Source organism: Micromonospora sp. DT201 (genome assembly GCF_049841575.1).
GTDB lineage: Bacteria > Actinomycetota > Actinomycetes > Mycobacteriales > Micromonosporaceae > Micromonospora.
On sequence record NZ_JBNCKP010000028.1, the window covers coordinates 1 to 56,669 of the forward strand.

Annotated in this window: 53 protein-coding genes; 37 read left to right on the top strand and 16 right to left on the bottom strand. The window is 70.7% G+C overall.

Going from position 1 to position 56,669, the window contains the following annotated elements; genetic code table 11:
* Positions 1-621 precede the first annotated feature (621 nt).
* Entirely contained in the window at positions 622-1,596 is a 975-nt protein-coding gene (locus ACLQ28_RS30680; RefSeq protein WP_425689752.1) for a pirin family protein, read from the top strand.
* Between the two features lie 192 nt (positions 1,597-1,788).
* Positions 1,789-2,457: a hypothetical protein gene (locus ACLQ28_RS30685; protein ID WP_425689753.1), complete on the top strand. Its 669-nt coding sequence runs from the start codon at positions 1,789-1,791 to the stop codon at positions 2,455-2,457.
* A gap of 338 nt (positions 2,458-2,795) precedes the next feature.
* Here ACLQ28_RS30685 and ACLQ28_RS30690 read toward each other — a convergent pair whose 3' ends face one another.
* Together ACLQ28_RS30690 and ACLQ28_RS30695 are read right to left on the bottom strand one after the other, a co-directional pair.
* Positions 2,796-3,428: a DUF1345 domain-containing protein gene (locus tag ACLQ28_RS30690; RefSeq protein WP_425689754.1), complete on the bottom strand. Its 633-nt coding sequence runs from the start codon at positions 3,426-3,428 to the stop codon at positions 2,796-2,798.
* A gap of 75 nt (positions 3,429-3,503) precedes the next feature.
* A complete protein-coding gene (locus tag ACLQ28_RS30695; RefSeq protein ID WP_088947940.1) occupies positions 3,504-3,776 on the bottom strand; it encodes a DUF2795 domain-containing protein in 273 nt (90 codons plus the stop codon).
* Positions 3,777-3,934: 158 nt separating this feature from the next.
* Here ACLQ28_RS30695 and ACLQ28_RS30700 point away from each other — a divergent pair, with 158 nt between their 5' ends.
* The 6 genes from ACLQ28_RS30700 (at position 3,935) to ACLQ28_RS30725 (ending at position 7,656) form a co-directional block, all read left to right on the top strand.
* Positions 3,935-4,345, top strand: coding sequence for a DUF2267 domain-containing protein (locus ACLQ28_RS30700; protein WP_425689755.1), 411 nt, complete (start codon positions 3,935-3,937; stop codon positions 4,343-4,345).
* Positions 4,346-4,552: 207 nt separating this feature from the next.
* Positions 4,553-5,578, top strand: coding sequence for a TerC/Alx family metal homeostasis membrane protein (locus tag ACLQ28_RS30705; RefSeq protein ID WP_425689813.1), 1,026 nt, complete (start codon positions 4,553-4,555; stop codon positions 5,576-5,578).
* 76 nt (positions 5,579-5,654) lie between these two features.
* A complete protein-coding gene (locus ACLQ28_RS30710; RefSeq protein WP_425689756.1) occupies positions 5,655-6,254 on the top strand; it encodes a sulfite oxidase-like oxidoreductase in 600 nt (199 codons plus the stop codon).
* 7 nt (positions 6,255-6,261) lie between these two features.
* Complete coding sequence (locus tag ACLQ28_RS30715) at positions 6,262-7,026, top strand: ferredoxin reductase (protein ID WP_425689814.1); 765 nt, start codon at positions 6,262-6,264, stop codon at positions 7,024-7,026.
* 35 nt (positions 7,027-7,061) lie between these two features.
* Positions 7,062-7,355, top strand: a complete 294-nt coding sequence (locus ACLQ28_RS30720) for a DUF6510 family protein (protein ID WP_425689757.1) — start codon at positions 7,062-7,064, stop codon at positions 7,353-7,355.
* 76 nt (positions 7,356-7,431) lie between these two features.
* The gene (locus ACLQ28_RS30725) at positions 7,432-7,656 is read left to right on the top strand and encodes a hypothetical protein (protein ID WP_425689758.1); all 225 of its coding nucleotides are present in this window, start codon (positions 7,432-7,434) and stop codon (positions 7,654-7,656) included.
* On the opposite strand, the gene ACLQ28_RS30730 is transcribed toward ACLQ28_RS30725, so the two are convergent.
* Positions 7,634-8,350 (bottom strand): MBL fold metallo-hydrolase, encoded by a 717-nt coding sequence (locus ACLQ28_RS30730; protein WP_425689759.1) that lies wholly within the window; start codon positions 8,348-8,350, stop codon positions 7,634-7,636. The genes ACLQ28_RS30725 and ACLQ28_RS30730 overlap by 23 nt on opposite strands.
* A 111-nt stretch (positions 8,351-8,461) precedes the next feature.
* Here ACLQ28_RS30730 and ACLQ28_RS30735 point away from each other — a divergent pair, with 111 nt between their 5' ends.
* Both ACLQ28_RS30735 and ACLQ28_RS30740 read left to right on the top strand, forming a co-directional pair.
* Entirely contained in the window at positions 8,462-9,019 is a 558-nt protein-coding gene (locus ACLQ28_RS30735) for a TetR/AcrR family transcriptional regulator (protein ID WP_425689760.1), read from the top strand.
* On the top strand, positions 9,016-9,435 hold the full coding sequence (locus ACLQ28_RS30740) for a hypothetical protein (RefSeq protein ID WP_425689761.1): 420 nt from the start codon (positions 9,016-9,018) through the stop codon (positions 9,433-9,435). Before ACLQ28_RS30735 ends, ACLQ28_RS30740 begins: the two co-directional genes overlap by 4 nt.
* A gap of 57 nt (positions 9,436-9,492) precedes the next feature.
* On the opposite strand, the gene ACLQ28_RS30745 is transcribed toward ACLQ28_RS30740, so the two are convergent.
* Entirely contained in the window at positions 9,493-10,386 is an 894-nt protein-coding gene (locus tag ACLQ28_RS30745) for a DUF1963 domain-containing protein (RefSeq protein WP_425689762.1), read from the bottom strand.
* 360 nt (positions 10,387-10,746) lie between these two features.
* Positions 10,747-11,574, bottom strand: coding sequence for an aldo/keto reductase (locus ACLQ28_RS30750; RefSeq protein ID WP_425689815.1), 828 nt, complete (start codon positions 11,572-11,574; stop codon positions 10,747-10,749).
* A 627-nt stretch (positions 11,575-12,201) separates the two neighbouring features.
* Here ACLQ28_RS30750 and ACLQ28_RS30755 point away from each other — a divergent pair.
* The 9 genes from ACLQ28_RS30755 to ACLQ28_RS30795 all read left to right on the top strand — a co-directional run bounded on the left by ACLQ28_RS30755 (position 12,202) and on the right by ACLQ28_RS30795 (position 22,601).
* The gene (locus ACLQ28_RS30755) at positions 12,202-12,810 is read left to right on the top strand and encodes a TetR/AcrR family transcriptional regulator (protein WP_425689763.1); all 609 of its coding nucleotides are present in this window, start codon (positions 12,202-12,204) and stop codon (positions 12,808-12,810) included.
* Between the two features lie 94 nt (positions 12,811-12,904).
* Entirely contained in the window at positions 12,905-13,630 is a 726-nt protein-coding gene (locus ACLQ28_RS30760) for a VOC family protein (protein ID WP_425689764.1), read from the top strand.
* Between the two features lie 81 nt (positions 13,631-13,711).
* Entirely contained in the window at positions 13,712-14,239 is a 528-nt protein-coding gene (locus tag ACLQ28_RS30765; protein WP_425689765.1) for a GNAT family N-acetyltransferase, read from the top strand.
* Between the two features lie 113 nt (positions 14,240-14,352).
* A complete protein-coding gene (locus ACLQ28_RS30770; protein ID WP_425689766.1) occupies positions 14,353-16,032 on the top strand; it encodes a S1 family peptidase in 1,680 nt (559 codons plus the stop codon).
* On the top strand, positions 16,029-18,305 hold the full coding sequence (locus ACLQ28_RS30775) for a tetratricopeptide repeat protein (protein WP_425689767.1): 2,277 nt from the start codon (positions 16,029-16,031) through the stop codon (positions 18,303-18,305). Before ACLQ28_RS30770 ends, ACLQ28_RS30775 begins: the two co-directional genes overlap by 4 nt.
* Positions 18,306-18,335: 30 nt before the next feature.
* Positions 18,336-19,766 carry a vWA domain-containing protein gene (locus ACLQ28_RS30780; protein ID WP_425689768.1) on the top strand — a complete coding sequence of 477 codons (1,431 nt, stop codon included), beginning with the start codon at positions 18,336-18,338 and terminating at the stop codon, positions 19,764-19,766.
* Positions 19,763-20,854, top strand: a complete 1,092-nt coding sequence (locus ACLQ28_RS30785) for a hypothetical protein (RefSeq protein WP_425689769.1) — start codon at positions 19,763-19,765, stop codon at positions 20,852-20,854. The genes ACLQ28_RS30780 and ACLQ28_RS30785 overlap by 4 nt, the downstream gene beginning before the upstream one ends.
* Before the next feature lie 35 nt (positions 20,855-20,889).
* Positions 20,890-22,239, top strand: a complete 1,350-nt coding sequence (locus tag ACLQ28_RS30790) for an ABC transporter substrate-binding protein (RefSeq protein ID WP_425689770.1) — start codon at positions 20,890-20,892, stop codon at positions 22,237-22,239.
* Between the two features lie 14 nt (positions 22,240-22,253).
* A complete protein-coding gene (locus tag ACLQ28_RS30795) occupies positions 22,254-22,601 on the top strand; it encodes a CU044_2847 family protein (protein ID WP_425689771.1) in 348 nt (115 codons plus the stop codon).
* A gap of 80 nt (positions 22,602-22,681) precedes the next feature.
* On the opposite strand, the gene ACLQ28_RS30800 is transcribed toward ACLQ28_RS30795, so the two are convergent.
* Positions 22,682-24,130 carry a M20/M25/M40 family metallo-hydrolase gene (locus ACLQ28_RS30800; protein WP_425689772.1) on the bottom strand — a complete coding sequence of 483 codons (1,449 nt, stop codon included), beginning with the start codon at positions 24,128-24,130 and terminating at the stop codon, positions 22,682-22,684.
* Between the two features lie 121 nt (positions 24,131-24,251).
* On the opposite strand from ACLQ28_RS30800, the gene ACLQ28_RS30805 reads away from it, so the two are divergent.
* A complete protein-coding gene (locus tag ACLQ28_RS30805; protein WP_425689773.1) occupies positions 24,252-25,553 on the top strand; it encodes an NAD(P)/FAD-dependent oxidoreductase in 1,302 nt (433 codons plus the stop codon).
* Positions 25,554-25,567: 14 nt separating this feature from the next.
* Here ACLQ28_RS30805 and ACLQ28_RS30810 read toward each other — a convergent pair whose 3' ends face one another.
* From ACLQ28_RS30810 to ACLQ28_RS30820, 3 genes are all read right to left on the bottom strand, one after another.
* Positions 25,568-26,635, bottom strand: coding sequence for an AI-2E family transporter (locus ACLQ28_RS30810; protein WP_425689774.1), 1,068 nt, complete (start codon positions 26,633-26,635; stop codon positions 25,568-25,570).
* Between the two features lie 58 nt (positions 26,636-26,693).
* Positions 26,694-27,488, bottom strand: coding sequence for a spermidine synthase (locus tag ACLQ28_RS30815; protein WP_425689775.1), 795 nt, complete (start codon positions 27,486-27,488; stop codon positions 26,694-26,696).
* A 115-nt stretch (positions 27,489-27,603) separates the two neighbouring features.
* Positions 27,604-28,584, bottom strand: a complete 981-nt coding sequence (locus tag ACLQ28_RS30820) for a DUF2267 domain-containing protein (protein ID WP_425689776.1) — start codon at positions 28,582-28,584, stop codon at positions 27,604-27,606.
* 199 nt (positions 28,585-28,783) lie between these two features.
* Here ACLQ28_RS30820 and ACLQ28_RS30825 point away from each other — a divergent pair, with 199 nt between their 5' ends.
* Positions 28,784-29,098 carry a hypothetical protein gene (locus ACLQ28_RS30825; protein ID WP_425689777.1) on the top strand — a complete coding sequence of 105 codons (315 nt, stop codon included), beginning with the start codon at positions 28,784-28,786 and terminating at the stop codon, positions 29,096-29,098.
* 91 nt (positions 29,099-29,189) lie between these two features.
* On the opposite strand, the gene ACLQ28_RS30830 is transcribed toward ACLQ28_RS30825, so the two are convergent.
* Complete coding sequence (locus ACLQ28_RS30830; protein ID WP_425689778.1) at positions 29,190-30,098, bottom strand: oxidoreductase; 909 nt, start codon at positions 30,096-30,098, stop codon at positions 29,190-29,192.
* 84 nt (positions 30,099-30,182) lie between these two features.
* Here ACLQ28_RS30830 and ACLQ28_RS30835 point away from each other — a divergent pair, with 84 nt between their 5' ends.
* On the top strand, positions 30,183-30,683 hold the full coding sequence (locus ACLQ28_RS30835; RefSeq protein ID WP_363718712.1) for a TetR/AcrR family transcriptional regulator: 501 nt from the start codon (positions 30,183-30,185) through the stop codon (positions 30,681-30,683).
* A gap of 79 nt (positions 30,684-30,762) precedes the next feature.
* On the opposite strand, the gene ACLQ28_RS30840 is transcribed toward ACLQ28_RS30835, so the two are convergent.
* The gene (locus ACLQ28_RS30840) at positions 30,763-31,095 is read right to left on the bottom strand and encodes an STAS domain-containing protein (RefSeq protein ID WP_425689779.1); all 333 of its coding nucleotides are present in this window, start codon (positions 31,093-31,095) and stop codon (positions 30,763-30,765) included.
* 198 nt (positions 31,096-31,293) lie between these two features.
* Here ACLQ28_RS30840 and ACLQ28_RS30845 point away from each other — a divergent pair, with 198 nt between their 5' ends.
* From ACLQ28_RS30845 to ACLQ28_RS30865, 5 genes are all read left to right on the top strand, one after another.
* Complete coding sequence (locus tag ACLQ28_RS30845; RefSeq protein ID WP_425689780.1) at positions 31,294-33,060, top strand: PP2C family protein-serine/threonine phosphatase; 1,767 nt, start codon at positions 31,294-31,296, stop codon at positions 33,058-33,060.
* Positions 33,057-34,094 (top strand): cobalamin B12-binding domain-containing protein, encoded by a 1,038-nt coding sequence (locus tag ACLQ28_RS30850; RefSeq protein WP_425689781.1) that lies wholly within the window; start codon positions 33,057-33,059, stop codon positions 34,092-34,094. The genes ACLQ28_RS30845 and ACLQ28_RS30850 overlap by 4 nt, the downstream gene beginning before the upstream one ends.
* A gap of 116 nt (positions 34,095-34,210) precedes the next feature.
* A complete protein-coding gene (locus ACLQ28_RS30855) occupies positions 34,211-34,558 on the top strand; it encodes an STAS domain-containing protein (protein WP_425689782.1) in 348 nt (115 codons plus the stop codon).
* Positions 34,559-34,626: 68 nt separating this feature from the next.
* On the top strand, positions 34,627-35,073 hold the full coding sequence (locus ACLQ28_RS30860) for a response regulator (protein WP_425689783.1): 447 nt from the start codon (positions 34,627-34,629) through the stop codon (positions 35,071-35,073).
* Positions 35,074-35,185: 112 nt separating this feature from the next.
* Positions 35,186-35,764 (top strand): ATPase, encoded by a 579-nt coding sequence (locus ACLQ28_RS30865; RefSeq protein WP_425689784.1) that lies wholly within the window; start codon positions 35,186-35,188, stop codon positions 35,762-35,764.
* 32 nt (positions 35,765-35,796) lie between these two features.
* On the opposite strand, the gene ACLQ28_RS30870 is transcribed toward ACLQ28_RS30865, so the two are convergent.
* From ACLQ28_RS30870 to ACLQ28_RS30880, 3 genes are all read right to left on the bottom strand, one after another.
* Positions 35,797-36,648, bottom strand: a complete 852-nt coding sequence (locus ACLQ28_RS30870; protein ID WP_425689785.1) for a hypothetical protein — start codon at positions 36,646-36,648, stop codon at positions 35,797-35,799.
* Positions 36,649-37,143: 495 nt separating this feature from the next.
* Positions 37,144-37,569, bottom strand: coding sequence for an OsmC family protein (locus ACLQ28_RS30875; protein WP_425689786.1), 426 nt, complete (start codon positions 37,567-37,569; stop codon positions 37,144-37,146).
* 124 nt (positions 37,570-37,693) lie between these two features.
* Positions 37,694-38,641 (bottom strand): serine/threonine-protein kinase, encoded by a 948-nt coding sequence (locus ACLQ28_RS30880; RefSeq protein WP_425689787.1) that lies wholly within the window; start codon positions 38,639-38,641, stop codon positions 37,694-37,696.
* Positions 38,642-38,830: 189 nt separating this feature from the next.
* Here ACLQ28_RS30880 and ACLQ28_RS30885 point away from each other — a divergent pair, with 189 nt between their 5' ends.
* The 3 genes from ACLQ28_RS30885 (at position 38,831) to ACLQ28_RS30895 (ending at position 41,392) form a co-directional block, all read left to right on the top strand.
* Positions 38,831-39,061, top strand: a complete 231-nt coding sequence (locus ACLQ28_RS30885) for a hypothetical protein (protein WP_425689788.1) — start codon at positions 38,831-38,833, stop codon at positions 39,059-39,061.
* Positions 39,062-39,162: 101 nt separating this feature from the next.
* Positions 39,163-39,909 (top strand): response regulator transcription factor, encoded by a 747-nt coding sequence (locus tag ACLQ28_RS30890; RefSeq protein ID WP_425689789.1) that lies wholly within the window; start codon positions 39,163-39,165, stop codon positions 39,907-39,909.
* Positions 39,887-41,392, top strand: coding sequence for a sensor histidine kinase (locus ACLQ28_RS30895; protein ID WP_425689790.1), 1,506 nt, complete (start codon positions 39,887-39,889; stop codon positions 41,390-41,392). Before ACLQ28_RS30890 ends, ACLQ28_RS30895 begins: the two co-directional genes overlap by 23 nt.
* 69 nt (positions 41,393-41,461) lie before the next feature.
* Here the strand turns inward: ACLQ28_RS30895 and ACLQ28_RS30900 are convergent, their stop codons facing one another.
* Positions 41,462-42,310: an arginase family protein gene (locus ACLQ28_RS30900; protein WP_425689816.1), complete on the bottom strand. Its 849-nt coding sequence runs from the start codon at positions 42,308-42,310 to the stop codon at positions 41,462-41,464.
* Positions 42,311-42,508: 198 nt separating this feature from the next.
* Here ACLQ28_RS30900 and ACLQ28_RS30905 point away from each other — a divergent pair, with 198 nt between their 5' ends.
* From ACLQ28_RS30905 to ACLQ28_RS30920, 4 genes are all read left to right on the top strand, one after another.
* A complete protein-coding gene (locus tag ACLQ28_RS30905; RefSeq protein ID WP_179778832.1) occupies positions 42,509-42,658 on the top strand; it encodes a hypothetical protein in 150 nt (49 codons plus the stop codon).
* A gap of 17 nt (positions 42,659-42,675) precedes the next feature.
* Positions 42,676-44,106, top strand: coding sequence for a class I SAM-dependent methyltransferase (locus tag ACLQ28_RS30910; protein WP_425689817.1), 1,431 nt, complete (start codon positions 42,676-42,678; stop codon positions 44,104-44,106).
* Positions 44,099-46,153: a sulfatase-like hydrolase/transferase gene (locus tag ACLQ28_RS30915; protein ID WP_425689791.1), complete on the top strand. Its 2,055-nt coding sequence runs from the start codon at positions 44,099-44,101 to the stop codon at positions 46,151-46,153. The genes ACLQ28_RS30910 and ACLQ28_RS30915 overlap by 8 nt, the downstream gene beginning before the upstream one ends.
* A gap of 232 nt (positions 46,154-46,385) precedes the next feature.
* The gene (locus ACLQ28_RS30920) at positions 46,386-47,669 is read left to right on the top strand and encodes a citrate synthase (protein ID WP_425689792.1); all 1,284 of its coding nucleotides are present in this window, start codon (positions 46,386-46,388) and stop codon (positions 47,667-47,669) included.
* A gap of 399 nt (positions 47,670-48,068) precedes the next feature.
* Here the strand turns inward: ACLQ28_RS30920 and ACLQ28_RS30925 are convergent, their stop codons facing one another.
* A complete protein-coding gene (locus ACLQ28_RS30925) occupies positions 48,069-49,532 on the bottom strand; it encodes a glycosyltransferase family 4 protein (RefSeq protein ID WP_425689793.1) in 1,464 nt (487 codons plus the stop codon).
* A 332-nt stretch (positions 49,533-49,864) separates the two neighbouring features.
* Here ACLQ28_RS30925 and glgX point away from each other — a divergent pair, with 332 nt between their 5' ends.
* The 3 genes from glgX to treZ are packed head-to-tail and all read left to right on the top strand — an operon-like array spanning position 49,865 to position 56,011.
* The gene (glgX, locus tag ACLQ28_RS30930; protein ID WP_425689794.1) at positions 49,865-51,982 is read left to right on the top strand and encodes a glycogen debranching protein GlgX; all 2,118 of its coding nucleotides are present in this window, start codon (positions 49,865-49,867) and stop codon (positions 51,980-51,982) included.
* Position 51,983: 1 nt separating this feature from the next.
* Positions 51,984-54,290 carry a malto-oligosyltrehalose synthase gene (gene treY, locus ACLQ28_RS30935; protein WP_425689795.1) on the top strand — a complete coding sequence of 769 codons (2,307 nt, stop codon included), beginning with the start codon at positions 51,984-51,986 and terminating at the stop codon, positions 54,288-54,290.
* Complete coding sequence (treZ, locus tag ACLQ28_RS30940) at positions 54,287-56,011, top strand: malto-oligosyltrehalose trehalohydrolase (protein ID WP_425689796.1); 1,725 nt, start codon at positions 54,287-54,289, stop codon at positions 56,009-56,011. Before treY ends, treZ begins: the two co-directional genes overlap by 4 nt.
* Positions 56,012-56,669: the final 658 nt, after the last annotated feature.

Genomic DNA, 56,669 nt, shown 5'->3' on the forward strand with positions numbered 1-56,669 from the left:
GAACGGCAAGACAACCGCTGGCCGGCACCCCCAACCCGGGGTGCCGGCCACCGGCATACCCACACCCCAACTGCGCCCACACCCACGCTCCGACTCTCGCCCCCGACACCCGCCCCCGTATCCGCGCCCGTGCCCCAGTGCTCGCGCCCGTGCCCCAGTGCTCGCGCCCGCGCCCCAGTGCTCGCGCCCGCGCCCCAGTGCTCGCGCCCGCGCCCCAGTGCTCGCGCCCGTGCCCCAGTGCTCGCGCCTCGGCCCCGCCCCGCACGGGCGCCACCGTCCATGCCCCGCGCCAGCGGCATACCCCTGCCCCGCACTCGCGCCACCGCCCACGCCCCCAGGCACTCGCGCACGCCCGTGCCCAAAGACCAGGTCGATCATGGAGTTGTGGTGCCTGGTCGGGGATGCTTGGGACGGCTTTGTCCCCCACCACAACTCCTGATCGACGAGGGTAGGCAGTGCGGCGCGCGGCGGTTGCTCGGCACCCGCGCGGCCGAGCGGATCTGTCGCGACTCGGTCGCGGGCGCGATCAGCGTGACGGTGTCCGGCACTCGGTCAGCCCTGGTCGATGACCCTGCCAGAAGCGCTGCGGGCCCTGGGTGGGCGTGAGCGTACAGTCGGGCGGTGGAGCGTACTGAATCAATGCTGGCGCAGACCCGACCACCTGGTGTGGCCGACGTCGATCCCGGCAGCGTGCTGTTGCCCGGCCACGATGTGCCGCTGGGTCGGTACACCACTGTGCGGCGGCTGCTGCCGCAGCGCCCCCGCCGGATGGTCGGCGCCTGGTGTTTCGTGGACCATTTTGGGCCGGACGATGTGGCGCAGCGACCCGGCATGGAGGTGCCGCCGCACCCGCATACCGGCCTGCAGACGGTGACCTGGCTGCTCGACGGTGAGATCCTGCACCGGGACAGCCTCGGCAACGTCCAGCCGATTCGGCCCGGTCAGCTGAACGTGATGACCTCGGGGAACGGCATCGCCCACTCCGAGCGGTCACCGGCCACCCATCCGCCGGTGATGCACGGCGTGCAGCTCTGGGTGGCACTGCCGGACCCGGCGAGAGCGGGAGCGGCCGATTTCGCCCACCACGCCGACCTGCCGCGCTGGCGTGACGGTGACTTGGACTTCACCCTGCTGGTCGGCGAGTTCGCCGGGCAGCGGTCACCGGCGGTGGTGCACACCCCGCTGGTCGGTGTGCAGCTGGAGTTGAGCGGCGAGGCGCCGGCCACGCTGTCGCTGCGGCCCGATTTCGAGTACGCCCTGTTGGCGATGTCCGGGTCCGCTGAGGCCGCCGGGGTGGGGTTCGAGCCGGGGGCGCTGCTCTACCTGGGTTCGGGCCGCCGCGAGGTGACCGTGCGTGGCGGGGCCGGGGCCCGGTTGCTGCTGCTGGGCGGTACGCCGTTCGAGGAGCCGTTGGTGATGTGGTGGAACTTCGTCGGTCGCTCGCACGAGGAGGTCGCCGCCGCCCGGGAGGATTGGATGGCGGGGAACCCACGTTTCGGTGTGGTCGCCGACGATCCTGCGCCGCCGCTGCCAGCGCCTGCCCTGCCCACCACCCGCCTCAAGGCCCGCGACCGCATCGGCGGCCTGCACGGCTGACCGCATCGCCCGGCCTGCACGGCTGACCGCATCGCCCCGGCAGCTCGCACGCCGCGGCTGACACGTCGCCACGCAGACAGCCTGCCGCCGCCATGCAGACGGCGTACCGCCGCCATGCAGACGGCGTACCGCCGCCACGCAGACGGCGTTGCGTCGCGCGTGTGACCGACTGCCGCGCGGGTAGTCGCGGGCATGCCGACCACTTTGATCACTCCCGTGGAGGACCGGAAGCGCTTGGCGCGCCGGCTCGCGGGCAGTGGACGGGGCTTCGCCGAGCAGTACGGCTTTCGGGTGACCAACAACCCGGCGAGCCTGTTCCAGGTGCTGTATCTGGCGGTGTTGCTGGCCCGTCGGGGCGACTTCCGCCGGGCGTTGGACGGGGCGCGGGCGTTGCGTGACGAGGGGTGGGACAGCGCCGCCCGGCTGGCCCGTTCGCTGCACGAGGACCGGGTGCGGGTGCTGCGCGCCAGCGGTCAGCGTGGCGACGTGGACGCGCTGGCTGACGTGTTGGGTGATCTGGCGCGGGTGGTGGTCGAGCGGTACCGGGGCGATCTGCGCCGGTTGCGGGCGGTGGCGCACCATGACCCGGCCCGGGAACGTGCGCTCCTCGCCCAGCTTCCCGGCGTTGAGGATCAGGTCGTCGACCTGTTTCTCCGCGAGGCGCAGGCGCTGTGGCGGGAGGTGGCCCCGGTCGCCGACCGGCGGGCGTTGGTCGCCGCCCGCAGGCTCGGGCTGGGCAGGTCGGCGGACGACCTGGCCGGCCTGGCCAGCGGCGAGTCGGAGCGGCTGGCCTGGCTGGTGGGGGCGTTGGCTCGGGTCGACCTGGAACACCGGTACGCGGAGGTCACCAGCCGACGGTGACGTGCGCTGGCCCACACTTCGCCAAAATCTGACCAAACGGAGGATGTTCTGTCGTATGGTTGGACCCGGCAGTGCTGGCCGCTCGGTTCGAGGGGGCATCCACCGCCTGGTGGCCGCGACCGGTTCGGACGCGGTTCACCGCCTGGGCAGGTTTGCGTGGCGCCCTGGGTCGCGGTTCGTGACCAGGGGCGCCCGCCTGTCCCGGCGTTCAATCCGGCCCGCCCCGTGTCGTAACCGGGGCCAGCGGCCCAGCCACCGCGGAAACGGCCCCAGCCCAGCCACCGCGGCAAGCGGCCCAGCCCACCAGAGCAAGCCGCCCAGCCACCAGAGCAAGCCGCTCAGCGCGCCAGCCCCGCCAGCAGGTTCACGGTCACGGCGATGATGAATGCGCCGAACAGGTACGACACCATCGAGTGCCGCAGCACCGTGCGACGCATCTCGTTGCTGGTCAGGTTGGTGTCGGAGATCTGGAACGTCGTCCCGATGGTGAACGCGACGTACGCGAAGTCGGAGTAGCACGGCGGTTCGGGCTGGTTGAAGTTGACCCCGCCGTCCGGGCCGGTGTAGTAGATCCGGGCGTACCGGGCGGCGAACACGGTGTGCACCACGAACCAGGAGAGCACCACGCTGAGGACGCCCAGGCCGCTGTGCGCTTCGCGGTTGAGGCCGGGTGGTGCGCTCTGCGCGCTGGCCACGACCAGTCCGACGGCCAGCAGGCTGGCCAGGCAGGCGACGAGCAGCAGCGCGTCCCGGGCCGCCCGGTTGGGGTCCTCGTGTACGGCCAGCCGGGCGGTCCGCTCGGAGTCCATGGGCCAGAGTTTGTGCCAGACCAGCACGAGCCAGCTGAGCGCGCCCACGTCCCAGCCGGCCAGCGCGGCGAGCGGCGGTGGCAGCATCAGTGCGAAGAGGAAGCCGGCGATGATGCCGACCACCGCCACCACGGCGAGTTGCACCGCGGCCGGGAATCGCACGTCGGCTGGCCGGGATGGTGGGCCGGTGCGGGTCATCCGCGCCCGCGCGTCCGGGCTGTGGCCGCCACCACCGGGTCAGATGCCGCGCAGATGCTGCGAGACGCGGTTGTGCTTCTTGTCCCGGGCCTGCTCGGCCCTCTGTGCGGGGCTCACCTCGGGTGCTGCCTCGATGCCGGCCGATCGGGCCACTTCGGTGCCGTTGGCGTAGTCCACCGGCGGCAGGGCGCGCAACGCCTTCAGTACGTCCGGCGGGGCGCCTTCGCGTTCGGCCTCGCGGACCACGTCGTTCTTTTCGGCCGGGTAGTCCAGGCTCGACAGGTACTGCAGGACGTCGGCGTAGCTCGCCATGGCTTGGGCTCCCTCGGGACATCGATGTGGTCACGACCGGCGGCGGTTACCCGCCCGCCGGCCGGTCACGCCCGCTCGGGCGGAGGAATCCCGGTGCCGTTTCCATCCTGCCGCCGCGGGTACCCGCAGGCGCCGACGCGAGCCCAAGGGAGTACGCGATGAACTACGACACTTTCATCGACCAGGTTTCCCAGCGCACCGCGACGTCGTCTGAGCGGGCGGTCGAGCTGACCCGGGCCGTGTTGGAGACGTTCGCCGAGCGGCTGACCGGCGGTGAGGTTCTGGACCTGGCCGCCCAGCTGCCCCAGCCGCTGCAACTGGTGCTCAAACCGAGCCCGAGCACCGAGCAGGCGGACCGGTTCGGGGCGGCCGAGTTCGTTGCTCGGGTCGCCTTGCGCGCACGTGTGGAGGAGCCCGCCGCTCGTGATGCCGCCCGGGCGGTTTTCACCACTCTGCGCGAGGCGATCACCGGTGGTGAGTTCGATGATGTGGCCACTCAGCTGCCACGTGACTATCGGGGTCTGGTGGAGCAGGCGATGGCCCCGGGGGCGACGCTGCGCCGCGCCTGACTGCGGCCCTGCACAGCGGTTGACCAGGGCAACCATCGATGTCCCGCTTGGCATGGCGATTCGGCCTGGCCTAACCTTGTGGTGCGAGGGGAGTACTTCCCACGAATCATTCCGGTCAGTACGGCGCGCCCGGCGCGCCTCGGGTGGTTGCCCATCAGGTGATGGGTGAAGGAGACCTCGAACATGACGGTGTTCGAGGAGACCCCAATGAGCGAAGTGTCGTACCTGTCCGCCGCCAGTGAGCTGTCGTCGGTGGGCACGCCCACGCTGTGGGCGGCGACCATCGTCGGCGTCATTCTGCTGCTGGTGCTGGATTTCCTGGTCACGCGCCGTCCGCATGAGGTGTCCATGCGGGAGGCCCTCGGCTGGTCGGCGTTCTACATAGCCCTGCCGCTGGCGTTCGGTGGTTGGATCTGGTCCCGCTACGGCTCCGACCAGAGCGTGCAGTACCTGACCGGTTACCTGGTGGAGAAGTCTCTCTCGGTCGACAACCTCTTCGTCTTCATGTTGCTGCTGGCCGCGTTCGCGGTGCCGGCCGTGCTCGCCCAGCGGGTGCTGCTCTATGGCATCGCCGGGGCGCTGGTGCTGCGGGCCGTCTTCATCGCCCTCGGAGCGGCGGCGTTGCAGACCCTCGACTTCGCCTTCCTGCTCTTCGCGATCATCCTCATCGCCACGGCGGTGAAGCTGCTGCGCGACGCCATGTCCGGGCATCAGCAGGAAGTCGACATCAACAAGATGCGCTCGGTGAAACTCCTGCGCAAGATCATGCCGGTGATCGACGACTACCACGGCACCAAGATGACGATCCGGCAGGGCGCGAAGCGGGCACTCACCCCGTTCGCCCTGGTGGTGGTCGCGGTGCTGGCCACCGACATCGTCTTCGCGGTCGACTCGGTGCCGGCGGTCTACGGCATCACCGAGGACCCGTACCTGGTCTTCGCCACCAACGCGTTCGCCCTGCTCGGCCTGCGGGCGCTCTACTTCGTCCTGCACGCGGCGCTGAGCCGGCTGGTGCACCTCAGCTACGGCCTGGCCATCATCCTGGCGTTCATCGGCCTCAAGCTCGGTCTGCACTGGGCGCACGGCATCTGGGACAGAGTCCCGCAGATCCCCACCCTGGCTTCGCTCGGCGTGATCATCGGTGTGCTGGTGGTGGTCACCCTGACCAGCCTGCGCGCCACCCGGGGCAACGACGTGCCCGAGGAACGCGAGGTCGTCACGGAGCAGCACTGACCGCGCCGAGCAGGGACGACAAGGAGGTACGCCGGAAAGCTCCCGGCCCGGCCAGCGTGGGTGGTACGACTGTGCAATGGGAATCGTGTCACCGGGCTTTCAGGGTCGGCCCCGAACACAGGAGCCTGCCCTGCCACCCGGTCAATACCTGACCGAGGACTACCCGGTGCTCTCCGCCGGCCCGACGCCCCGGGTGTCCCTGGACACCTGGGAGTTCGTCATCGCCGCCGAGAACGGCAGCGAGCACCGGTGGTCGTGGCAGGAGCTGATGGCCCTGCCGCAGGAGACGCCAATGGTGGACATCCACTGCGTCACCCGCTGGTCCAAGCTCGGCACCAACTGGCAGGGCGTCTCACTGGACACCCTGCTCGCCGGCGTCGACACGGGAGCGCACTTCGCGCTCGCGCACTCCTACGGCGGGTACACCACAAACCTGCCGCTGGACGACCTGCGCGGCGGCCGGGCCTGGGTGGTGCACACCTTCGACGGCGCGCCGCTGCCCGCCGAGCACGGCGGGCCGGCGCGGTTGCTGGTGCCGCACCTCTACTTCTGGAAATCCGCCAAGTGGGTGCGCGGCATCCGGCTCAAGACGATGGACGAGCCAGGGTTCTGGGAAACCGCCGGCTACCACGACTACGGCGACCCGTGGCGCGAACAGCGGTACCAGGGTGACTGAGCGCGCCGTGGCGACGAGCAAACCTCCCCGGACGGCCAACCGGTGGCAGGTCGGCCGGTTGGTGGAGCGCCGGGTGGAGACGCCGACCGCGCAGACCCTGGTGCTGGAGGTGCCGGACTGGCCGGGACACCTGCCGGGGCAGCACGTCGACCTGCGGCTGACCGCCCCGGACGGCTACCAGGCGGCGCGGTCGTACTCCATTGCCGGGCCCGCCGTGGACGGCCCGGGTGGCCCGCGCATCGAGGTGACCGTCCAGCGTGTGCCCGACGGCGAGGTGTCCCCGTACCTCATTGATGTCTTTGGTGACGGCGACCCGCTGGAGGTCCGCGGACCGCTCGGTGGGTGGTTCATCTGGCGGCCGGAGGAGACCGCGCCGGTGCAGCTGGTCGCGGGTGGTTCCGGCATCGTGCCGCTGATGGCGATGATCCGGGCCCGGCGGGCCGCCGGCAGCAAGGCGCCGTTCCGGCTGATCTACTCGGTACGCACCCCGGGCGACGTGATCTACGCCGACGAGCTGCGCCGCCGGATCCGCGACGACTTCGGCCTGGACATCGCGTACGTCTACACGCGCGAGGCGCCCGAGGGTTGGCGCGGCGATCCGCACCGGATCGGGCTCGCCGATGTCAACACGCACGGCTGGCCACCGGACCTGGAACCGCTCAGCTACATCTGCGGTCCGACCGCGTTCGTGGAGACCGTAGCCGACCTGATGGTGGGGCTGGGCCATCCGTCGCGGCGGGTCAAGACCGAACGCTTCGGCCCCACCGGCTGACCGCCCGCCCGCTCACGCAAGGTCGAGGAGATTTGATGACCGAGATGTCGTACCTGGACGGCAACATGCTCGACGGCGCGATGCGCGAGCTGTTCACCGTCGACCTGAGCACCGCGATGGGTCGCTGCGAAAACTGTGGGATGACCGGTTCGATGGCCAGCCTGCACGTCTACTCGAACGCGCCCGGCCTCGTCGCCCGCTGCCCGTCCTGCGAGGCGGTGATGGTGCGACTGGTCCGTGGGCCCGACCGGGCTTGGCTGGACATGCGCGGCACCACCTACCTTCAGGTGCCGATGCCGATGGAGCAGACTTTCCCCAGCCCGGTCTGACGGGTCGACCGAGCATGACCTGTCGGTAGGCCGTCGACGGCCTTGTAGCGCTTAGTGCCGACCCGATACTGGGGTCGTGTGGGCAACCATCTCGACTCTGCTGGCCACCTACCTTGCCCTGCGTCAGTTCGGTGTCGCCGAGGAGCGTGCGGCGGATTGGGCGGACGCGGCGGCGGTGTTGGTCGCCGTGTTGCTGCTCTGGCGTGCCATGCGGATTGAGGTGCTTGCCGGTGTCGGCCGACGTTCCCCGGCTCACTCTCACGATCGATTTGGCCGTATCAGGGACTGGCGACGGTCCTGATCGCGCGTATCGCCTCGGCGACTCCACCGGACCACGGCGTGCCGTGGCCGGGTAGCACCCACGATGCCTGAACGCCTTCGAGGCCGTGCAGCGAGGCCAGCGCCTGCCGAGGGTCGTCGGTGAAGGGCGCGGGTTGCGGGCCCCGCTGTCCGGTCAACACATGCCGGGTGGTCAAGGCGTCGCCGACGAAGATGGCGTCGGCCACGGGAACGTGGATGGCGATGCTGCCCGGCGAGTGCCCGGGGACGCCGATGATGCGTGGTGCGCCGGGCAGGTCGAGCACCTGGCCGTCGTGAACGGCGACGACCTCGGTGAGATGGGTGGTGCGAAGCCCGCCCTTGCGCATCGCGTACCAGAAGAAGCCGACCGTCGCGCCGAGCTTCATCCGTCCCCACGAATTGTCGGCCTTGACCTCGCCTCGCGCGCGGGCGGCGTCCGCCTCGTGCACATAGACCGGGACGCCGTGGTCGCGCCGGAGCCGTTCGGCGAACCCGAGGTGGTCACTGTCGCCGTGGGTGAGGACGACACCCCGGATGTCGTCCACCGATCGGCCCATGTCCGACAGTTCGGCCCGCAGGTCGTGCCAGTGCCCGGTCATGCCCGCGTCGATGACGGTTACGCCCTCGTCGGTGTCGACGAGGTAGGCGGCCACGATGTCATTGCCGATGCGGTGCAGGTGCGGGGCGAGCCTCATCGCCGCACCTGCACCGGGATTGCTATCGTCAGCATGATGGCTATGCTACGTAGCCATCATGGCTATGGTCAATAGCCATGGGGTTGACCCGACGATCCGGAGGGCAGTGGCATGCCGACGCCTGATCGCACCTCCCTCGATGCCATCGTCCGCGCTGGACAGGACATCCTGGAGTCAGCAGGCCTCTCCGGCCTGACCATGCAGGCCGTCGCCGACCGGGTCGGCGTGCGCGCACCGTCGCTGTACAAGCGTGTGCGCAGCCGCGACGACCTGGTGCGACTCATCACCGAAGCCACCGTCCGCGATCTCGGAGAACGGCTCGCGGCCATCGGCGCCGGCACCGATTCGCGCCGCGATCTGGCCGAGTTGGCCCGGGCCTTTCGCGCGTTCGCGCACGCCCGTCCGAGGGGTTACCAGCTGATCTTCGCACCAAGACCCGACCGCACCGGGCCCAGCACCGAAGCCCTCACCCACGCCGTCGAGCCCGTGCTGCAGGTGGCCGCAAACCTCGCCGGCGAGGCTCAGGCCCTGAACGCCGCGCGCACGCTCACCGCGTGGGCGAACGGGTTCATCAGCATGGAATTGGCTGGCGCCTTCAAGCTTGGCGGCGACATCGACCAGGCATACGAGTTTGGCATCGCCCGTCTCGCCGACGCACTGATCGGATGAGTGCCGGTCGATGGCGGGATACGCCCCTCGCGGTCCGGCTGGTCGTGTCGGTCGCCGTGCTGGTCTTCGCCTACGGCGGCGTGGTGCACGTCGTCCAGTTGCTCATGCCCCAGTTCGGGCCACAGCTCGACCTGCCCGGGTGGCTCACGGTCTACTTCGTGTCACTGACGCTGTGGGACCCGTTGGCAGCGCTGCTCCTGGCGGCTCGCCGGGTGGAGGGCCTGGCGCTGGGCTGTGTCGTGCTGGCGACGGACGCGGCGGCCAACTGGTACGCCAACTACGTCCTGGACGTGGCGGACGGTGTCACCCCGGGCCGGATCGGGCAGGCGGTCATCACCGCCCTTGCCGTCGCCCTCGTCGCGCTCACCCCATGGTTGGCCCCGTGGTTCATTCGGTCCATGACCCGGCGTCACTGAGTCAGGCCGGTGGAGGCGAGACGAGGGGCCTGCGGTCCCCGTACCTCATCGATGTCTCTATGGGATCAACTCAGCCATGGAAAGCGCCTCGTCCAGCCGACCAGCGGCCAGGTCGTCGTGACGGATCACGAAACTCCCGTCACTCCGGTAGTAGAGCTCGTTGTCTACGGGAAAGCGGGCGAGCGACACCCATTCACTCGTCAGCCGGTGCGTCTCCTCCTCCACATGGGAATACCATTTCGCGACCGGGATGACGATCTCTCCGATCTTCTCGCGCCACGCGAGGGTCTGCTCCGCAAAACTCTTGATTACCTCCGCGTCGGCATACCCGCCGACATAGGCGCTGGCGTACCCGTTGTCAGGTGGCCAGAGATCGTTGGCCAGAGCACAGAGTTCGTCCAGGTGCGGCAGGTCACGCTCGAGGTCACGGGCCAACTGCTGCTGGAAGGGCGACAGGTCGTCCTCGTCTTCCTCATCCTCGTCGTCCTCGTCGTCCACCCCGAACCAATCGGGGAACTCCGCGCGCAACGTGGCGCTGACGTCGTACTGCTTGTCGACGAACGCGTCGTCGGTGGATCCTGCCGCCACCTCGGTATCGGTGCCGGCCGGCACGTACACGACTCGCCCGTACCTCCGCTCTCCGGTGGCAGCGGCCTGCTCGTGGTTCAGGAAGAACAGCAGCGAGCCGTCTGCCGGCAGGCCGAAGCCGTCGACTCTTGGCAGCGCCGCACAGTCGACCGAGAAGATGAACGGCAACGGACTGACCCCGTCGGACGGCCAGTCCATGCCCACCGGCAGCCGGGGCAACCCGCCGAACTGCCCGACCGGAACACCGCTGGATCCTCCGCTCAACCGGATCGACAAACGGAGGTGCTGGATGAACCGGCCGACCTCGTCGTCCGGGATGCCCAACGCGAGCGCTGCACGACGAAGCTGCCCTTGATGATCCATAGCGCAAAATGATGCCACGAGGGCGAGCCCGGCGACCGCGTGGCCGCTCCCGTGCACCTGCAGCTCACCCCCGAACTTCTTTGAAGAATTTTCCGGGATGTCCAGTCGTCATCGCTCCGACAGCACGGCAGTTTCGCAGCGACTGCGCTCTGCCTCCTCGAGCACGCCCAGCGTGGACAATCTCCTGGACCAGATCGACCGTTCATGAAGACCTGACTAGTCGTCCGCACATGCCGCCGACCGTGCGCACCGGGAGGTAGAACTCCCGTCATCTCCCGTGGGCGTCCACCACAGGCATCGAGCCGCCCCAGTGCGGACACGTGCCGAGGTGAGTGCGTGGCCGTGCAAGCGCGACAGGCGCTACGCAGGCTCGTGCAGCCGGTCCAAGGTGGCGTATTGGGCGGGAGTTAGGTGGAGTTCCTCGGCAGCGAGATTTTCCTTCAAGTGGTCGACCCGGGCGGTGCCGGGGATCGGCAGCATGGCCGGCGAGCGGCTGAGGAGCCAGGCGAGCGCAATTTGGGTGGCGGTAGCACCAACCTCGGACGCCACGGCAGCGATCCCCGCCGCTGCCCCTGCCGTGCCGGCCGCGACAGGCCGCCACGGCAGGAAGGCGATCCCTGCATGCTCGCAGGCCGTGAGTACGGGTTCATGCTCGCGGTCGAGCAGGTTGTAGCGGTTCTGCACGCTCGCCACGTCAACAATCTGCCGCGCCTGGTCGAGTTCGGCGACGGTGACCTCGGACAGTCCGATCCGGCCGATTTTGCCCTCAGCCGTCATGTCCCGCAGCACGCCCAGCTGGTCCGCGAACGGCGTTTCCGGGTCGATCCGGTGCAACTGGAGTAACTCGATCCGCTCGACGCGCAGTCGGCGCAGCGCCTGCTCGACTTGCGCGCGGAGGATGGCTGGCCGCCCGTCCAGCTTCCCTTCGCCATGCGGACCTGATCGCGCAACGCCGACCTTGGTCGTGATGACCAGCCCATTCGGATAGGGGTGTAGGGCCTCGGCGAGAAGCTCCTCGTTGGTGCCCCAGCCATACATGTAGGCGGTGTCGATCAGCGTGACGCCGAGCTCGACTGCTCGCCGGGCCACCGCTAGAGACGACTCGCGGGCAGGACCCGCCTCAGTCGGCAGGTGCATGGCACCGAATCCGAGTCGACGCACCTCCAGATCGCCCCCGATACGGAACATCTTCGATGTCACCTGGGCTCCCTCCGCTGGAGGTGCAAAGCTAACAGCGCGCCGAACCTCTGTCCTTCCCGAGCCGTATCAGGTGCCGCTCGTCGGGAGATCTAGCCGGGCAGGTTCGTCGATGGCGGTACCGGCACGTGCGGCCCGCGCGGCACTCCAGTCGTACAGGGCCTGCGGCCGTCGCAGCCGATCCACCAGATTCCGGCGAGGAAGACGAACCAGACCGGCATGATCGACACCACTTCGCCGAGGTTGGTGTGTCAACCGCCTCGGATACCGCAATGTCGGGGATCTGGAGTGGGGTGGCGTGTGGTGCGGCGTCCAGCAGGTGCTCGACGTCGTCCAGCGCCCCCGGGCCGTCGAGGCCGGGGATCCAGAGCGCGGGAAAGCCGAGTTGATCCAGCTCGGCGGCAGCCTCGCGGACCTCGGGTCGGGCTGCCCCGCGCAACTCCATGCTCCAGATTCCGACCGTGCCGAGCGTGCGCTTCACGTCGTTCATGGCCACCCCCTCCAGGCTTCTGTACCGCTCGGTATAGAAGTAACCTAGCAGCGCCCGCCGCCATTCCCCAACTTTTGTACCGATCGGTTTGGGCGGCGGTAGTCTTGGCACGCGAGGGGGTGGACGACATGACACAGACCGGACGACCGCGGGGTTTCGACACCGAGCAGGCGCTGGACCGGGCCATGGAGGTGTTCTGGCGGCACGGGTACGAGGGCGCGTCCCTGACGGAGCTCACCGGGGCCATGGGCATCAACAAGCCCAGCCTCTACGCCGCATTCGGCAACAAGGAGGGCCTGTTCCGCAAGGTGGTGGCCCGATACGCGGACGTCGAGATGGCGTACGCGCGCGACGCGCTGGATCAGCCCACCGCCCAGGAGGTGGCGGCGGTGCTGCTCCGGGAGAACGTGGTCGCGCTGACCCGACCCGACCGTCCCGCCGGATGCCTCTCCATTCAGGGCGGCACCGCCTGCGGCACCGAAAACACGGCCATCTCCGAATTTCTGGCGGCCAGCCGGCTGACCGGTGAACATGCCCTGGCGGCCCGCTTCGCCCGCGCCGTCGACGAAGGCGACCTACCGCCGGCGGTCGACCCCACCGCCCTGGCCCGGTTCCTCAGCGTCGTCACCGAAGGCCACGCCGTCCACGCGGCAGCCGGCGCACAGCGCGGCCAACTGGAACAGTCGGCCGAGATCGCCCTGCGCGCCTTTACCGCCGCGGCGTATTCAACCGCTTGACCGGAAAACTCGGATGCGGTCGACCGGGCACACACCTAGGCTCCCGCCCCAACGGCTGACACGACGTCCGGTCGGATGGGAGATGAGCGAAGCGATGACTTCACATCTGTTCGCGATCAGCTTCGACGCGAGCCAGCCTCTGCGACTCGCGCAGTTCTGGTCCGGGCTCCTGGGCCGGGAGATGATCGACGATCCACACGACGGCCTCCTGCTCCCGCCCGCCAAGGACACCGAGTTCCACATCCGCTTCGCCCCGAACCAGCAACCGAAGGTCGTCCAGAACCGGATGCACTTCGACCTGACGAGCAGCTCGCTGGAGGACCAGCGGCAGACGGTGGCCAGGGCACTGGAACTCGGCGCGCGGCACGCCGACATCGGGCAGGGCCCGGAAATCGATCATGTGGTGCTCGCCGACCCCGAGGGCAACGAGTTCGACGTCATCGCGCCGGGCAACAACTTCCTCGCCGGCTGTGGGTTCGTCGGTGCGCTGGCCTGCGACGGGTCGCAGAAGGTCGGGTACTTCTGGAGCGAGGCGCTGGGGTGGCCGCTGATCTGGGACCAGGATGAGGAAACGGCGATCCAGTCACCGAACGGCGGCACGAAGATCTCGTGGGGCGGTCCACCGTACATGCCGAACGGAGGCAGGGACCGGGTGCAGTTCGACCTCGCTGTACGTGCCGGGGTCGACCGGCAGGTAGAGGTCGACCGTCTGCTCTCGCTCGGAGCGACCCTGATCGGCAGCGATCAGGACCCGTCGGTCAACCGGTTGGTGCTGGCCGACCCCGACGGCGCCGAGTTCGGTCTACTGACACCTCGGTAGTCCGCCGCCGGGCGTGCGGCGAGGCCGCCCCGCCCTGACCAATTGGACAACGGCGGCACCGGTCGTTCAGAGTGTTCGGCCGTGAGATACCTGCGTACTGGCGGTCCCGCCGGGATCCGACGGCCCCGGCCCACCGACACCGACGAGTTCGTCGCTGCCGCGCGGCGCAGTCGGGACCTGCACCACCCCTGGTTGGCCGCGCCGGCCAGCCCGGAGGAGTACGACAGCTACCTGAGCCGGATGCGCCGCCGCGACAGTGCCGGTTACCTGATCTGTGACCGGGCCAGCGGCGAGATCGCCGGTTACGTGAACATCACCGGGATCGTGCTGGGTGCGCTGCGTGGCGGGTATCTGGGGTATGCGGCGTTCCAGCCGTACAGCGGGACCGGGCACGCCTCGGCGGGTATCGCCCTGGTGATCGACCACGCGTTCCACACGGTCGGGTTGCATCGGCTGGAGGCGAACATCCAGCCGGGCAACGAGCCGTCCCGGCGGGTGGCCCGCAAGCTCGGGTTCCGATTGGAGGGCTTCTCACCGGACTACCTGTTCATCGATGGCGCCTGGCGTGACCACGAGCGTTGGGCGATCACCGCGCCAACGGCGACCTGACCGGGACAACGCTCGTCAAGCTTGTCGACTATTCGCCAGAAATAGTCGCAAAGCGGTATAAACGTAATGACGGCGGTCAACGGATATTATCCGGTTCCATTACCCTCAGCTAAGTGACGTTCAGCCATGGCGACGAGCGATGGCCGGTCCGTGTCCGTAGCGAACATGGCGAGGTCCTGGGCGCCGGGATGGCGTTGGATGATCGCCGCGTCCTGACCTGCGCCCACGTTGTCAGCGCAGGCGGCGAAACGGAGTCACCCCGCACCGAGCCGCCATGGACGGTCTATGTCGACCTCGTCGGCCAGCCGGTCAGCCGGACGGTGCCGGCCCGGGTCGTGCCCGGCTGCTGGTGGCCACCCACGCACGACGGGCAGGACGACATCGCGCTGCTCGAGTTGGAGGGACCCGGGCTGCAGGGCCCGTTCGCGCCGCTGCGCCGCATGCTGCGGACCTGGGACCGCCGCGTCATCATGTACGGCTTCCCGGACACGCTGGAACACGGCGTATTCGTCGAGGCCCGGCTCACCGGTCGGTCCGGGGCGGGACGGGAACGGATCCAAATGGTCTCTGCGACCACCGGTCCCCAGGTCAGCCCCGGCTTTAGCGGCGCGGCGGTGGTCGACGCGGACACCGGGCACGTCGTCGGGATGGTGGTCAGCACGTACCAGGATGGCGACCGCAACCGGGACGTGATCGGCGGCGCCGACCCGGGCAGCGGCCTGTCGTGGATGATCCCGGTCGAGACGATCCTGAGCCGCCTTTCCTGGATGCGCGACCAGGTGCCCGGGGAGTCCTCGGTCGACCCGAGCTTCCGGTCGCCCGAGGACACTCCGGTGGACCCGAGGGTCGCCAGCCAACTCGTGGACTTCTTCGGTCGCCAGCTGCCCGGCAACGTGCTGGTCATCGTCATCAACCACCGTGAATCCGGCATCGCGGCGGCGGTGCGTCAGGCCGCCGTGCTGTCCAGTCGGGAGCTTCGACCACCGAGCGACCCGCACCACAGCGCCGCCGCCCCGCCGATCGGCAGCATCGACCTTGCGGTGGACGCGGCGGCCAGAAGCACGAGGGAGGTGTCCCAGCGGATCGCCGACTGGGCCGGCGGGGCCGCTGCCGCGACCACGGCACTGGGCAACGATCGGGCCATCGAGACGACGCCGCGCTCGATCATCATCAACAACATCGACGAGGCCGCCGAACCCGAGACACTGCTCTCCGAGGTGGTGCTTCCCCTGGTCGACCAGGCTCCCACGCGGGATCTGCGAATGCTGCTGACCTTCCGTGGCGAATCGATCCCGCTGCGCACGACTCTGCTGGCGCGTCGCGTCGCCAGCCTCCAGGCCGCCGAGGAGTCCACCCGCCGGGCGTACCAGAGGGCGGCCGCCGTGGTCGCCGACGTGCCCCGGCCGCAGCCCATGGCGACCGAGCTGCGAATTCAGCTGACCAAGCTGCGGGCCGCGGCCGCCACCACCGACGGCGAGACCCTGGCCGCCCTACTCGCCTCGACCGAGCGGGCCACCGACCGGGCACTGCGCAGGGCTGAATCGGCCCGGCGGGAGATCGCGGCACGGGAGGATCTCTGGTCCGAGCTTCGCGGCCGGCTGGGCGCCTATCTCGCGATGGCCGTGCAACACGGGTTTCCCGAGGATGACGTGCTCGGCAGGTCCTACCGACACGCGCACGACCTGCTCATGGCCGCGCCGTGCGATCTCGCGGCCACCGAGGGGGCGGTACGCCGGTACGCCGAGGCAGTCACTCAGCGAGTTGGCGGCCAGAACGGAGGGGGCAGTTCTTGACACCCTGCAATTGGCCCGGCTGCACCGGCACCGTCGACGAAACCGGATTCTGTGACGTCTGCGGCCTCGCACCACTCCCCGCCGACAGCGCCAAGCCGGCGGCGGCCACGTCCAGGTCGACCACTCGGGACATGTGGACGGTGGCGAGTCTCGTCTCCCTGCCGGTGCTGACCTTCTCGCCCGACGACGCGGCCACCCAACCGCTGCGGGTGCCTGACGAGTTGCGGGTCTGCGCCAGGAACCACCCGGTCGGTCGGAGCCGGGGCGGTCGACCCGGTCGGGACAGGGGGTTCTGCCCCTACTGCCCGACCCCGACGCCGTTCAACTTCCTCCCCGGCCTGCAAACCGACGATCTTGTTGCCGGGCGGTACAAGGTGGTCCGCTGTGTGGCCCGTGGCGGGCAGGGCTGGGTCTACCTCGCCCACGACACCCACAAGGATCTCGTCGACGTCGCGCTGAAGGGTGTGCTGCACGCCGAGGACGAGGCCTCCCTCAAGGCGGCGGTCGAGGAGCGGCAGTTCCTCAACACACTGGACCACCCGAACATCGTCCGGAGCACCGACTTCGCCACCCACGACGACCCGGTGGCAGGCCCGACCGGCTACATCGTCATGGACTACCTCGACGGCATGTCGTTGCACAGATTGCAGGCCGCCGCCAAGGACCCCCGACAGCCGGATGTCTCGCTGCCGATCGACCACATTCTCGCCTACGGTCACGAGATCCTCGCCGCGCTCGACTACCTGCACCGACGCGGACTGCTCTACACCGACATGAAGCCCGACAACGTGATGCGCACCGCCGACCGGATCAAGGTGATCGACCTGGGCGGGGTCCGCAAGGCCGACAGCGGGCCCGAGGGGATCGTCCATTCCGCTGGCTTCTCGGTCAGCAAGACCGAATACCAGACCCGAGGGGCGACCGAGCGCTCCGACCTGTTCGCCCTCGGTCGTACGCTAGCCGAGCTGTACCGGCACCGCACGCCCGGGCCGGACACTCCCGGCGCAGCCCCGGACGCCCTCGGCACGGAGTCGTTCCGCCGGCTCGTCGCCCGGGCGGTCCGTGAGGAGTGGGACCGACGGTTCGCCTCCGCCACCGAGATGTCCGAGCAGCTCCTCGGGGTCTTACGAGAGATCATGGCGGGCCAGCCGGACCGGCGTCAGCCCGAGCCGATCTCGCTCTTCCAACCCTCCGCCCGGCTACTGGACGCGGGCCTCGGGCTGGTCCTGCCACTGCGTACCTGGATCGGTGCGGTCGACAGCACCGTCCTGGACGACGGCCGGCCCGCCTCCGTCGACGTGGCCCTCGGCCTGCCGGTGCCCCGACCCGACCCGGACGACCCGGCTGTCAACGTGCTCCGCACGGTCGACGCGTCGGACGCCCAAGCGCTGCTGGGCGAGCTCGCCATGGTCGAACAGACGTCGGTGGAAATCGAGTTGAGTCGGTTCCGGGCACACCTCGCGTTGGCCGATCTCGACGCGGCAGCCGCGGCGTTGACCACCGCCGAAACGTTGCCCGGCACACAGCCCGACGTCGACTGGCGGATCGCCTGGCATCGCGGGCTGCTCGCGCTTGCCGGCGACCGGATCGACGAGGCGGGGCGACAGTTCGACGTGGTCTACGGCGACATCCCGGGCGAGGTCGCCCCGAAGCTCGCGCTCGGCTACTGCGCCGAGCGAGGCGGCGACGATGCGCAGGCGGCCCGCTACTACGGGGCGGTCTGGCTGCGAGACCCGTTCCAGGCCAGCGCCGCGTTCGGGCTGGCCCGGCTCCGCCTGGCGGCGACCGACCGGGCCGCGGCTGTCGCCGTACTCGACGAGGTTCCGGCCCTCTCCCGGCACCACGACGCGGCCCGGGTCGCCGCGGTGCGGGTGCTGTCGTCCCGGTTGCCCGGCGGCCCACCCACCGCCCGCGACCTCAACCAGGCCGTGCACCGGCTGGCGGCACTGGACCTCGACGGCGAGTCACGCGACCGGCTGACCACGGCGATCCGGGAGATGGCGCTCGACCTGGCCCGTTCCGGAGACGCCGGCGACCTGACCGGCGGCCCGGTCCTGGGTGAGCCCCCGACCGAGCGCGTCATCCGCGAGTTGCTGGAGCGGTCCTACCGGGCCTTGGGCCAGCAGGCGCAACACACCGATCTCCCCGAACCGGTGGCGGTGCGCTCGGGCCGCTCTCGGCTGGTTGGTCGCACCGGCGACGCCGCCCGTCGCGCCGCCCACGACGTGCTCATCGACCGGGCGAACGCCGTCCGACCCCGCACCCGATGGTGACCGAACCGACCCGGAACGGAGCGTGAATCGGTGGACACCGCCATGCAGTTCGGCCTGGAAGTCAACCAGAACAAGTATCTGCGCGTGGGCGGCCAGGAGATGCACGCCGTCCTCTCGGTGACCGGGCAGGGCGCGACGGGGGAGGACGACACGCCGGCCCGGTCGGATCCGGCCCGGCTTGTCGAGGTGCTGGTCATCGACTGTTCCGGGTCGATGGCGGACCCACCGACGAAGATGGCGGCAGCACAGCACGCCGCCGCCGCTGCCATCAACGTGTTACCGGACGGCGTCCGGTTCGCGGTGATCGAGGGGACCGGACAGGCCAGGGTGGTCTACCCGCCGGCGAAGACGCTCGTGACCGCCTCGGCGGCCACCCGGACAGAGGCCAAGGCCGCGGTCGTCCGACTCAGCGCCAGTGGCGGGACGGCGATGGGCAGTTGGCTCGCGGCGGCACGGGACCTGCTTCCGCCGCCGTCGTCGTCGACGATCAATCACGTGCTGCTGCTCACCGACGGCATCAACCAGCACGAGACCGAGGAGGAGTTGGAGCGCATCCTGCGGACCTGCGCCGGTCGGTTCGTCTGCGACCCCCGAGGCATCGGGGAGGGTTGGCACCCGCCGGACCTGCTCCGGATCGCCGCCGCGCTGAACGGCACAGCTGAGGCGGTACGGCGGCCAGCCGATCTGGTGGCCAGTTTCCGGGAGTCCATTCGGGCCGCGTTGACCAAGGTCCTGCCGGACGTGCGGATTCGGCTGCGGACCGTGCCGTACGCGAAGGTGACCTTCTTCAAACAGTCCAGCCCCACCATTCAGGACCTCACCGAGTACGCGGACAGAGTCGACGAGCGGACGTGGGAGGTCGCCACCGGTTCGTGGGGTGCGGAGCGCAGGGAGTTCCATCTCTGCCTGAGTGTCGACGCGCCCGACGACATCCTGGAGCAGGACCGGTTGGCCGCTCGGGTCGACCTCGTGGTCAATGGGGAACTGCGTGCCGCCACCGCAACCGTCCTCGTGAACTGGACCGTCAACATGGCCAAGTCGGCTCGGGTGGATCTCAGCGTGTCCCAGGTGACCGGGCAGGAGGACGTGCGGCAGGCCATCAACGCGGGCTGCGACGCGTACGACCGGGGTGACCGGATCGAGGCACACGCCCAGTGGGCTCAAGCGGTGGCCCTGGCATCGGCGGCGCGGGATGAGGCCGCGCTGGACCAGCTGCGGCACCTGGTGGACATCGAACCCGATGGCCTCGTCCGGCTGAAGGAAGATCTCAGTCAGACCGACATCAAGGTCAGCATGATCGAGTCGAAGCAGAACCCGTTGCACCCACCGATGCCGCGGGGCACGGCAGTCGCGGACCAGATCTGCGGCGCGTGTGGCGAGACGTCACCGCCCGGCGCTGGCCGTTGCGAGAACTGTGGTCGACGGTTCAAGGGCGACACCGCAGCGGAAGTGTTGGTATGACGGCGGCCGCGCATACGCCGCCGCTGGTCAGCACCACCCGGCAGACCCTCGTGCGTCTGCGCGGGTGGCTGCTCGGAGTCACCGCGGTCACCCTGGCCACCAGTCTGGCGATCTTCCTCGGTGTCGCCGGAAATGCCGACGTCGCCGCGGACCGGTCCGTGCCGGCGATCCTCGCCAGTTACGACGCGCAGGACGCGCTGCGCAACGCGCACCTCGCCGCGGTGCGCAATCTCGCCGAGGGTGGCGAGGTCCTCGGCGGCCCCGGGGTGGATTACCAGCGCCAGATCGCCGGCGCCGGTCAGTACCTCACCCTGTTGGCGGAGAACAACGCGGCCGGCGACGAGGGCACCCAGGCCATCCAGACGATCGAGGCGCTGCTGGTCACCTACACCGGGCTCATCGGTCAGGCCGATGCGCGCTACCGGGATGCCGGGCTGCGGGCGCTCGGGGTGGCCGCGCTGCGGGACGCGGCGAGCCTGTTGGACGACATTCTGGACCGGCTCGAGCGTCTGCGGGGCAAGCAACTGCGCGCCCTGGACAACCAGGTGAACAACTTCTGGACCAACAAGCTGACCGCGGCCTTCTGGTTGCTGCCGCTGGTCGGGCTCGGCGTGCTGTTGGTCCGGACGCAGACGTATCTGTCCCGCCGCTTCCGCCGGACGGTGAACGTTCCCCTGCTACTGGCCACGGCCGCGACAGTGGGGATGGTGGCTCTCACCTCGTTGAGCCTCGGTGCGGCGAGCCAGTTGGACCGGGCCCGCGAGGGAGTCGAAGTCGTGCACGGCAGCCGGCAGTGGCAGCTTGAGGACGTGCGCTTTCGCGCCGCCGACGGCCTCGTGGGCGCGGTGCGGGAGCAGTGCAGAACGGCCTGCGCCGACACCATCGCGGATATTGGCGCCCCGTCCCCGTCTGCGAGGCAGAGGGGGACGGTCATCTCCGCCGACGCCGCCATCACCGCCGATGCCGTCGACGCCGCCGACAGCCGCTCCGTCGAACTCGCCCTGCCCCTGCTCGCGCTCGGCATCGCGGTGTTGGTCCTCGCGGGCTTCCGACCCCGCCTGGCGGAATATGGAGAGCGGTCGACATGAGGCAGTGTGGACGGAGGTCCGGAACGGCGCTGGCGATGGTCACGGCGCTGCTGGCTGGGGTCGCGCTGAGCGGATGCTCCGCCGAGCCGGCCGAGGAGCTGACGATCCTCGGCTCCTGGACCAACGAGGAAGAGGCCGAGTTCACGAGGGTTCTGAACGATTTCGAGGCCGCGTCCGGCATTCGGACCCGTTACCAGGGGCACCGGGACGTCAGCCAGGTGCTCCAGGTGGGGATCGAGCGAGGTCGCCCGCCCGACGTCGCGGTCCTGCCCCGCCTCAACGACCTGCAACGGTACGTCAACGCCGGCCAGCTGGCGCCGCTGAAAGGCGCCCTCACGACCGACCCGGGTGCCGCCCCGCAGCTGATCAGGCTTGCCCGCAAGGTCGGGCCGGACGGCAACCCGGTCGGCGCCGAACTCGCCTACGCGGTCTCGATGGCCACCCACCTCAAGAGCGTGGTCTGGTACGACCCGGCAGAGCTGGCCAAGTTCGGCCGGAATCCGCCACGGACCTGGGACGAGCTGGTCAGCCAGACCCAGCGCATCGCCGATGGCCGGCAGGTGCCCTGGTGCCTCGGCATGAGTTCCCCGCCGGTCTCCGGCTGGCCGGGCACCGACTGGATCGAGGACATCCTGTTGCACCAGTCCGGCCAGGTCGCCTACGAGCAATGGACCAGCGGCGTCCTGCCCTGGACCTCGCAACCGGTCAGGGACGCCTGGCAGACTTGGGGTGCCCTGCTGCGGGCCTCGTCGGGGGAGACGGCCCGAGCCAGCCTCTACACCACCTTCCAGGTGGCGGGGACGGGCCTGTTTCCGCGCGAGGAGGCGGCAGATCCGTACGCCCCGAGGGGGTGTCACCTGGACCACCAGGGTTCCTTCGTGATCCGGGACTACCGGCGGCACCTGGCCACACTGCCCAGCCCGACGAGTACCGCGTCGCCTGCCCCGTCGTTCACCTTCTTCCCGACACCGCCGCCGGCCGGAAAGACGGGCAATGCGTCGCTACAGGAGGTGTCCGACGACGTCGCGGCCATGTTCCGCGACACCGAGCCGGCCCGCAAGCTGATGAGTTACCTCGCCTCCGAGCGGGCACAGGCGGCCCGGCGTGCCCAAACCCAGGACGTGGCCTTCAGCCGCCGGACGACAGCGCCCGATTACCAGGACGGGGTCACGAGGGCGGTCGCGGCGCGGCTACGCACCGGAACCCTGTGCTGGGACGGGTCGGATCTGCTGCCGGCGGCGATGGCAACGGCGTTCGAGCGGGCGGTCCTGGTCTACCTGGAAGCACCGGAGCGCCTGGACAGTCTGCTGGCCGAACTCGAAGTGGTCAGAGGGAAGTTGTCGAAGGCCGAGTGGATGGATCTCCAGTGCGTGCCGACCGCGTGAGAGGGCAGTGAACGATGACGGAGTTGCGCAGATTCGACCTCGACGGTGGCGGGTCGGTCGTGGTCGAGGTCGACGGTAGGGCCGGCGTGGCGCCGGCCGGCAACGCCGGCAAGGTGGTCCGTGAGGCGCGGGCGACGTTCGACCGGGCGCTCTCCGAGGTGCGCGACGCTGCCTCCGCCGCGCTCGGCCAGTTCCAGTCGATGGCCCACCGCCCCGACGAGGTCGAGATCACCTTCGGGGTGCAGTTGACCGCGGAGACCGGCGCGGTGATCGCCCGCACCGGTGTCCAAGGCCAGCTGACGGTAACGGTGCGCTGGCAGCGCCCACCCCACCCCCACCCCGACCCCTCTGCTCCGTCGTGATCAAGAGGTTTGCGTCACGGAGCACGGCGTGGCGTGACGCAAACCTCTTGATCACCGCGAAGGGGTGGGGTGGGGTGGGGTTAGGCGCCTGGGCGGGGGAAGGCTACTGGGCTGCGTAGGTTGTTGTGGCCTACCGCGCGGATGCCGAAGAAGACGTTGTCCTTGGACAGGTCGATGCTGACCTCGGTGACGTCACCGACCGGGATCACCCGCTGCCACTCGGCGGCCGTGGTCTCCCGCCACACCACCTCGTAGCCGGCCAGGCCCGGCTCGTCGCCGCGCTGCCAGCGCAGGGTGGTGTTGTTGGTCAGGTCGGTGGTCACGATGATGGCGCCCTTGGGGGTGCCCGGTGCCTGGGCCAGCGACCAGAGCGCCGCGCCGTTGACCCGGGCCACCCGAGCGATGTACGCGAAGTCGCAGAACTCCGGCAGGTCACCGAACTGGTGGCCGTCCTGCATCCGGACGTCCTGGTGCTGGTGGGCGAAGTCCTCGTTCGGCTCGGTGAACCGTGCCGCGGGCCAGCCCTCACGAAGGAACGAGATGTGGTCGCTACCGCGCAGGTAGCGATCCCGCCGGTAGATCACCCGCACCGCCATCCCGGTGGCGTCGTTTTCCGCCACGTCTCGGACGAACCGGGCGAGTTGCCGCGACGGCGAGTCGTTCTCGCCGCCGACGGACTGCCGGGTGGTGGCCTCCGCCGGGGTCTCCGCCGTGGGCACCCCCTCCGCGAAGAGTCGCACGGCGTGCGGGTCGCGGGTGCCGTCGTCGGCGGTGCTGCTGCCCACGATGTCGTCGCTGAACATGCCCTGCACGTCCACGCCGGCCCCCTTGAGTTGCTGGGCGAGGTACGTCGAGCCGTACAGGCCCTGCTCTTCGGCGGCGACCGCGGCGAACACAACGGTTGCCGCGGTGGGCCGGGTGGCCATCAGCCGGGCCAACTCCAGCACCACGGCCACCCCGGAGGCATCGTCGTCGGCGCCCGGCGAGTCGCTCACGGCGTCCATCACGTCGGTGACCCGGGAGTCGTAGTGCCCGGTCACCACGTAGGTGCGGTTCGGCGAGGTCTGGCCGCGCAGGGTCGCCACCACGTTGGTTATCCGCGTGGCGGTGGGGATCCGCGACGCGGGCTGCTGGACGTACGACTGGAGTTCGACTGTCATCCGGCCGGCGGAGGTCGCCGCGTACTCCTGGAGGCGGGCGTAGATCCAGTCCCGGGCGGCGCCGATGCCCCGCTGGGGGTCGTCCTGGCTGGAGAGGGTGTGCCGGGTGCCGAATGCGGCCAGCCGCCGCACGATTGCCTCGATCCGGCGTGGGTCGACCTGGCGGAGCAGCTCGCGCAGCTCACGGTCGGGCCGCTGCGCGCGGGCCGGACCCCCGGGGCCGGCGGGGAGCGCGTCGGCGGCGGCCGGCGCGGCGAGCGCGGGCACCGCAACTGTGGCGGCGGTCGCGGCGGTGGCGACCGCCGACGCGGACAGGAAGGTGCGGCGGGTGGGCCTCGTGGGCCGCGAGCCGGTGTCGTCTGATCCCATCCCGGCATCCTGCCCATCGGCGATGGCGCTTGTCTATATCGTTGTCCGCGAATGTCCTGCGGGTTGCACCCCGACCGGCTGTTGCACGTTTGTGCTGGGCTTGGGCGGGAAACGGGCCGCAATGACGAAACCTCGTGTGGTAATCGTGGGGGCCGGGTTCGCTGGTTACCACGCGGCGAAGACGTTGAGCCGGATCGCCCGGGACCGGGCCGAGATCGTGGTGCTGAACTCCACCGACTATTTCCTCTACCTTCCGTTGCTGCCGGAGGTGGCGGCCGGCGTGGTCGAGCCGAAACGGCTCGCCGTGCCGCTGACCGGGACGCTCAAGGGCGTACGGGTGGTGATCGGCGAGGCGGACCACGTCGACCTGCAGAACCGCTGGGTCGGCTTCACCCAGGCGGAGGGGGACAAGAACCGGCTGGCGTACGACCGGCTGGTTCTCGCCGTGGGCAGCGTCAACAAGCTGTTGCCGATCCCGGGAGTGACCGAGTACGCGCACGGCTTCCGCGGCCTGCCCGAGGCCGTCTACCTGCATGACCACATCGTCCGTCAGATCGAGCTGGCCGAGCAGGCCGAGGACCCGGCCGAGCAGCAGGCCCGCGCCACGTTCGTGGTGGTCGGGGCGGGCTACACCGGCACCGAGGTCGCCGCGCACGGGCAGTTGTTCACCGACGCGCTGCACGCCCAGCGCCCCCGACTCACCGTCCGCCCCCGCTGGATGCTGCTCGACGTCGCGAAGCGGGTGCTGCCCGAGATGGACGAGCGGATGTCGAACACGTCGCAGAAGGTGCTCAACCGGCGTGGGGTGGACGTCCGGATGGGCACGTCGGTGGCTGAGGCGACCTGCGACGGGGTGAAGCTCACCGACGGTGAGTTCGTGCCGACCTGCACCCTGGTGTGGTGTGTGGGTGTGCGCCCCGACCCGTTCGTCAACGAGTTGGGTCTGCGGACCGACCGGGGCCGGCTGGTGGTCGACGAGTTCCTCAACGTCCCCGGCTACCCGGAGGTGTACGCCTGCGGAGACGCCGCCGCGGTGCCCGACCTGGTGAACCCGGGAAAGATTTGCGGGATGACTGCCCAGCACGCGCAGCGGCAGGGCAAACAGGTGGCGCACAACATCGCCGCGTCGTACGGCTTCGGCAAACGCAAGCCGTACAAGCACCACGACCTCGGTTGGGTTGTCGACCTGGGCGGTAAGGACGCGGCGGCGAACCCGTTGCAGATCAACCTGGGCGGGTTGCCGGCCAAGGCGGTGACCCGGGCGTACCACCTGCTGGCGATGCCCGGAAACCGCACCCGTGTCGGGGCCGACTGGGTGCTCGACGCCGCGCTGACCCGGTCGGCGGCCCAGTTGGGGCTGGTCCCGGCGAACGCGGTCCCGCTGGAGAGCACCTCACCCGAGGTCACGACCCGATCCAGCTGAGCACGCAGCACCCCCTACGCCCCTCCGGCCGGTGTCGGCGGGGTGGGCCGAAGCCGGCGCGGGCCGTACTCGCGCAGCAGGGCCTGGACGATGCCGGCGGCGGGAATGGCCAGCAGCGCGCCGAGCAGGCCGGCCAACTCCGCCGCGAGCAGCACGCTGACCAGCACGGTCAGCGGGTTGAGCCGGACCGCGCGGGACAGGATGAACGGCTGGAGCAGGTGGTTTTCCGCCTGCTGGTAGACCACGAAGAAGACCAGCACCACCACCCCGGCGGTGGGGGAGTGCAGGAAACCGGCCCCGGCCGCGATCACCGCGCCGAGCGTCGCACCGACCAGCGGTATCAGGTCGGCCACCGCCACCAGCAGGGCGATCACCGCGGCGAACGGCACCCCGGTGAGAGCCAGCACCGCGAACGTCAACGCACCGCAGATCACGCTGATCAGCAGGTTGCCGGTGAGGTAGCCGGTGATGGTGCGCGACACCTCCCGGCCTACCCGCCGCAGCCGTTCGCCCTGGCCGTCCCCGGCCGCGGCGAGCACGCGGCGGGTGATCCGCGGTGCTTCCAAGACCATGAGGTACGCGAGCACGATGACAGTCACCAGCCCGGCGACCGTCTCGACGACGCCGCGCAGCACGCCGACCGCGGGTTGGCGTAGTCGCGTGCCGAGATCGCGTAGCTGGTCTGAGTGCTCGCTGACGTAGCGTCGCGCGCCGGTGCGTTCCAGCAACTGCCCCAGCGGGCCCCGGCCGGCGCGGGCGTCGTGCAACAGCCCAGGTGCCCGGTCGGCGAACCGGCCCAGCTCCCCGAACAGCGGCACCAGGATGAGCGCGGCCAGGGCCGCCAGCAGCACGAACGCGGCGAGGAACACCAGGAGCGTGGCCAACGCCCGCCGCCGCACGAAACGGCGTTGCAGCCGGTCGACGAGGGGCTTGAGTGCGACGGCGAAGAACGCGGCGACCACGGCCCAGACCAGCACCCGGCGGGTCGCGTACACGAAGGCGAGCGCGAACGCGGTCGCCAGCACCAGACCGATCACGATCAGGGTCCGGCGGGCGGTCACCCGATCGTCGGCGTTGCTCATCTGCCGCGCCTTCCCCGCCCTCGCCGTCGAAAACCCGGCATTGCGGACGGAACGCCAATCAGCGACGCCCGGTATCGTCGGCGTCGGTGACGGGGTGCGCGCCGGCGACGAACGTGTCGAGCGCTGCGGCGTGCAGCAGACCGCCGGGCACCGGGTCGCGCAGGGCGGCCACCGCCAGCCGACCGACCGGCAGCCCGCCGGGTCGGGACGTCGCGGCCAGCACCAGGTTGCCGTAACGCCGACCACGCAGCATCCGCCGGTCGCCGAGCACGCACACGTCGGCGAAGACCGCCCGCAACGTGGCCACCTGCACCCGGGTGCCCACCAGTGGCGGCAGGTCCGTGACGTTGACCAGGTACAACCCGTCGGGGCGAAGGGTGCGGGCGACCTCGGCGACGAACTCGACGGTGCGTACGTGCTGGGGCATCCGAGCCGCCCGGTAGATGTCGGCGATCACCAGGTCGTATCGACCGGCCGGCGTGGCGGCGAGCGCGTCCCGGGCGTCGGCGACCTCCACCTGCACCTCCGGCGGCAGCGGTGGCAACTCCCGGGCGACCAGCTCGACCACCGCCGGGTCCCGCTCGACGACCTGCTGCGGGGAGCCGGGCCGGGTCGCGGCCAGCCAGCGCGGCAGCGTCAACGCGCCGCCACCCAGGTGCAGGACGTTCAGCGGGGCGCCCGCCGGGGCCGCCAACTCCACCGCCGAGGCGATCCGCCGGACGTACTCGAAGTGCAGGTGCCGAGGATCCTCGACATCCACGTACGACTGCTCGACACCGGCGGACAGCAGTGTCCGCCCGGTCCGGCGGGCCGGGTCGGCGACCAGCTCCAGCCGGTCGGCGGCACGGTTCATGACCGGCACGCTAGCCGAACCCGCGATCCACGCCCCCCGGGGCCCGGCACGGCCGGCGGACCGGCGGGGCGGGGTTGCCCCGCGCCCGCCGGCCCGCTCGTGTCGCTGTGGTTGGTCAGCCGCCGGCCATCCCGGCACCCATCTCATCGATCGCGTCGTCGATCTGGCGGGCGAGGTCCACGTCGAGCGCGGTCACCCCGTCGGCCTGGGTGGTCCGGACGGTCAACACGGCGGCGGTGTCACCTGGACGTCCGATGCTCGGGCCGCGGCCGGTGTCCTGTCGCATCCGGTCCAGCCGGTCGAGCACCCGGTCCAGGTTGTCCGACGGCAGCGCGACCACCCGGTAGAGGCCCTGGCTGTCGCCGGACCAGTACGGCAGGTCGTCCAGGGCCGCGCTGAGTTCGTTCGGTTCCAGAGTGGGTGTGGTGGTGGAGGCACCCACGAGGCCACCGCCGGCCTCCGGCGGGTTCAGCAGGTCACGCAGCCCGTCGGGTACGTGCAGCGACTCGACCAGGTCGCCGTCCTGCTCGGCGAGCGCGGCGAAAGTCGCCTCGGCCTGGTATCGGGCCTGCTCCGGGGTGTTGCCGCTGATCCGGCCCACCTCGGCCAGGAAACCGGCCAGGTCACGGTGTCGCTCGACGCCGTCGACGGGCAGCACGTCATGCAGTGAGGCCGGCACCGCCGTGAGCAGTCGTTGCCGCTCGGCCGCGTCCAGTGCGAAGGCGAGGACCAGCACGGTCGCCTCGGTGCCCACCTTGGCCGTCTTGAAGTCGACCCCGGCCCGACGACGGACTTCGTCGACCAGGTCGTGGTAGCCCATGCTGTTCACACCAGCCGCGCCACTCGGCGGGGACGGCGGCTGAGGCCGTGGATTGTCGGCGCTGCCGACCGGCGGCGGTGCCGGCCCGCCACGCGTACTGTCCGACTTGTGCGGTCCGGCCGCCGGTGGGCCGGCTCGCTTGCCCCCCTCAAGGCTCGTGAGCTGCTTGGAGGCGCTCAGGCTGGCGCCGATCTCGCTGGGTTGGCGACCCTGGTCGCGGGCCTGCCGGGCCAGAGCCCGACGCCGCTGGTTGTCGCCCTCCATCTGCTTGCGCATGTGACGCCCCTTCCGCTGGGGATCGTGGCTGCGTCCGTCGCCTTCCCGCCGTCGCGGGAGCCGAAACGGACGCCGTCGGCTGGGTCGGCCCGGTGTCGGTGGCGCTTCATCCGGCAGGGGTGAGGAGCGCTCACCCGCTCAGGGCGCACGATCGGGTCAGGACCGAGGTTCTTCCGAGGTACGCGGAAGGAAGGTCGTCATGAAGCAGATCGTCGAGATCGTTCCCGCCCGAGCCGGTTGGTACGCCCGCTGGCAGCTCGCACCGGAGGTCACCAGGTGTTACCCGGTGAGTCTGTGGGCGCTGCTGGAGGAGGCCGACGGGACTGGCCGTGAAGTCATCGGCATGGACTGCATCGGTCAATGGCCCGGCGCGGACGACAACGAGGCGGGTGGGCAGTTCGTCCGCTACCTGTACCAGACGCCCGATTCGGGGGAGCCCGAGGACGTCGACTCGACCCCGACCGGCGAGCTGCGCGAAGACGGGCCTCGGCTTCAGCCGATGACGGCACCCTAGGCATTCCTCCGGCCCCCGACCCCAGGTCCCAGGGTCGGGGGCCATCCCCGTCTTTGCGGATCCCGGCGGTCGTCGCCACACCACGAATAGATCAGCGCGCAGCTTCGGTACGCAAGGGGTAGGCGACGCCGGTCGCCGCTTCGGACATCGCCCACAGGCGCCGTCGTGTGGCCGGGTCGCAGGCACGTTCCGGGGCCGGGTGCGGCTTCGGGGCGCCCTTGAACTGGCCGGGACCGCCCGGTCCGTAGTACTCGCCGCCGGCGGCTTGCGGGTCGGTGGCCGCCCGTAGTACGGACAGTGCACCGGCCTGAGCAGGCTGGGTAAACAGCCACCCGATCGTCGCGTTGGCCACGCGGAAGCCTGGCGATGCGTCACGAAACAGGCTGGTGCGCGCTCCGCCCGGATGGGCCGCGAGGCTGATCGTCGATGAGTCGGACGCGGCGAGTCGATGCTGCAGCTCGAACGCGAACAGCAAATTCGCGAGTTTCGAGGCGTTGTAGGCCGTGGTTGGCCGGTACCCGTCGAGGTTCCTGAGGTCGAGGTCCGTGACGGACCCTGCGGCGGCCGCCTTGCTGCTGACCGTGACGATCCGCCCGGCCGGTGATCGCTCGAGCAGGTCGAGGAGGAGACCGGTCAGCGCGAAGTGGCCGAGGTGGTTGACGCCCATCTGAGACTCGAAGCCGTCCTCGGTGCGCTGTGCCGGCTGCCACCACAGACCGGCGTTGTTGATCAGGATGTCGAGTCGCTCGAAGCGCTGGTGGAGGTCGCTGGCCGCTTGCCGCACGGTTTGAAGGTTGGCGAGGTCGAGTGCGAGGACGCTGCCGCTGCCGGGTAACGCACGCACGGCGTCCGCACCGCGTGCCGCGTGGCGAGCGCCGATCACCACGTGGGCTCCTCGTGCGCTCAATGCCATTGCCATTTCCCGGCCGATGCCGGCGGTAGCTCCGGTCACCAGCGCGGTGGTGCCGTCGAGCCGGGGTATGTCGCGCGCACTCCACATGGCGTCTCCTATAATCGGAACGGTCGCCCCGTTTTTGACTATACGGAACGGTCGCCCCGCTTGTCGACAGGCCGGAGGATCCCCATGCGTGCCGACGCTCGCCGCAATCGCCAGAGCGTCCTGGATGCCGCCTACGAGATCCTGGCCACCGAGGGCCTGGGCGTGCCCATCGACGAGATCGCCCGCCGCGCAGGCGTCGGCGCCGGCACCGTGTATCGGCACTTTCCGACCAAGGAGTCGCTCATCGAGGCCGTGGTGCTCGACCGCCTCCACGCCCTGACCGACAAGGCTCGTTCCGGAATTGATTTCGCCGAGTTCTTCACCGTCATGGTGGAGGCCGGCCTCACCAATCGCGCCATCGCGGACGTTCTGGCCGGCGGCGGATACCAGATACCCGCTGACGCTGACGCTGCCCTCCACGCCGCCTTCGCGGAACTCCTGCAAGAGGCGCAGCAACGCGGAACCATCCGCCCGGACGTCACGCCCGACGACATTCAAGCCCTCGTGATCGGCTGCGTCGCGACCGCGCGGCACCGCGGCGCCACCGCCCTCGTTCAGGTCGTCGTCGCCGGCCTACGCGCCTGATGCGCGGAGTCCCTCGGTGCCGCTTCGGCTCACCCGGAGTGCCAAGATCGAGTGCACGATCCCGGACCCGCGTCCCTGCTCAGCCGATGGCGCGCAGGTCGTCGGCGGCATACTCCACGGCCAGCAATTCGGTCAGACCCGTGCGATCCAGCATCCGCTGCAGGTGTCGGCCGACCCCGGTCAGCCGGATCGCCCCGGCGGCGCGGTGCACCACCAGCAGGGCGCTGAGCCCGGAGGAGTCGCAGAGGGTCACGCCGGTCAGGTCGATCAGCACCTGCTCGTCGCCGCGCAGGTCGGCCGCCGCGGCGACCAGGTCGGGCGCGGTGTCGTAGTCGAGCTCGCCAGCCAGCCGTAGTCGGACCTGCCCGGCATCGAGCCGGGTTGCCTCGATGGTCAACAACTGGTCGGACATCCCCCCATGTTGCCAGTCGGACGTGTAGCCGCAACTTGGGGGCGACGGCGCGTACGGAGGGTGGTCTCCCGGCGCCACCGCCAGCGGCGTGGAGATGCCGCTGTCCTGGTACGCGCGTAGGGTGGGCTGGAGAGTTTTGACCGTAGACGCCGGTTCCGGCACGGGTTCGGGTGAACGACAAGGAGTGAGGCTCAGCTGGTGACTGCTTCCGACGTCAGGGACTGGGACCCGGGCGATGGACGGCACTCGACGCCGAGCACGACACGGCCTCCGGCGTGGTCCGCCGACCTCCCGCCCCACCCCACCGCCGCCCTGCCGCCGCTGACCTCCGACCGGGGTTCTGCCGCACCCGACCTGTTCGAGGTCGTCGAGCACTTCCGTGAGGGCCTGGTGGTCTGTGACGCCACCGGCGTCGTCCGGCACGTCAGCCCGGTGGCCGAGCGGTTACTGCCCGGCGTGACGCCCGGCGAGCTGCTCAGCGCGGCCGGTGTGCCCGGCCTGAGCGACGGCAACGCCGGCGGCTTCAGCTATCGCGGCCGGCGGCTCACCGCCCGCCAGGTGCCCCTCTCCGGTGCCCGCTGCTGCTGGTACGTCGAGGACGTCACCGACAACGTCGGCCGCGCCGACGCGCTGCTCGCCGAACGGGCACGCTCGGCCTTTCTGGCCGTGGTCGGTGACAAGCTGGGCAACCCTCTGCACCCCGACCGGGCCGCCGCCGCAGTCGTCCGACTCGCCGTACCGACCCTGGCCGAGGTGGCCGTGCTGGTCCTCGCCCCGCGCGCCGGTCGGGCCCGTTGGTGGCGGGCCTCGCGCGCCGACGACGAAACGCCGATGGTGGACAGCGGCGCGCTGGCCGCCGCCGAGCTGCCCGCCGTCGTCGCCGACGGGCTGACCGGGATCGAACCGCACGCGGTGGACTGGTTGGTCGAGCAGGCGATCGACGCCGGTCTGCTGCCCGGCCTCGCCGACAGTGGCAGCGCCGCCCGGGTCGTCCCGCTGCCCGGCCGTGACGCTCCGGTCGGTGTGCTGCTGGTCGCCCGCCGCGCCACCGGCTGGTACGACGAGGCCGACGTGGAGCTGATCCGCGCGTTCGCGGCCCGCGCCGGAGCGGCGTTGACCACCGCCCTGCTCTACCGCGACCAGGCGGAGGTCGCCGACACCCTCCAGGCCAGCCTGTTGCCGGTCGAGCCGGCCGAAGCCGCAGGCGTGCAGTGGGGGACCGCGTACCGGCCGGCGCAGGCGGGACTGCGCATCGGAGGCGACTTCTACGGCTCGCACCGGCTCGCCGACGGGGGTTCGGTGTTCTTCCTCGGCGACGTGTCGGGCAAGGGCGTCGAGGCCGCCGTCCTGACCGGCCAGTTACGTCAGTGCCTGCAGGCGTTGCACCGGTTGGAGTCGCACCCCGGACGGTTGCTGCGGCTGCTCAACGACGCGTTGCTGGAGACGACCCAGGCGCACGGCCAGGGCCGCTTCGCCACGATCGTGCTCGGCGTGGCCCGCGCACAGCGCGACGGGGGCCTCACCCTCACCCTGGCCGGCGGCGGGCACCTGCCGCCGCTGGTGCTGCGCGCCTCCGGCGAGGTGGAGTCGGTGCCGCTGCGGGGCATGCTGATCGGGGTGGTGCCCGACCCCCGCGTCGGCGAGGTGACCGTGCGGCTGGCACCCGGCGAGACCTGCCTGCTCTACAGCGACGGGGTGACCGAGGCCCGAGGTGGCCGTCGCGGCGACGAGCAGTTCGGCACAGAACGGCTGGTCACCGCGTTGAGCGGCTGCCAACGGATGCCGGCGCCGGCCCTGGCCGAGCGGGTCGAGCAGATCACCTGCGACTGGTTGGAGCACGGCGACCACGACGACATCGCGGTGCTGGCGCTGCGGGCGACCGGCCCGAGCGGGCGCGAGTCGCGGCACCTGCACTCGGTGCCCACGCCGACCGGCCCCGACCAGCAGGAGGAGACCGACGCGTGAGCACCGCTACGGCCGCCGCCGACCCGACCGACGCCTACGTCGGCTATCTGGACTGCCTCGCCGACGCCGACGAGTACGCCGCGATCGACCTGGCGACCGGCCTGCTCGACGCGGGCGTGCCGGCGGAGCGGGTGCTGCTCGACCTGGTCGCGCCCGCCCAGGCCGAGGTGGGCGAGCGGTGGGCGCGCAACGAGTGGAGCGTCGCCCAGGAGCACGCGGCCACCCACATCAGTGAGCAGGTGGTAGCGGCGGTGGCCGCGCATGCCAACCCGCGCCCCACCGGCGGGCGGGTCGTGGTCGCCTGCATGGACGGCGAGTGGCACGCGCTGCCGCCCCGGCTGGTGGCCGAGGTGCTGCGGTTGCGCGGCTGGCAGGTGACCTTCCTGGGCGCCAGCGTGCCCGCGGCACACCTCGTGTCGTACCTGCACCGCTACGACGCGCACGCGGTCGCGTTGGCGTGCGCGCTGCCGATGCGGCTGCCGTACGCCCACCGGATGATCGAGGCGTGCCGCCGCTCGGACGTGCCGGTGGTGGTCGGTGGGCGCGGGTTCGGGGTGGATGGTCGGTGGGCGGCTCGGCTCGGTGTGGCGTGGGCGCCCGACGCGCCCTCGGCGGCTGAGCTGATCGCCGACGAGCGGGCGCTGCGCGGGGTGCCGCCGGCGCGGCTCGCCCACCTGGCCGACGACGAGTACGCGAGCCTGGTGCGGCGTCGCGGCGAGCTGATCGACACCGCCCTGGCGGACGTGCTCGAGCGGGTGCCGGCGGCGCGGGCCTACACCGCGACGCAGCTCGACTCGACCGTGAGCGATCTGGGTCACATGGTGGACTTCCTGGCCGCGGCGGTCTACGTCGACGACGCCTCGCTGTTCACCGAGTTCGTCGAGTGGCTGTCGGGGATTCTGCTGAGTCGGGGGGTGCCCGCCGGGGCCGTCGCTCAGTCCCTGGAGCATTTTTCTGTCGCGCTGCGTGACTTCCCCCGGGCGGGGCGTGTGCTGGCCCTGGGGTGCGCCGCGCTGCCCCCCGCCGGCCCCTGAGCGCCCACCCGCCGGCCCCGTTGTCGATCACCGCGCCCTTCGGTTCCCGGAGCGCCCCTGCGTATACTTGCCGCACTGCAAACGTCCCACCCGTGGGTGGAGCGAGGGGGAGAACGGTGACGTTCAGCGTCAACTACGTCGAGCGCGACGGTGGTGGCGCCTGCCTGCGTCTCGCGGGCGAGCTGGACCTGAGCACCGCCCCCGAGCTGAGCGCCGCGATCGACCGCCTCATCGCCGCCGGCGAGACCCGGGTGCTGCTCGACCTCACCGACCTGACGTTCTGCGACTCCACCGGGATGGCCGTGTTCGTCCGGGGGGATAATCAGGCGGCGGCCGACGGAGGCTGGCTCCGGCTCGCCGGTGCCAATGGCCGCGTCGAGCGGGTGTTGCGGGTGACGGGCCTTGCCGAGATGTTGCGCTACGAACCCGAGTCGGTCGACCCCGCGTCCCGCAGCGCCTCGTGATGGGCTAGATTTCCCCGCCAACGCGGTGACCGTCCGGTCCCGTCCCCGCCGACCCGAGGCAGGTAGTGATGGGCGAAGACCGCCCCCAGCCGGTACGCATCCTGGTGGTCGACGACGACCCGGGCGACGTGCTCATGATCGAGGAGGCGTTGGCGGACTCCGACGTCGACAAGGTCATTGACGTGGTCAGTGACGGCGAGGAGGCGATGGAGTTCCTCCGCGCCGAGGGCCGCCACGTTCAGGCCCGCCGGCCGGACGTCATCCTGCTCGACCTGAACATGCCGCGAATGGACGGTCGGCAGGTGCTCGGCGCGGTGAAGCAGGACGAGGATCTGCGGACCATCCCGATCGTCGTGCTGACCACGTCCAACGCCGACACCGACATCGTCGGCAGTTACACGCTGCAAGCCAATGCGTACGTCACCAAGCCGATCGACCTGGACGACTTCAACGACGTGGTCCGCCGCATCGACGAGTTCTTCGGCCGGGTGGTCGTGCTGCCCAAGCGCGTCTGACGCGAGCCCCGCGCGCGCATGCTGAACATTTTTCCCGAACCCCCTCGGTGGCGGCGGACGCGGCCGAGGATCCAGGTGGGGAAGTAACAGCAGCTGCCTGGGGGGCGACAGTATGAGGTTCTCCGTCGTTGAGACCGGTTACGACCAGCGGCAGGTGGATTCCTGCCTGGACGAGTTGGGGATCCGGTTGTCCCGACTCGCTGCGCGGGCGGAGGGCGCCGCGGGAGCTACCCGCGAGTGGGACGAGATCCGCGAGGAGGCGGCTTGGCTCAGTGGGCTCCTGCAACGGCTGGACCTCGGCGACACGGCCGGCACCCGGCACCCTGGCGACACGGCCGGCACCCGGCACCCTGGCGACGCGGCCGTCGCGCGGCACTCTGGCGACGCGGCCGTTCGGCGTGAGGCTGCCGAGATCCTGGCTCAGGCCCGTCTCGAACTGAACGAGGCCCGCGAGGAGGCACGGCAGGTGCGGGAGCAGGCGTACGCGGAAGCCGTGCAGGCTCGGCGCGACTTCGAGGCGGCGCTCTACGTGCGGCGGCGGCGTGAGGCGCGGGTGGACGAGATCCTCAGCCAGGTGACTGTGGATCAGGTGCCCGCCGACACCCCGACTGCGGCTGCCGGCGTACCGGGCAGCAGGGTGGGAGTCGGCGGACTGGACGCGGGCGCGGAGCCGCCGCCTGGACGTCGCTGACGTGCCGCGGGCGGCTGGCGTGAGCGTCCCGCTCAGGTGGTGAGCGCCGCTACGACGGTGGTCGCCCGATTCTCGTGCTGGGCGTACGCGTCGGGGTAGGCGGAGATCTGCACGGCCTGGGCGGCCGCGGTGACGCTCATGTCCTGCCAGCCCGGGATCTCGTTGAGCGCGCTGTAGAAGGCCCGTGCGGCGTACGACGGGCGCATCAGCTGGGCCACCGTCCCCCAGCCGCTGCTGGGTCGCTGCTGGAACAACCCGACCGAGTCGTGGTCGGAGCCGCTGCCCTGGTTCGTGTACTCGAACGACTCCGGGAGGACCGCGCTGGCCAGGTTGTAGAGGTTGCTCTCCTGCATGGCGGTGGACAGTGCCACCACCAGGGCGCGGCGTGGCATCTTCATCTCCAGGCCGACATCCACGATGATCTTCGCGTTGTCCATCTGGGCCTGGTCGAGGCCGGCGACCGGTCGGGGCCGGCGTGGCTTGACCGGCTTCTTGGGTGCCTTGGGCGCGGCGGTGTGGGCGGGCGTGGGCGTGGCCGTGGGGCTGGGCAGGATCCGTGCGGGGGCGGCGTCGCGGTCCAGTGACCGGGAGGCGCGCTCATCGGCGATGGCGGCACGGTCGGCCACCGCCTCGGCGAGCGGCTGCTCCACGGTGCGGGGCGTGTCGTCGTTGCCGCGGGTGGTGGCGACCGCGACGAGGCTGAGGCAACAGGTGACACCGGTGGCCAGGGCTACCCGGATCGGGGTCGAGCCCAGCAGGGGGCGCCGGGGCGGTTCGGGGGCGCGGTGACGCCCGATCGTCCGTTCGGTTGATGTGGCGCCGCCCGAATGGGTGGTCGGGCGCGCGTTGGTCAGCTTCTGGTCGGCGGGATCGTCGGGGTGCACTCGCCGAGGTTAGAGAGCTGACCGGTCGATGCCATCGGCTCGCGCGGTGGCATGCGCCACAATTTGCCCCGATCGTGGTGACATTGAGGGGCAAAAGTGGCGTGAGCCTGACCAACTTCGCGGAACCGTCCCGACCGTTATTCCCGATTCGCCGGGCGAATGCGGTCGCCGGGCCGCGCTCCGAACCGACCTTCGGTCGATGTGCGGGGGTCGGCCATTCGGTCAGGGGTTACTTCCATCAAACGGCCGACTGCACGTCACCCACCCGCTCCACTCACCCCGCCGGTGACTGATGTCGAGGCAGATCAACTCCATATCGGCGACATCGCGCTATCCCCGGACATGGATACCGCCACATCGGCGATGTTGAGTTGATCTAGCGCCGGGCGGGCGGGCGGATGGTGGCTGCGCCGGGTGGGCTGGGCGGCTCGCGCCGGGTGGGCTGGGCGGCTCGCGCCGGGTGGGCTGGGCGGCTCGCGCCGGGCGGGCTGGGGCTCAGTGTCGGCCGTTCTCCGCCGTCGTGACGGTCAGGCGGTGTCGGCTGGTGTCGCCGCTGGAGAACGGCCACAGCCGATCGGCGAACTCGACCAGGTTGGCTAGCTGATCTCGGCTCAGCCCGGCTGAGGAGATCTCCGCGTGCACGTCGGCCCGGTACCGGCCGTCGTTGTCGCGCCCCAGCTTCGCCTCGGCCCGTACCTGGACCGTGTGCGCTTCGTCGGTGATCTCCCCGGCCACCTCCACCGCCGCGTGATGCAGGCAGGAGGCGAAGGCCGCGGCCAGCAACTGTTCCGGGGTCAACCCGGTGCAGTGCGGCGCCAGCGGTGAAGCCAGCGCGGTGGAGAGCCCGCCATCGTCGGTGCGTACGTGACCGCCTTCGGCGGTCGCTGTGGCCTCACGCAGCCAGGAACTCGGATCCGGCATCGCGTTTCTCCCGTCGCTCACCGGGTCGGCTACCCGGCCGCCGGCTGGCGAAACGCCGTGGACCGGCGAAACGCCGCCACCCCGCGAAACGCCGCCGCCCGGTGGAACGCCGTGGACCGGACTGTCAGCGCCCGGCGGCGCGGTTCGGCTCGTCGAGCACCGCGACCGCCTCGGTCGCCTCCGCGGCGGCCTGCTCGGTCCACGGCGACACCGTGGCCGGCCGGCGGCTCGTCGGGATCATCATCGGCACATATACCCGGGCGTCCACGGCCTCGGCCAGCACCAGCGCCGCGACCATGCTGGTCGGGCGCTGCTCAGGATCGTCGGCGAGGCAGGAGTGGCACAGCTCGGCCACCTCCGACGGCAGCCCGTCGATCTCGGGCAGCGGTTCCGGTGGCTGACGGCGGCGTACGCCGAGCAGTTCGTTGGTGGTGGCCGCGCGGTACGGCAGACGGGCGGTGAGGCAGTAGTAGAGCAGCACCCCGAGGGCGTACATGTCGGCGGCGGGGGTGGCCGGTGCCCGTTGCAGCTGCTCGGGCGCCAGGTATGCCGGGGTGCCCAGCACCATCCCGGTCGGCGTCGGGTCCGATGCCCCGGCGGGGATGGCGATGCCGAAGTCGAGCACCTTCACGCCCGACGGGGTGAGCATGACGTTTGCGGGCTTGACGTCACGGTGCACGATGCCCTCGGCGTGTGCGGCGGCCAGCGCGGCGGCGACCTCCGCGCAGACCCGCACCGAGATCCGCCAGTCCAGCGGCCCGGCACGCAGGTGGGCGGCGAGCGTCTCACCTTCGGCCAGTTCCATCACGATGTACGGCACGGGGCGGCCCAGCCAGGTCGAGGAGGTGCCGAAGTCGTGCACGCTCGCGACGTTCGGGTGCACCAGGCGGGCTGCCGAGCGGGCTTCCGCGCGGATCCGGTCCTCCGGGCCGTCCTGATCGTCGGGACCGGGGAGGATGAGTTTTACCGCGACCGGCCGGTCCAGCACCTGGTCGTGTGCCCGCCACACCTCGGACATCCCGCCAACGCCGATGCGCTGCTCGAGCTGATACCGCCCGTCCAGTGTGCGCATCGACCACTCCTCGCCCTCGCCCCGCTGACCGCGGGTGCTCCGGTCGCGGTACCCGAGCGCCGAGCTGGGCAAACCGGCAGCGCACCGGCCCGGCGCACCTCGCTGCGCCACGCCGACGGGTGCGGTAGCTTGCGAGCCAGAGCCGGCGTCACCGATTGTGCCGGCACCGTCACTCCAGGGGGCGCCGCGATGGGCGAGGTCACCGTACGCTTCGTTGGCGGGCCCGCGGACGGCCTGGTCCGGATGCTGCCGGCCAGCTCCGACGGCACCCCACCACAACGTTGGATCATGCGGCACCCGGACGGCACCGGGCCGGTGCAGCCCGGCCCCGACCACCTCTACGAACGCGACCGGCCCGACGACGCGGGCGGCTGGAGCATGCGGTTCGTGCGCACCGACGCGTACGGCGTGTCCGAGTGACCACGAGGCTGGGCTGACCCGTGGGACGTCGGGCCGGCCGCACAGCTGGCACACAGCTCCCGCAGAGGCGCGGTCCAGGCGTCACAGCCACGATGGGCGGCATGGTCACGAACGGGCAGGCCGCACTGAGCCGGATCGAGCTGCGCCGCCCCGACGGCGAACCCGTCCGGGTGCTGGTGGTCGACGACGAACCAACGCTCACCGACCTGCTGTCGATGGCGCTTCGCTACGAGGGCTGGCAGGTGCGCAGCGCCGGCAACGGCATGGCGGCGTTGAGCGCCGCACGGCAGTTCCAGCCGGACGCCGTGGTGCTCGACGTGATGCTGCCCGACCTGGACGGCTTCCAGGTGCTGCGCCGGCTGCGCGAGCACGCCCCCACCGTGCCGGTGCTCTTCCTGACCGCCCGCGACGCCGTCGAGGAACGCATCGCCGGGCTGACCGTCGGTGGCGACGACTACGTCACCAAGCCGTTCAGCCTGGAGGAGGTCATCGCCCGGCTGCGCGCGCTGCTGCGCCGCTCCGGCTTGGCGGTCGCCGCCCAGGAGGACGCGGTCCTCACTGTCGGTGACCTCAGCCTCGACGAGGACAGCCATGAGGTACGCCGCGACGGCCAACTGATCACCCTGACCGCGACGGAGTTCGAGCTGCTGCGCTATCTGATGCGCAACCCCCGCCGGGTGCTCAGCAAGGCGCAGATCCTCGACCGGGTATGGAACTACGACTTCGGCGGCCAGGCCAACGTGGTGGAGCTGTACATCTCGTACCTGCGCAAGAAGATCGACGCCGGCCGGGCGCCGATGATCCACACGCTGCGCGGCGCGGGCTATGTCCTCAAGCCGGCCGAGTAACCGCCGCCCGGTACGCGCCGCCCGCCGGTGGTTCGCCGGCCGCTCGCTGCGTACCCGACTGGTGTTTGCCCTGGTCGCGCTGCTGGCGGTGGTGAGCGTCGCCATCGGTGGCAGCACCACCGTGGCGCTGCGGAACTTCCTGATCGACCGGCTCGACGCCCAACTGGCTCCCGCGACGGTCATGCGGGGTGAACGTCCGGGGCGGCCGGCCTTCCCCGGCAACGGACCGGCCATCCCACCCGGGTCGCCGTCCGGCACGGTGGTCGCCGAGATCACCAACGGTCAGGTGGCGAGCGCGCGGACCTTGACCAGCAGCCCGTCCAGCGACGACCCGTTCCCTGACGAGCAAACCGTCCCGGTCGGGGAGGTCGCCGCCCTGGCGGGCCTGACGGTCGGCGCCGAACCGCGCACCGTCGACCTCGGTGCCCGCGGTGACTACCGGGCCGTGGCCCGGCAGTACTGGGACGGCCGGGTACGCGCCATCGCGTTCCCGCTGGCGGGCGTGCAGGAGACCGTCCAGCGGCAACTCGCCGCGCAGGCCGGGGTGGCCGCCGTCGGGCTGCTCATCGCGGGCGCTGCCGGCGCGTTGATCGTGCGGGCCACGCTGCGCCCGCTCAACCGGGTGGCCGCCACCGCCACCCGGGTCACCGAGCTGCCCCTGGATCGCGGCGAGGTGGCGCTCGCCGTCCGGGTCCCGGCCGCGGACACCGACCCGCGGACCGAGGTCGGCCAGGTCGGCGCGGCACTGAACCGGATGCTGGGCCACGTCGCGGACGCGCTGTCCGCCCGGCAGGCCAGCGAGACCCGGGTACGCCAGTTCGTCGCCGACGCCAGCCACGAGTTGCGCACACCCCTCGCGGCGATCCGCGGCTACGCGGAGGTGGCCCGGCGTGGCCGCGACGAGGTTCCCCCCGACGTGGCCCACGCGTTGCGGAGGGTGGAGTCGGAGAGCACCCGGATGACAAGCCTCGTCGACGACCTGCTGCTGCTGGCCCGGTTGGATGCCGGCCGGCCGCTCGCGGCGGACCCGGTCGACCTGACCGCCCTGGTGGTGGACGCGGTCAGCGACGCGCACGTCGCCGGCCCCGAACACCGCTGGCAGCTTGGTCTGCCCGAGGTGGCGATCCGGGTGCCCGGCGACGCCGCCCGGCTGCACCAGGTGGTGGCGAACCTGCTGGCCAATGCGCGTGTGCACACCCCGCCCGGCAGCACGGTCAGCACCACGCTGGCCGTCGACGGGGGCAGCGCCGTGCTCACCGTCGCCGACGACGGGCCCGGGGTGCCGACCCAGTTGCAACCGGAGATGTTCGAACGGTTCGCCCGCGGCGACAGCTCGCGGTCCCGGGCGCACGGCAGCACCGGCCTCGGCCTGGCGATCGTCGCGGCGGTGGTGGAGGCCCACCACGGCACGGTCGGGGTGGACAGCCGCCCGGGCCGGACCGTGTTCACCGTCCGGTTGCCCAATCCCACAGCTGACGCATAGTCGGCGCACGGCGTCGCGGCATGGGCACCACCGGCGCGGTTGAGCCGCCGTCCCGGTTGAGCCCGCCGCTCAGTCGCCCAGCACCTGGGCGAGGACCTCGACGACGCGTCGCGTGTGACGCCCGTCGGGGTCCTCGTCGGTGTTCAGGTCGGTGACGCTCATCCCGAGCAGCCGATCGGCGCGAGCCAGGGGGGTGACAAGCGCGATCAGGTCCGCCCAGCGCAGCCCGTCCGGCTCGGGGTAGGTCACCGCCGGCAGGTCGCGAGGGTCCACCACGTCCAGGTCGAGGTGCAGCCAGGCCGGCCCGTCCCCGCCAGCGACCAGGCCCGCGCCGACCGCCGCCGCGCCTCGGCGCAACAGCTCGACGGCGGGCATCTGGTGGATCGCCGGGTCGATCCGGGCCGCCTCGACCCGGCTGCTCTCGTCGGTGGGCGGGCGGTGCCCGAGCAGGTGTACGCGGTGCGGGTCGAGCAGCGCGCCGTCGAGCCCGACGGCGGCGGCGGGGCCGTGCCCGGTGACCACCGACAGGTCCATGTCGGCGGCCTCACCGGTCGGCGAGGTCACCCCGTCGAGGAAATCCGGGTGGGCGTCGACGAACCACAGCTCCGTCGTCGTGGGCAGGGCCCGGCAGACGCCGGGCAGGATCGCGCAGTCCCCGCCGAGCACCAGCGGCCGGTGGCTGTCGGAGATCAGCGCGGCGACCCGTGCGGCGATGGCCGCGCCCGCCCGGGAAAGATCGGTAGCGCCGATCAGGCCGCTCGCCGGATCCCGGATCGAGTCGTGCAATCGCGCCTCGTCCACCCGCCCGTCGTCCTCGGCGGACAGGGCGTCCAGCAGGCCTGCCCGGCGCAGCGCGCCCGGCGCCCGCTCCTCGCCGCGCCCGGCTCCGGAGGAGTCCAACGGCGCATCAACGACCATCCAGCGCACGTCCGCAGCGTACCGACCGGGCGGGCGTCCCGGTCGCATTCTGTGGCGAGGCTGAGAGTCCGGCAATGTGCCCGCGACGCGGATGACGATCAGCGTACGGTGAGGGACAAGTCCGGCTTTCTGGGTCAAAAGCCTCATCGGTGTACGCCCGGGACCGGTGTCAGGACGGGCGAGGGCAAGGAGCGATCGGTGAGACATCTGGCCTACCTGGACGCGGGATCCGGCAGCCTGATCGTGCAGGCGGTCGTCGGCGGGGTGGCCGGCGCCGCCGTCGCCGCCAAGCTCTACTGGCGACGCCTCGTCGACAGGTTCCGCCGGCAACCCACCGACCAGCGGTGAGCGGGCTGGTCCCGGCGATGGCGATCTCACCCACGCAGGTACGGCCCGAGCCGGCCTCCTTCCGCGACCCGGCCAACCGCGTCTTCCACGTCGGCGACGAAGTGCTGCGCGGGCTGGACACCCAGGCCGCCGAGCACTGGCGGGCACTGGCCGGCAGCACGTTCTTCCCGGCGTTCGTCGCCGCGCGCAAGGTCTGCGCCACCGAGGACGCCCCGTCGACACTGGTGCCCGCCGCGACCGGGACCCCATGGGCTGCCGTGCTGCGCCACGAGCGCATCCCGTTCGTCTCCCACCCGTACGAGTGGTCGTTCAGCATGCTGCGCGACGCCGCCCTGCTGCACATGGAGATCCTGCGCGCCGCACTCACCGACGGCTTCACCACCAAGGACGGCTCCGCGTACAACCTGCAGTGGCGCGGCGCGGAACCGGTCTTCATCGACATCGGCTCCTTCGAGCCGGTCCGCGACGGCGAGCCGTGGGCCGGTTACCGGCAGTTCTGCCAGACCGTGCTCTACCCGCTGATGCTCACCGCCCACCTGGGCGTCGACTTCCAGCCGTGGCTGCGCGCCCGGGTCGACGGCATCGAGGCCGACGAGCTGCGGCCGCTCTTCGGCGGGGCCCGCCGGCTGCGCCCCGGCGTGCTGACCCACCTGCACCTGCACGGGGCCATGCAGCAACGCAACGCCGCCGCCAGCACCACCGACGTACGCGACCAGCTGCGGGCCGCCGGCTTCTCCCGGGAGTTGCTGCTCGCCACCGTACGCGGCATCGAGAAGCTGGTCCGTCGGCTGAACCATCGCCCGTCGGAGAGCCACTGGTCGGATTACCAGAGCACCTGCGGCTACTCGGTGCGGGATCGGGTGGCGAAGGAGCAGTTCGTGGCCGCCGCGGTGGCCGCCGGGAGCCGCCCCCGCCTGGTGCTCGACCTTGGTGCCAACGACGGCCGGTACTCCCGGTTGGCGGTCGGGCACGCCGACTACGTGGTCGCCGTCGAGCAGGACCCGGCAGTGGTCGACGAGCTGTATCGGAAGCTGCGCTCGGAGGGGCAGCGCCGCATCCTGCCGCTGGTGCTGGACCTGGCCGACCCGTCACCCGGTGGAGGCTGGCGGGGCGTCGAGCGGGCCGGCTTCGCCGAGCGGGCGTCCGCCGACGTGGTGCTCGCCCTGGCCGTGGTGCACCACCTGGCGATCGGGCGCAACGTGCCGCTGCCGGAGGTCGTCGACTGGCTGGCCGGGCTGACCGTGCCCGGCGGAGCGGTAGTGGTGGAGTTCGTCGGGCCAGAGGACCCGATGGCAGCCCGGCTGCTCGCCAACAAGCCCGCCGGCATCTTCCCCGACTACCGGCGCGATACCTTCGAGGCGTTGCTCGCCGCCCGGGGCCGGATCACCGACCGGCTGGAGCTGCCGTCGGGCACCCGCACGCTCTACCGGACGGTGATGGGTGGCTGAACCGGCCGCCACCGGCCCGTCGGCTCCGGACGACCGGCCGAACCCGGCCCACGGGGGGTGGGACCGGGGCTGGCGGGGCGAGTTGGGCCGGCTGCTGGAAATTGTCGCGCTCGTCGGACTGGTGGTCACCCAGCCACTGCTGGACGTGCTCGGTCGCAGCCCCGACTTCTTCCTCTTCCACCGCGCCGACACCGCCCAGATCCTGCTCCTGGTCGCCCTGGTGGCGGTGGTGCCCACCAGCGCAGTGGCACTGCTCGGCGTGCTCAGTCGACTCGCGGGCAGGACCACCCGCGCCCTCACCCACACCGGGCTGCTCGGGCTGCTGCTCGCCGCCCTCGCCGTGCAGGTGGGCCGACACGTGACGCCGCTTCGGGGCGTACCGCTGCTGTGTGTCGCCGGTCTGGCCGGCGCGGCCGGCGCGGCCGCACACCGGCGGTGGCGGGCGCCCAGCCGGGTGCTGCGACTGGCCGCCGTCGGGCCGGTGGCCTTCGTGGCGATCTTCCTGTTCGCCTCACCCACCTCGGCGGTGGTGCTGCCGCGCACCGACGGCGGGGCGGCCGGCACCGCACAGGGGACGGGCGTGCACCCGCCGGTGGTCATGCTGATCCTCGACGAACTGCCGCTGGTCAGCCTGCTCGGCACCGACGGGCGGATCGACGCGACAAAGTACCCACACTTCGCCGAACTGGCCGGCGGCTCGACCTGGTACCGCAACGCCACCGGGGTCAGCGGGTGGACGCCCAACGCGCTGCCCGCGATGCTCACCGGCCGCTACCCGGCGCGGTCGGTCGCCCCGCACTACTCGCAGTACCCGGACAACATCTTCACCGCCTTCGGCGGCCTCTACGACATCCGCGCCGAGGAGAGCATCACCCGACTGTGCCCGCCCAGCCGCTGCGAGCAGCCGGTCACCCCGGAGCAGGGGCTCGGCGTGCTGGTCCGCAAGACAGGGAAGCTGCTCGGCCAGGTCGCCGGGCCGACACCCAGCAAGGTCGACCCGGAGGACTCCTACCGGGAGCAGACCCGGGCCGAGGCCGGCCTGGACGCCGCCGAACCGGTGCCCGCCGACCCAACCTTCCGCTGGGACAGCCTGGACGACAACCAGCCGGCCCGGTTCACCAGCTTCCTGGCCGGACTGAAGCCGACATCCCGTCCCACCCTGCACTTCCTGCACCTGCTGATGCCGCACTCGCCGTGGGCGTACCTGCCGTCCGGGGCACGCTACGACGCCCCGGAGGACCTGCCCAACGACGGTGCGGGCTGGATCGAACTGGCCCGGCAACGGCACCTCGCCCAGCTCGGCTACACCGACCGGCTGATCGGCGAAACCCTGCGGACGCTGCGCGCCAGCGGCCTCTACGACCAGGCCCTCGTCGTGGTGACCGCCGACCACGGGGTCAGCTTCCGCCCCGGCGCCCAGGGTCGAGGCATGGACGCGATCAAAGCCGCCGCCGGTGAGGTTGCCTGGGTGCCGACGTTCGTCAAGGAACCCCGGCAGCAGACCGGCCGGGTGGACGACCGCAACTGGGAGCACGTCGACCTGCTGCCGACCGTGGCCGACGAAGCCAACATCCGGCTGCCCTGGCGGGTCGACGGCCGCTCCGCCCGGCAGGCCCCGCGCACCGACAGCACGAAACACTTCTACGACCGCCCCGGTGAACCGGTCACCTTCCCCGGCGGGGTGCCCACCCCGCCGCCGCTGCCGACGCCGCACCCCCTGGTCGGCACCGAGGTGCGCGCCGGCCCCGCCGGCGGCAGCGCCCGGGTGGCCGACCTGGCCGCGTTCAAGGCCATGGACCCGGACACCGGCACCCTCCCGGCGCTCGTCTGGGGAGACGTCCCGGACCGGATCCCGGACGGCACACTCCTGGCGGTGGCCGTCAACGGCCGGATCGGGGCCGTCGTCCCGGTGGTGCCAGCCGACCCCGGCGGACGCCGGTTCGCCGCGCTGCTCACCGACGACAAGCTGTTCCGCGCCGGCACCAACCAGCTCGACGTCCTCCAGGTCGCCACGGACGGCACGCTGCGGCCCCTCGCGCTGTCCTGACCTGGTCCGGCCTTCGGTCCTGCGCTGGTCCTGCGCTGGTCGTGCCCCTGGTCCTGCGCTGGTCCTGTGTTCGGTCCTGCCTGGCGGGATGCGGGGTTTCCCGGTGGCCCGGTCGGGAATCGGGTGACGCATACCTCACCGCCGAACCACGGCGGGCGTTGTCCCACGAGCCGCAATTACGGTAGAAGCGAAGGCAATTCAACGTAGATCTGCCGGCGAAGCGAGGAATTACATGACGGAAGTCAAGCTCGATCACCCCGGTGGGCAGCTGTCGATGCCGGTGCATCCTGCGGTCGAGGGCCCCGCCGGTGTCGGGGTGAGCAAGCTGCTGAAAGAAACCGGGATGACAACGTACGACCCCGGTTTCGTCAACACCGCGGCTGCCTCATCCGCGATCACCTACATCGACGGCGACGCGGGGATCCTGCGTTACCGGGGATACCCGATCGAGCAGTTGGCCGAGAAGTCCTCCTTCCTGGAGGTCTCCTACCTGCTCATCTACGGTGAGCTGCCCACCGAGCAGCAGCTGACCGAGTTTACCGAGTGGATTCGGCGACACTCGTTGCTGCACGAGGAGATGCGCCGCTTCTTCGACGGCTTCCCCCGGGACGCCCACCCGATGGCGGTGCTCTCGTCTGCGGTGAGCGCGCTGTCCACCTTCTACCAGGACAGCCTGGACCCGTTCGACTCCGAGCACGTGGAGATCTCCACGGTCCGGTTGATGGCGAAGGTGCCCACCATCGCCTCGTACGCGTACAAGAAGTCCATCGGGCAGCCACTGCTGTACCCGGACAACTCGCTGGGGTACGTGGACAACCTGCTGCGGATGACCTTCGGTGTGCCGGCGGAGCCGTACGAGGTCGACCCGGTGATGTCGAAGGTGCTGGACATGCTCTTCATCCTGCACGCCGACCACGAGCAGAACTGCTCCACGTCGACCGTCCGCTTGGTCGGCTCCAGCAACGCCAACCTCTTCGCCTCGGTCTCCGCCGGTGTGAACGCGCTGTTCGGCCCGCTGCACGGCGGCGCCAACCAGGCGGTGCTGGAGATGCTCCAGCAGATCCACGCCGGCGACGGCGACGTCCGGTCCTTCGTCCGCAAGGTCAAGGACAAGCAGGACGGCGTCAAGCTGATGGGCTTCGGCCACCGGGTCTACAAGAACTACGACCCGCGGGCGGCGATCGTCAAGAAGGCCGCTCAGGACGTGCTCGGCCGGATGGCCAAGCCGGACCCGCTGCTGGACATCGCCATGGAGCTGGAGGAGATCGCGCTCGCCGACGACTTCTTCGTCTCCCGTCGGCTCTACCCGAACGTGGACTTCTACACGGGCCTGATCTACAAGGCCATGGGCTTCCCGACGAAGATGTTCACGGTGCTGTTCGCGCTCGGCCGGCTCCCCGGCTGGATCGCCCAGTGGCGCGAGATGATCGGCGACCCGGAGACCAAGATCGGCCGTCCCCGGCAGGTCTACGTCGGCGCTCCCGAGCGGGACTACGTCCCCTTCGCCGGGCGCTGACCCTCCGCCTCCGCACCACGACAGGCCGCCGACCCGTTCCGGGTCGGCGGCCTGTCGTCTGTCCGCAGGGGCTGCCGGGTGCCTGTTGCTGGCCCTGTAGACCTGCCCCACCTGTGGGGCGCTCGCATAGGGCCGCATGCTGTCCGTTATGCCGGCTTAATGCACGCCGTGGGGTCCGGCGAGTATCGGCGGAGGTCTCCTCAGCGATGATCGACTCCATATCGCCGACGTTGCGGTATCCCAGCGCGGGGAAACCGCAACGTCGGCGATATGGAGTCGATCAAGCGGCGGGGGCACCCGGCGTCGGCCAAGCGGCGGGGGCACCCGGCGTCGGCCAAGCGGCGGGAACACCCGGCGTCGATCAAGCGGCGGGGGCACCCCGGCGGGAAGGCGAACCGATCAGCGCAGCCCGGCGGCGGCCAGCAGGTTGCCCTCGGGGAGCACCGGGAGGGCACGTCCCTGGGACATGCGCTGCTCGGCGCGCTGGGCGGTGAACTCGGCGTCGGTGGCGATGGCGGCGGCGTAGCTGGCGGCGGTGCGCTGGGCGATCGCCGCCCAGCCGTACTGGTCGTTGACCATCCGGCGGGCACGGCGGGCCATGACGCGGGTGCGGTCGGGATCGGACAGCAGCTTGTCCACGGCGTCGGTCAGCCCGTCAGGGTCGTGGGGGCGGAAGGTCATCCCGGTCACGCCCGGCTCGACGATCTCCGCGAGGCCGCCGGTGGCGGCGACCGCGAGGGGTGCGCCCGCTGCGGCGCCCTCCAGGGCCACCATCCCGAACGGCTCGTAGATGCTCGGCACGGCGAAGCAGTCGGACGCCGCCATCAACGCCGGCAGGTCGTTGCCACCCAGGAAGCCCGGCATGGTGACCATGCCGCCCAGGCCGCGGCGGTGCACCTCGGCCTCCAACTCGGCGCGGTACGGGCCGTCACCGGCGATCACGGCACGCAGGCCGGGGTGCCGCTCGCGCAGCCGGGGGAGTGCGGCGATCAGGTGCTGGACGCCCTTCTCGTACACGAGTCGGCCGGCGAAGGTGACCAGCGGGCCGTCCCCGGCAAACCGGGCCCGCGCGGCGGCCACCGCACTGGCCGGCACCTGCCAGCGGTGCGGCTCCACGCCGTTGGCGACCACGTCGACCCGTGCGGCCGGTACGCCGAACAGCGCGTTCACCTCGTCGCGCATGTAACCGGAGCAGACGATCACCCGACCGGATTCGCTGCTGAGCCACTGCTCGACGCCGTGGATGGTCCGGTTCATCTCCTCGGGCAGCCAGCCCTGGTGCCGCCCCGCCTCGGTGGCGTGGATCGTGCTGACCAGCGGGATGTCCAGGTGGTCGCGCAACGTCATCGCGGTGTGGGCGACGAGCCAGTCGTGGGCGTGGATGACGTCGTAGGTGCCGGCCTGGGTGGCGCGTAGGGCGGTGCGGGTGAGGGTGTGGTTGAAGGCCATGGTCCAGGCCAGCAATGAGTCGGTGGCGAGGGGGAAGGTGACCGGGTCTTCGGGGGCGCGCAGGATGCGGACGCCGTCCGCGTACTCCTCAAGGGGTGCACCGTCGGTGTGGCGGGTGACGACTGTGACGTCGTGGCCGGCGGCGGCGAGGGCGACGGAGAGGGCGTGCACGTGTCGGCCGAGGCCGCCGACGAGCACCGGTGGGTACTCCCAGGACAGCATGAGGATGCGACGGGTCTGCGGGGGCACCCCGGGGCCGGACCGCGTCGGCACGATCGCGCCGGGCTGCGCGGAGATGCCGGACTGCGCGGAGAGGCCGGGCTGGGTCGGGAGCGGGGGCCGGGAGGTCAGGGTGGGCCGGTGGGTTCGGTCCTTGGTGGCAGCGAGCTGCTCGTCGACCCGCAGGGTCGTCACATCAATCTCCGTCCATGCGTGGTGGTACGCGCCGGCGTCAGTGGCGGCGGAGCAAGAGGTGTAAGGGGTGGCCGAGGGCCTGGCGGGCAGGCGCGAAGGCTTGTCCCCGGTCAAGGAAAGTGCATCGAGCCCAAGAACGCACCCTGAATAGGGCCATCGTGACGGAGGACACCTGAGGGTGTAGCGCGCATCAGACAGGTGGTTTCCGGTCACCGCCTGAAAGGATGGATTGGCGCGTCGGAGCGGGGGGCACTTACCGCCTGCGCGCGGGCGGCCTCTGCCGGTGCGCTCGTGGCGCGAGTGCGCACATGACCGTGGTCTGAAGGAGCGACATGCAGGTTTGGCCGGGCGAGCGGTACCCCCTGGGCGCCACCTACGACGGGATGGGCACCAACTTCGCCATCTTCTCCGAGGTGGCCGAACGGGTCGAGCTCTGCTTGTTCGACGAGTGGGACACCGGCGCGGAGCGCCGCATCGAGCTGCGCGAGGTGGACGCCTACGTGTGGCACGCGTACCTGCCGGGCATCGAGCCGGGGCAGCGGTACGGCTACCGGGTGCACGGCCCGTACGACCAGGCGAACGGTTTGCGCTGCAACCCCCACAAGCTGCTGATCGACCCGTACGCGAAGGCCATCGACGGTGACGTCACATGGGACCCGGCGGTCTACGACTACGACCTGGCGGAGCCGGAGCGCATGTCGGAGACCGACTCGGCGCCGTTCATGCCGAAGTCGGTGGTCGTCAACCCGTACTTCGACTGGGGCAACGACAAGCCGCCGCGCACCCCTTACCACCACTCCGTCATCTACGAGGCGCACGTACGCGGGCTGACCATGCGCCACCCGGAGATCCCGGAGGAGTTGCGCGGCACGTACGCGGGCATCGCCTCCCCGCCGATGATCGAATATCTGACCCACCTCGGGGTGACCGCGATCGAGTTGATGCCGGTGCACCAGTTCATCCACGACAACCGCCTGGTGGATCTGGGGCTGCGCAACTACTGGGGTTACAACACGATCGGCTTCTTCGCCCCGCACCACGGCTACTCCGCGCTGGGCCGCACCGGCCAGCAGGTGCAGGAGTTCCGGGGCATGGTCAAGGCGCTGCACGCGGCCGGCATCGAGGTCATTCTCGACGTGGTCTACAACCACACCGCCGAGGGCAACCACCTCGGCCCGACGCTGAGCTTCAAGGGCGTGGACGCGCCCAGCTACTACCGGCTCAGCGAGGAGGACCACCGCTATTTCGTCGACTACACGGGCACCGGCAACAGCCTCAACGTACGCAGCCCGCACTCCCTGCAACTGATCATGGATTCGCTGCGCTACTGGGTGACCGAGATGCACGTCGACGGTTTCCGCTTCGACCTGGCCGCCACCCTGGCCCGCGAGTTCTACGAGGTCGACCGGCTGTCCACCTTCTTCGAGGTGGTGCAGCAGGACCCGGTGGTCAGCCAGGTCAAGCTGATCGCCGAACCGTGGGACGTCGGCCCCGGCGGCTACCAGGTGGGCAACTTCCCGCCGCTGTGGACGGAGTGGAACGGCAAGTACCGCGACACCGTGCGCGACTTCTGGCGCGGCGAGCCGGCCACCCTGGCCGAGTTCGCGTCCCGGATCTCCGGCTCCGCCGACCTCTACCAGGACGACGGCCGCCGCCCGTTCCACAGCATCAACTTCGTCACCGTGCACGACGGGTTCACGCTCAACGACCTGGTGTCGTACAACGACAAGCACAACGAGGCCAACGGCGAGGACAACCGGGACGGCGAGAGCCACAACCGTTCCTGGAACTGCGGCGTCGAGGGTGACACCGACGACGAGGCGGTGCTCGCCCTGCGGGCCAAGCAGCGGCGCAACTTCCTGGCCACCCTGATGCTGTCGCAGGGCGTGCCGATGATCGGCCACGGTGACGAGCTGGGCCGCACCCAGCACGGCAACAACAACGTCTACTGCCAGGACAGCGAGCTGGCCTGGGTCGACTGGGACAACGTCGACGAACAGCTGCTGGAGTTCGTCCAGACGCTCACCGCGTTCCGCAAACGTCACCAGGTGTTCCGCCGCCGCCGGTTCTTCACCGGCCTGCCGGTGAACGGGCGTGGCATCGACGAGCCGCTACCCGACCTGGCCTGGCACACCCCGGACGGGCGGGAGATGACCGGCGAAGATTGGGGCAACGACTTCGGCCGCTCGGTGGCGCTGTTCGTCAACGGCGAGGGCATTCGCGAGCGCGGCCAGTACGGGCAGAAGCACCACGACACGTCGTTCCTGCTCTGCTTCAACGCCCACGACGCGCCGCTGGACTTCAGCATGCCCGGCAGCGAGTACGGCCAGAAATGGGAACGGGTGATCAGCACGGCCGAACCCGAGCCGGACGACGCCACGGTGATCAGCGCGGGCGGCACCATCCGGGTGCCGGACCGCTCGCTTGTCGTGCTGGAGAGGATGAACTGACATGGCGGCCACCCCTCCCAAGGCCACCTACCGGATCCAGGTCCGGCCCGGCTTCGACCTGGACGCCACCGCCGAAATCGTCGACTACCTCGCCGACCTGGGCGTCAGCCACCTCTACACCGCCCCGCTGCTCACCGCCACGCCCGGCTCCGCGCACGGCTACGACGTGGTCGACCACCGGGCGGTCAACCCCGAGCTGGGCGGCGAGGCGGCCCGTCAGCGGCTGCTGCGCGCACTGCACGACAAGTTGCTCGGCCTGGTCGTCGACATCGTGCCCAACCACGCCGGGGTCGCTGTCCCCGCCGCCAACCCCGCCTGGTGGGACGTGCTGCGCCGAGGGCGCGACTCGGCGTACGCCGACTGGTTCGACATCGACTGGGACCGGGGCCGCCTGCTGCTCCCGGTGCTGGCCGACGACCCGGCCGCCCTGGACGACCTCAAACTGGTCGATTCCGAGTTGCGCTACCACGAGCACCGCTTCCCGGTCGCCGACGGCACCGGCGACGGCACCCCGGCAGAGGTGCACGACCGGCAGCACTACGAGCTGGTCTCCTGGCGTCGGGGTGACGCCGAGCTGACGTACCGCCGGTTCTTCGCGGTTTCCGGCCTGGCCGGTCTGCGCGTGGAGGACCCGGCGGTGTTCGCCGCCACCCACGAGCTGATCCTGCGGTGGGCCGCCGCCGGGGAGGTCGACGGCATCCGCGTCGACCACCCGGACGGGCTGCGCGACCCCGCCGGCTATTTCACCCGGTTGCGGGCCGCCGCGCCGCACGCTTGGCTCGTGGTGGAGAAGATCCTGGAGTACGGCGAGGAGCTGCCGGACTGGCCGGTTGACGGCACCACCGGCTACGACGCCCTGGCCGCGGTCAACGGGCTCTTCATCGACCCGGACGCCGAGGGTGACTTCACGGTGCTGGACACCCAACTGACCGGGCACCGCACCTCGTGGGAGGACCTGACCCACGACACCAAGCTGGCCGCCGCCACGAAGCTCCTCGCCGCCGAGCTGACCCGCCTGGCCGCGCTCGCCCCCGAGGTGCCAGCCGAGCAGGCACGGGCCGCGCTCGCCGAGTTGGCCGCCGCGTTCGCGGTCTACCGCGGCTACCCGCCACACGGCGCCCGGCACCTCGCCGCCGCCCGCTCCGAAGCCGGCCGCCGCCGCCCCGACCTGGCCGGCGCCCTGGACGCGGTCACCCGCCGACTGCGCGACCCCGACGACGAGTTGGCCCAACGGTTCCCCCAGCTGACCGGCGCGGTGATGGCCAAGGGAGTGGAGGACACCGCGTTCTACCGCTGGACCCGGTTCGTGGCGCTCAACGAGGTCGGCGGCAGCCCCGCCCACTTCGGAGTGCCGCCAGCGGAGTTCCACCGCTTCGCCACCGCCCGGCACGTCCGCTGGCCGGCCAGCATGACCACCGTCTCCACCCACGACACCAAACGCGGCGAGGACGTCCGCGCCCGCCTCGCGGTGCTCAGCGAACTGCCCGGCCAGTGGGCCGAGCAGGTCAAAACCTGGATGGAGTACGCCCCACTGCCCGACCCATCGTTCGCCCACCTGCTCTGGCAGACCGCCGTCGGCGCATGGCCCATCGAACGGGAGCGCCTGCACGCGTACGCCGAGAAAGCCGCCCGGGAGGCCTCGGCCTCGACCAGTTGGGCGGACCCCGACCAGGCCTTCGAGCGGGCGATGCACGCCGTGATCGACCTCATGTACGACGACCCGAGCCTGCACGACGAGCTGACCGAACTCGCCGCGGCGATCGCCCCGGCCGGCTGGTCCAACTCACTCGGGCAGAAGCTCGTGCAGCTCACCATGCCCGGGGTGCCCGACACCTACCAGGGCACCGAGCTGTGGGACAACAGCCTCGTCGACCCCGACAACCGCCGCCCGGTCGACTTCTCCGTACGTCGAGAGATGCTGGCGCGCCTCGACGGCGGCTGGCGTCCCCCGATCGACACCGACGGCGCGGCGAAGCTGCTCGTCGTGTCGCGGACCCTGCGGTTGCGGCGGTCGCACCCGGAGCTGTTCACCGGCTACCGGCCGGTGCCCGCGCACGGGCCGGTAGGCCGGCACGCGGTGGCGTTCGACCGGGGTGGCGCGATCACCGTGGCGACCCGCCTGCCGCTCGGTCTGGCACGCGCCGGTGGGTGGTGCGACACAAACCTGTCGCTTCCTGTTAACGAGATGAAGGACCTGTTCACCGGGCGGGTCTACAGTGGCGGAGAGACCTCTCTGGCCGACCTGCTGGCCGACTACCCCGTCGCACTGCTGGCTCCTCCCACCGCTTCCGTGGAGGCTGCTTCATGACCGAATTCTCCGTCTGGGCACCCGACGCCACCCGCGTGCGGCTGCGCCTGACCGGCGACGTCGACCACGAGATGCTCGCCGCAGCCGACGGCTGGTGGCGGGTCGACGTGCCCGACGCCAGCCCCGACTACTCCTTTCTGCTGAACGACGACGAAACCCCGCTGCCCGACCCACGCTCGCCGTGGCAGCCTGCTGGTGTGCACGGGCCGAGCCGCCTCTACGACCACGACGCCTTCGACTGGACCGACAGCTCCTGGACGGGCCGGCAACTGCCCGGCAGCATCCTCTACGAGCTGCACATCGGCACCTTCACCCCGGAAGGCACCTTCGACGCGGCCATCGAGCGCCTCGACCACCTGGTGTCGTTGGGAGTCGACCTGATCGAGCTGCTCCCCGTCAACGCCTTCAACGGCGAGCACAACTGGGGGTACGACGGCGTCTGCTGGTACGCCCCCCACCAGCCCTACGGCGGCCCCGACGGCCTGAAACGGTTCGTCGACGCCGCCCACTCTCGCGGTCTGGGGGTGATCCTCGACGTCGTCTACAACCATTTCGGGCCCTCCGGGGCCTACGCGCCGCGGTTCGGCCCCTACCTCGCCGAGCAGAGCAACACCTGGGGTCGCTCGATCAACCTCGACGGGCCGCACTCCGACGAGGTCCGCCGCTACATCACCGACAGCGTGCTCATGTGGCTGCGCGACTACCACGTCGATGGGCTGCGGTTGGATGCTGTGCACGCGTTGCCCGACACACGGGCTGTTCCGCTTTTGGAGGAGCTGGCCGTTTCGGTCGAGTCGTTGTCGACGCACCTGGGGCGGCCGTTGTCGCTCATCGCCGAATCGGACCTCAACGATCCGCGGTTGATCACGCCTCGGGAAGCTGGTGGGTTCGGGCTGCACGCGCAGTGGAACGACGATGCGCACCATGCGCTGCACACGTTGCTGACGGGGGAGCGGCAGGGGTATTACGGGGACTTTGGGTCGCTGGAGACGTTGTCGGACGTGCTGACTGGGGGGTTCTTCCACGCGGGGACCTGGTCCAGCTTCCGCAATCGCCACCATGGGCGACCGGTTGATCCTCGGGTGCCGGGGCATCGGTTCGTGGCCTACCTGCAGAACCATGATCAGATCGGGAATCGGGCTACCGGGGATCGGATCTCCGCTTCTCTGTCGCCTTCGCTGCTCCGCGTTGGGGCTACGTTGCTGCTGACGGCGCCGTTCACGCCCATGTTGTTCATGGGGGAGGAGTGGGCGGCTTCTACGCCGTGGCAGTTCTTTACCTCGCACCCTGAGCCGGAGTTGGCCTCTGCGGTGCGGACCGGGCGGCGGCGGGAGTTCGCGTCGCACGGGTGGCCGGAGGGGGACGTGCCCGACCCGCAGGACCCGGAGACGTTCGTACGGTCGCGGTTGGACTGGGCGGAGCTGGACAAGCCTGAGCATCGGGAGATGTTGTCTTTTTACCAGCGGTTGATTGGGCTGCGGCGGTCGTGCCCTGACCTGTCGGATCCTCGGTTGCAGGCGGTTTCGGTGCAGCATGGGGACCAGTTCCTGGTGATGCGGCGGGGGGACACGCTTGTGGTGGCGAACCTGGCTGGGCGGGGGCAGGGGGTGTCGCTGCCTGGGGTGGCGCGGCGGGTGTTGCTGGCTACGGGGGAGGGGGTCACCGTGATGCGGGACCGGATCCAGTTGCCGGCGGAGACTGCGGCGATCGTGGCGCTCTGAGGTTCTTGCATAAGGGTGGCCGAGTCGTGCTTCCAGACTCGTAGTTGCCCATCTAGCTGCCGGCTGCCTACGGTCGCGCGGGTGGACTGCATTTGCGGCAACTGTGGACGACGAAGGACTCACGCTTTAGCTGGGGATTCACGCACCCTTGGTGGCAAACTTCGGACAGTGCGCCACAGTATCGTCGCCTAGCGTGATGACCGATCCACTTTCGGTCGATAGGCGGTGTGCTCTGTGGCTGGTAGAACGCGACGTATGCTCCCGAAGCGGTACAAGGCGGGCGCGACCCTGCTGGCATTCCCAGCAGCGATCGTTTTCGTCCCCATATCAGTGATACAGCGGGACTGGCCGATGTTTCGGGTGGTCGCTATCAGCAGTTGTCGCCATTCCGTGCTGGCTCTTGGCGTTCGAGGCGCCTACTATGTGCGGCTTTCCGACGCAGCGCGACACTCCATGCCGCAATTTCACGACAGGACTGCTTTTTGGCTGCGGCAGTGCGCCGGGACATTGCTGGGGAAAGGCCTTCGCTTGGTTCGGGTGGCATAGGGCCGCGACGCCCGCCGGGCGGACGTCTCAGCCTGATACCGACCCGAGCCGAGACGGGCGTTCAGGGGGAGCGTTGCAGGCCTCGCCTGTCCTAGTAAGGATTCAAGAGGGC

Coding starts and splice junctions, on each gene's coding strand:
- ACLQ28_RS30700 (WP_425689755.1), top strand. CDS start 3,935: ATGAACTACGACACTTTCATCGACCAGGTTTCCCAGCGCACCGCGACG.
- ACLQ28_RS30900 (WP_425689816.1), bottom strand. CDS start 42,310: ATGGTCGTTGATGCGCCGTTGGACTCCTCCGGAGCCGGGCGCGGCGAG.
- ACLQ28_RS30695 (WP_088947940.1), bottom strand. CDS start 3,776: ATGGCGAGCTACGCCGACGTCCTGCAGTACCTGTCGAGCCTGGACTAC.
- ACLQ28_RS30810 (WP_425689774.1), bottom strand. CDS start 26,635: ATGAGCAACGCCGACGATCGGGTGACCGCCCGCCGGACCCTGATCGTG.
- ACLQ28_RS30750 (WP_425689815.1), bottom strand. CDS start 11,574: ATGTTCCGTATCGGGGGCGATCTGGAGGTGCGTCGACTCGGATTCGGT.
- treZ (WP_425689796.1), top strand. CDS start 54,287: ATGACCGAATTCTCCGTCTGGGCACCCGACGCCACCCGCGTGCGGCTG.
- ACLQ28_RS30890 (WP_425689789.1), top strand. CDS start 39,163: ATGGTCACGAACGGGCAGGCCGCACTGAGCCGGATCGAGCTGCGCCGC.
- treY (WP_425689795.1), top strand. CDS start 51,984: ATGGCGGCCACCCCTCCCAAGGCCACCTACCGGATCCAGGTCCGGCCC.
- ACLQ28_RS30705 (WP_425689813.1), top strand. CDS start 4,553: ATGAGCGAAGTGTCGTACCTGTCCGCCGCCAGTGAGCTGTCGTCGGTG.
- ACLQ28_RS30735 (WP_425689760.1), top strand. CDS start 8,462: ATGCCGACGCCTGATCGCACCTCCCTCGATGCCATCGTCCGCGCTGGA.
- ACLQ28_RS30825 (WP_425689777.1), top strand. CDS start 28,784: ATGAAGCAGATCGTCGAGATCGTTCCCGCCCGAGCCGGTTGGTACGCC.
- ACLQ28_RS30815 (WP_425689775.1), bottom strand. CDS start 27,488: ATGAACCGTGCCGCCGACCGGCTGGAGCTGGTCGCCGACCCGGCCCGC.
- ACLQ28_RS30805 (WP_425689773.1), top strand. CDS start 24,252: ATGACGAAACCTCGTGTGGTAATCGTGGGGGCCGGGTTCGCTGGTTAC.
- ACLQ28_RS30740 (WP_425689761.1), top strand. CDS start 9,016: ATGAGTGCCGGTCGATGGCGGGATACGCCCCTCGCGGTCCGGCTGGTC.
- ACLQ28_RS30820 (WP_425689776.1), bottom strand. CDS start 28,584: ATGCGCAAGCAGATGGAGGGCGACAACCAGCGGCGTCGGGCTCTGGCC.
- ACLQ28_RS30830 (WP_425689778.1), bottom strand. CDS start 30,098: ATGTGGAGTGCGCGCGACATACCCCGGCTCGACGGCACCACCGCGCTG.
- ACLQ28_RS30785 (WP_425689769.1), top strand. CDS start 19,763: ATGACGGCGGCCGCGCATACGCCGCCGCTGGTCAGCACCACCCGGCAG.
- ACLQ28_RS30885 (WP_425689788.1), top strand. CDS start 38,831: ATGGGCGAGGTCACCGTACGCTTCGTTGGCGGGCCCGCGGACGGCCTG.
- ACLQ28_RS30685 (WP_425689753.1), top strand. CDS start 1,789: ATGCCGACCACTTTGATCACTCCCGTGGAGGACCGGAAGCGCTTGGCG.
- ACLQ28_RS30720 (WP_425689757.1), top strand. CDS start 7,062: ATGACCGAGATGTCGTACCTGGACGGCAACATGCTCGACGGCGCGATG.
- ACLQ28_RS30865 (WP_425689784.1), top strand. CDS start 35,186: ATGAGGTTCTCCGTCGTTGAGACCGGTTACGACCAGCGGCAGGTGGAT.
- ACLQ28_RS30795 (WP_425689771.1), top strand. CDS start 22,254: ATGACGGAGTTGCGCAGATTCGACCTCGACGGTGGCGGGTCGGTCGTG.
- ACLQ28_RS30910 (WP_425689817.1), top strand. CDS start 42,676: ATGGCGATCTCACCCACGCAGGTACGGCCCGAGCCGGCCTCCTTCCGC.
- ACLQ28_RS30840 (WP_425689779.1), bottom strand. CDS start 31,095: ATGTCCGACCAGTTGTTGACCATCGAGGCAACCCGGCTCGATGCCGGG.
- ACLQ28_RS30730 (WP_425689759.1), bottom strand. CDS start 8,350: ATGAGGCTCGCCCCGCACCTGCACCGCATCGGCAATGACATCGTGGCC.
- glgX (WP_425689794.1), top strand. CDS start 49,865: ATGCAGGTTTGGCCGGGCGAGCGGTACCCCCTGGGCGCCACCTACGAC.
- ACLQ28_RS30745 (WP_425689762.1), bottom strand. CDS start 10,386: ATGGATCATCAAGGGCAGCTTCGTCGTGCAGCGCTCGCGTTGGGCATC.
- ACLQ28_RS30835 (WP_363718712.1), top strand. CDS start 30,183: ATGCGTGCCGACGCTCGCCGCAATCGCCAGAGCGTCCTGGATGCCGCC.
- ACLQ28_RS30920 (WP_425689792.1), top strand. CDS start 46,386: ATGACGGAAGTCAAGCTCGATCACCCCGGTGGGCAGCTGTCGATGCCG.
- ACLQ28_RS30880 (WP_425689787.1), bottom strand. CDS start 38,641: ATGCGCACACTGGACGGGCGGTATCAGCTCGAGCAGCGCATCGGCGTT.
- ACLQ28_RS30710 (WP_425689756.1), top strand. CDS start 5,655: ATGGGAATCGTGTCACCGGGCTTTCAGGGTCGGCCCCGAACACAGGAG.
- ACLQ28_RS30860 (WP_425689783.1), top strand. CDS start 34,627: ATGGGCGAAGACCGCCCCCAGCCGGTACGCATCCTGGTGGTCGACGAC.
- ACLQ28_RS30875 (WP_425689786.1), bottom strand. CDS start 37,569: ATGCCGGATCCGAGTTCCTGGCTGCGTGAGGCCACAGCGACCGCCGAA.
- ACLQ28_RS30895 (WP_425689790.1), top strand. CDS start 39,887: ATGTCCTCAAGCCGGCCGAGTAACCGCCGCCCGGTACGCGCCGCCCGC.
- ACLQ28_RS30755 (WP_425689763.1), top strand. CDS start 12,202: ATGACACAGACCGGACGACCGCGGGGTTTCGACACCGAGCAGGCGCTG.
- ACLQ28_RS30760 (WP_425689764.1), top strand. CDS start 12,905: ATGACTTCACATCTGTTCGCGATCAGCTTCGACGCGAGCCAGCCTCTG.
- ACLQ28_RS30790 (WP_425689770.1), top strand. CDS start 20,890: ATGGTCACGGCGCTGCTGGCTGGGGTCGCGCTGAGCGGATGCTCCGCC.
- ACLQ28_RS30800 (WP_425689772.1), bottom strand. CDS start 24,130: ATGGGATCAGACGACACCGGCTCGCGGCCCACGAGGCCCACCCGCCGC.